At 62.1% G+C, this 57,671-nt stretch carries 49 protein-coding genes and 2 pseudogenes (2 of these 51 running past the window's edge); 25 read left to right on the top strand and 26 right to left on the bottom strand.

The features are described from left to right. The 7 genes from ACZ89E_RS05190 to ACZ89E_RS05160 form a co-directional block, all read left to right on the top strand. Positions 1 to 441 carry the final stretch of a UbiD family decarboxylase gene (locus ACZ89E_RS05190; protein WP_476255019.1) on the top strand. Its footprint begins 945 nt before the window's first position, so 441 of the gene's 1,386 nt are visible here — the last part of the coding sequence; its start codon lies beyond the left edge, outside the window; the stop codon is at positions 439 to 441. Further along, positions 438 to 1,049: a UbiX family flavin prenyltransferase gene (locus tag ACZ89E_RS05185; protein WP_463257609.1), complete on the top strand. Its 612-nt coding sequence runs from the start codon at positions 438 to 440 to the stop codon at positions 1,047 to 1,049. Before ACZ89E_RS05190 ends, ACZ89E_RS05185 begins: the two co-directional genes overlap by 4 nt. Then, on the top strand, positions 1,046 to 2,086 hold the full coding sequence (locus ACZ89E_RS05180) for a CobW family GTP-binding protein (protein ID WP_476255018.1): 1,041 nt from the start codon (positions 1,046 to 1,048) through the stop codon (positions 2,084 to 2,086). The genes ACZ89E_RS05185 and ACZ89E_RS05180 overlap by 4 nt, the downstream gene beginning before the upstream one ends. 220 nt (positions 2,087 to 2,306) lie before the next feature. Further along, positions 2,307 to 3,662: a nucleobase:cation symporter-2 family protein gene (locus tag ACZ89E_RS05175; RefSeq protein ID WP_476255017.1), complete on the top strand. Its 1,356-nt coding sequence runs from the start codon at positions 2,307 to 2,309 to the stop codon at positions 3,660 to 3,662. Between the two features lie 12 nt (positions 3,663 to 3,674). Further along, a complete protein-coding gene (locus ACZ89E_RS05170; protein ID WP_476255016.1) occupies positions 3,675 to 5,066 on the top strand; it encodes an amidohydrolase family protein in 1,392 nt (463 codons plus the stop codon). Between the two features lie 383 nt (positions 5,067 to 5,449). Next, a complete protein-coding gene (locus ACZ89E_RS05165; protein WP_476255015.1) occupies positions 5,450 to 6,949 on the top strand; it encodes a metallophosphoesterase family protein in 1,500 nt (499 codons plus the stop codon). A 23-nt stretch (positions 6,950 to 6,972) separates the two neighbouring features. Next, the gene (locus tag ACZ89E_RS05160; RefSeq protein ID WP_476255014.1) at positions 6,973 to 7,737 is read left to right on the top strand and encodes a hypothetical protein; all 765 of its coding nucleotides are present in this window, start codon (positions 6,973 to 6,975) and stop codon (positions 7,735 to 7,737) included. A 53-nt stretch (positions 7,738 to 7,790) separates the two neighbouring features. On the opposite strand, the gene ACZ89E_RS05155 is transcribed toward ACZ89E_RS05160, so the two are convergent. Continuing rightward, positions 7,791 to 9,074, bottom strand: coding sequence for a Zn-dependent hydrolase (locus ACZ89E_RS05155; protein ID WP_149661411.1), 1,284 nt, complete (start codon positions 9,072 to 9,074; stop codon positions 7,791 to 7,793). 142 nt (positions 9,075 to 9,216) lie between these two features. Further along, positions 9,217 to 10,701, bottom strand: coding sequence for an NCS1 family nucleobase:cation symporter-1 (locus ACZ89E_RS05150; protein WP_476255013.1), 1,485 nt, complete (start codon positions 10,699 to 10,701; stop codon positions 9,217 to 9,219). A 622-nt stretch (positions 10,702 to 11,323) separates the two neighbouring features. Here ACZ89E_RS05150 and hydA point away from each other — a divergent pair. The 3 genes from hydA (at position 11,324) to preA (ending at position 15,568) form a co-directional block, all read left to right on the top strand. Continuing rightward, positions 11,324 to 12,763 carry a dihydropyrimidinase gene (hydA, locus tag ACZ89E_RS05145; RefSeq protein ID WP_463257615.1) on the top strand — a complete coding sequence of 480 codons (1,440 nt, stop codon included), beginning with the start codon at positions 11,324 to 11,326 and terminating at the stop codon, positions 12,761 to 12,763. A 162-nt stretch (positions 12,764 to 12,925) separates the two neighbouring features. Next, positions 12,926 to 14,293, top strand: a complete 1,368-nt coding sequence (locus ACZ89E_RS05140; protein ID WP_476255012.1) for an NAD(P)-dependent oxidoreductase — start codon at positions 12,926 to 12,928, stop codon at positions 14,291 to 14,293. Further along, complete coding sequence (preA, locus tag ACZ89E_RS05135; RefSeq protein WP_149661407.1) at positions 14,294 to 15,568, top strand: NAD-dependent dihydropyrimidine dehydrogenase subunit PreA; 1,275 nt, start codon at positions 14,294 to 14,296, stop codon at positions 15,566 to 15,568. A gap of 110 nt (positions 15,569 to 15,678) precedes the next feature. Here preA and ACZ89E_RS05130 read toward each other — a convergent pair whose 3' ends face one another. Next, complete coding sequence (locus ACZ89E_RS05130; protein WP_123508658.1) at positions 15,679 to 16,299, bottom strand: TetR/AcrR family transcriptional regulator; 621 nt, start codon at positions 16,297 to 16,299, stop codon at positions 15,679 to 15,681. Positions 16,300 to 16,434: 135 nt separating this feature from the next. On the opposite strand from ACZ89E_RS05130, the gene ACZ89E_RS05125 reads away from it, so the two are divergent. From ACZ89E_RS05125 to copD, 3 genes are all read left to right on the top strand, one after another. After that, positions 16,435 to 16,875 carry an acetyltransferase gene (locus ACZ89E_RS05125; protein WP_149661405.1) on the top strand — a complete coding sequence of 147 codons (441 nt, stop codon included), beginning with the start codon at positions 16,435 to 16,437 and terminating at the stop codon, positions 16,873 to 16,875. A gap of 67 nt (positions 16,876 to 16,942) precedes the next feature. Beyond that, positions 16,943 to 17,296, top strand: coding sequence for a copper homeostasis periplasmic binding protein CopC (gene copC / locus ACZ89E_RS05120; protein ID WP_476255011.1), 354 nt, complete (start codon positions 16,943 to 16,945; stop codon positions 17,294 to 17,296). A gap of 3 nt (positions 17,297 to 17,299) precedes the next feature. Then, positions 17,300 to 18,160, top strand: a complete 861-nt coding sequence (gene copD / locus ACZ89E_RS05115) for a copper homeostasis membrane protein CopD (protein ID WP_476255010.1) — start codon at positions 17,300 to 17,302, stop codon at positions 18,158 to 18,160. Positions 18,161 to 18,269: 109 nt separating this feature from the next. Here copD and ACZ89E_RS05110 read toward each other — a convergent pair whose 3' ends face one another. Both ACZ89E_RS05110 and ACZ89E_RS05105 read right to left on the bottom strand, forming a co-directional pair. After that, complete coding sequence (locus tag ACZ89E_RS05110) at positions 18,270 to 19,415, bottom strand: HlyD family secretion protein (protein ID WP_149661402.1); 1,146 nt, start codon at positions 19,413 to 19,415, stop codon at positions 18,270 to 18,272. Continuing rightward, positions 19,412 to 21,076: an MFS transporter gene (locus ACZ89E_RS05105; RefSeq protein WP_476255009.1), complete on the bottom strand. Its 1,665-nt coding sequence runs from the start codon at positions 21,074 to 21,076 to the stop codon at positions 19,412 to 19,414. Before ACZ89E_RS05105 ends, ACZ89E_RS05110 begins: the two co-directional genes overlap by 4 nt. Positions 21,077 to 21,421: 345 nt before the next feature. On the opposite strand from ACZ89E_RS05105, the gene ACZ89E_RS05100 reads away from it, so the two are divergent. The 4 genes from ACZ89E_RS05100 (at position 21,422) to ACZ89E_RS05085 (ending at position 25,775) form a co-directional block, all read left to right on the top strand. Then, complete coding sequence (locus ACZ89E_RS05100; RefSeq protein ID WP_178129259.1) at positions 21,422 to 22,717, top strand: OprD family porin; 1,296 nt, start codon at positions 21,422 to 21,424, stop codon at positions 22,715 to 22,717. Positions 22,718 to 22,994: 277 nt separating this feature from the next. Further along, positions 22,995 to 23,813: an NAD-dependent epimerase/dehydratase family protein gene (locus ACZ89E_RS05095; RefSeq protein ID WP_149661400.1), complete on the top strand. Its 819-nt coding sequence runs from the start codon at positions 22,995 to 22,997 to the stop codon at positions 23,811 to 23,813. A gap of 26 nt (positions 23,814 to 23,839) precedes the next feature. After that, entirely contained in the window at positions 23,840 to 24,730 is an 891-nt protein-coding gene (locus ACZ89E_RS05090; protein WP_476255008.1) for an SMP-30/gluconolactonase/LRE family protein, read from the top strand. A 172-nt stretch (positions 24,731 to 24,902) separates the two neighbouring features. After that, the gene (locus ACZ89E_RS05085; protein WP_476255007.1) at positions 24,903 to 25,775 is read left to right on the top strand and encodes an aldose 1-epimerase; all 873 of its coding nucleotides are present in this window, start codon (positions 24,903 to 24,905) and stop codon (positions 25,773 to 25,775) included. Here the strand turns inward: ACZ89E_RS05085 and ACZ89E_RS05080 are convergent. The 12 genes and pseudogenes from ACZ89E_RS05080 to pedF all read right to left on the bottom strand — a co-directional run bounded on the left by ACZ89E_RS05080 (position 25,772) and on the right by pedF (position 39,318). Further along, entirely contained in the window at positions 25,772 to 27,499 is a 1,728-nt protein-coding gene (locus ACZ89E_RS05080; protein ID WP_476255006.1) for a PAS domain-containing hybrid sensor histidine kinase/response regulator, read from the bottom strand. The genes ACZ89E_RS05085 and ACZ89E_RS05080 overlap by 4 nt on opposite strands. Beyond that, positions 27,483 to 28,646, bottom strand: a complete 1,164-nt coding sequence (ercA, locus tag ACZ89E_RS05075) for an alcohol dehydrogenase-like regulatory protein ErcA (RefSeq protein WP_149661396.1) — start codon at positions 28,644 to 28,646, stop codon at positions 27,483 to 27,485. The genes ACZ89E_RS05080 and ercA overlap by 17 nt, the downstream gene beginning before the upstream one ends. 264 nt (positions 28,647 to 28,910) lie before the next feature. Continuing rightward, positions 28,911 to 30,042, bottom strand: a pseudogene (gene pqqE / locus ACZ89E_RS05070) (pyrroloquinoline quinone biosynthesis protein PqqE). Next, on the bottom strand, positions 30,039 to 30,791 hold the full coding sequence (gene pqqC, locus ACZ89E_RS05065) for a pyrroloquinoline-quinone synthase PqqC (RefSeq protein ID WP_476255005.1): 753 nt from the start codon (positions 30,789 to 30,791) through the stop codon (positions 30,039 to 30,041). The pseudogene pqqE and the gene pqqC overlap by 4 nt, the downstream one beginning before the upstream one ends. Positions 30,792 to 31,116: 325 nt before the next feature. Then, a complete protein-coding gene (gene pqqB, locus ACZ89E_RS05060) occupies positions 31,117 to 32,031 on the bottom strand; it encodes a pyrroloquinoline quinone biosynthesis protein PqqB (protein ID WP_476255004.1) in 915 nt (304 codons plus the stop codon). A 55-nt stretch (positions 32,032 to 32,086) separates the two neighbouring features. Further along, on the bottom strand, positions 32,087 to 32,158 hold the full coding sequence (gene pqqA / locus ACZ89E_RS05055) for a pyrroloquinoline quinone precursor peptide PqqA (protein WP_010455123.1): 72 nt from the start codon (positions 32,156 to 32,158) through the stop codon (positions 32,087 to 32,089). Positions 32,159 to 32,463: 305 nt separating this feature from the next. Continuing rightward, complete coding sequence (gene exaC, locus ACZ89E_RS05050) at positions 32,464 to 33,984, bottom strand: acetaldehyde dehydrogenase ExaC (protein ID WP_133838914.1); 1,521 nt, start codon at positions 33,982 to 33,984, stop codon at positions 32,464 to 32,466. Positions 33,985 to 34,226: 242 nt separating this feature from the next. Beyond that, the gene (locus ACZ89E_RS05045; protein WP_149661391.1) at positions 34,227 to 36,005 is read right to left on the bottom strand and encodes a PQQ-dependent methanol/ethanol family dehydrogenase; all 1,779 of its coding nucleotides are present in this window, start codon (positions 36,003 to 36,005) and stop codon (positions 34,227 to 34,229) included. Positions 36,006 to 36,262: 257 nt separating this feature from the next. After that, on the bottom strand, positions 36,263 to 37,201 hold the full coding sequence (locus tag ACZ89E_RS05040) for a quinoprotein relay system zinc metallohydrolase 1 (RefSeq protein ID WP_149661390.1): 939 nt from the start codon (positions 37,199 to 37,201) through the stop codon (positions 36,263 to 36,265). A 15-nt stretch (positions 37,202 to 37,216) separates the two neighbouring features. Next, entirely contained in the window at positions 37,217 to 37,978 is a 762-nt protein-coding gene (locus ACZ89E_RS05035) for a quinoprotein dehydrogenase-associated SoxYZ-like carrier (protein ID WP_476255003.1), read from the bottom strand. Then, positions 37,978 to 38,853, bottom strand: coding sequence for a substrate-binding periplasmic protein (locus tag ACZ89E_RS05030; protein WP_463257628.1), 876 nt, complete (start codon positions 38,851 to 38,853; stop codon positions 37,978 to 37,980). The genes ACZ89E_RS05035 and ACZ89E_RS05030 overlap by 1 nt, the downstream gene beginning before the upstream one ends. A gap of 3 nt (positions 38,854 to 38,856) precedes the next feature. After that, on the bottom strand, positions 38,857 to 39,318 hold the full coding sequence (gene pedF / locus ACZ89E_RS05025) for a cytochrome c-550 PedF (RefSeq protein WP_149661387.1): 462 nt from the start codon (positions 39,316 to 39,318) through the stop codon (positions 38,857 to 38,859). A 254-nt stretch (positions 39,319 to 39,572) separates the two neighbouring features. Between pedF and exaA the strand changes: the two genes are divergently transcribed. Together exaA and ACZ89E_RS05015 are read left to right on the top strand one after the other, a co-directional pair. Continuing rightward, entirely contained in the window at positions 39,573 to 41,465 is a 1,893-nt protein-coding gene (exaA, locus tag ACZ89E_RS05020) for a quinoprotein ethanol dehydrogenase (protein WP_476255002.1), read from the top strand. A gap of 164 nt (positions 41,466 to 41,629) precedes the next feature. Then, positions 41,630 to 42,280 (top strand): pentapeptide repeat-containing protein, encoded by a 651-nt coding sequence (locus tag ACZ89E_RS05015; protein WP_476255001.1) that lies wholly within the window; start codon positions 41,630 to 41,632, stop codon positions 42,278 to 42,280. 145 nt (positions 42,281 to 42,425) lie between these two features. On the opposite strand, the gene ACZ89E_RS05010 is transcribed toward ACZ89E_RS05015, so the two are convergent. From ACZ89E_RS05010 to ACZ89E_RS05000, 3 genes and pseudogenes are all read right to left on the bottom strand, one after another. Beyond that, the gene (locus tag ACZ89E_RS05010) at positions 42,426 to 43,064 is read right to left on the bottom strand and encodes a response regulator (RefSeq protein ID WP_149661383.1); all 639 of its coding nucleotides are present in this window, start codon (positions 43,062 to 43,064) and stop codon (positions 42,426 to 42,428) included. After that, positions 43,061 to 44,324, bottom strand: a pseudogene (locus ACZ89E_RS05005) (sensor histidine kinase). The gene ACZ89E_RS05010 and the pseudogene ACZ89E_RS05005 overlap by 4 nt, the downstream one beginning before the upstream one ends. Before the next feature lie 2 nt (positions 44,325 to 44,326). Continuing rightward, a complete protein-coding gene (locus tag ACZ89E_RS05000; RefSeq protein WP_256672391.1) occupies positions 44,327 to 44,449 on the bottom strand; it encodes a hypothetical protein in 123 nt (40 codons plus the stop codon). 157 nt (positions 44,450 to 44,606) lie between these two features. On the opposite strand from ACZ89E_RS05000, the gene ACZ89E_RS04995 reads away from it, so the two are divergent. The 6 genes from ACZ89E_RS04995 (at position 44,607) to ACZ89E_RS04970 (ending at position 49,808) form a co-directional block, all read left to right on the top strand. Beyond that, positions 44,607 to 45,791 carry an ABC transporter substrate-binding protein gene (locus ACZ89E_RS04995; protein WP_476255000.1) on the top strand — a complete coding sequence of 395 codons (1,185 nt, stop codon included), beginning with the start codon at positions 44,607 to 44,609 and terminating at the stop codon, positions 45,789 to 45,791. A gap of 37 nt (positions 45,792 to 45,828) precedes the next feature. Next, entirely contained in the window at positions 45,829 to 46,788 is a 960-nt protein-coding gene (locus ACZ89E_RS04990) for a YVTN family beta-propeller repeat protein (RefSeq protein ID WP_133838900.1), read from the top strand. Beyond that, positions 46,785 to 47,516: an ABC transporter ATP-binding protein gene (locus tag ACZ89E_RS04985; protein ID WP_476254999.1), complete on the top strand. Its 732-nt coding sequence runs from the start codon at positions 46,785 to 46,787 to the stop codon at positions 47,514 to 47,516. The genes ACZ89E_RS04990 and ACZ89E_RS04985 overlap by 4 nt, the downstream gene beginning before the upstream one ends. Next, a complete protein-coding gene (locus ACZ89E_RS04980) occupies positions 47,513 to 48,304 on the top strand; it encodes an ABC transporter permease (RefSeq protein WP_133838898.1) in 792 nt (263 codons plus the stop codon). Before ACZ89E_RS04985 ends, ACZ89E_RS04980 begins: the two co-directional genes overlap by 4 nt. A gap of 224 nt (positions 48,305 to 48,528) precedes the next feature. Continuing rightward, positions 48,529 to 49,086: a PQQ-dependent catabolism-associated CXXCW motif protein gene (locus ACZ89E_RS04975; protein WP_476254998.1), complete on the top strand. Its 558-nt coding sequence runs from the start codon at positions 48,529 to 48,531 to the stop codon at positions 49,084 to 49,086. A 56-nt stretch (positions 49,087 to 49,142) separates the two neighbouring features. Then, on the top strand, positions 49,143 to 49,808 hold the full coding sequence (locus ACZ89E_RS04970) for a response regulator transcription factor (RefSeq protein WP_123508683.1): 666 nt from the start codon (positions 49,143 to 49,145) through the stop codon (positions 49,806 to 49,808). 127 nt (positions 49,809 to 49,935) lie between these two features. On the opposite strand, the gene nahK is transcribed toward ACZ89E_RS04970, so the two are convergent. The 6 genes from nahK to ACZ89E_RS04940 form a co-directional block, all read right to left on the bottom strand. Beyond that, positions 49,936 to 52,533 carry a hybrid sensor histidine kinase/response regulator NahK/ErcS' gene (gene nahK / locus ACZ89E_RS04965; protein WP_476257017.1) on the bottom strand — a complete coding sequence of 866 codons (2,598 nt, stop codon included), beginning with the start codon at positions 52,531 to 52,533 and terminating at the stop codon, positions 49,936 to 49,938. Beyond that, on the bottom strand, positions 52,502 to 53,665 hold the full coding sequence (nosP, locus tag ACZ89E_RS04960; protein WP_149661377.1) for a nitric oxide-sensing protein NosP: 1,164 nt from the start codon (positions 53,663 to 53,665) through the stop codon (positions 52,502 to 52,504). The genes nahK and nosP overlap by 32 nt, the downstream gene beginning before the upstream one ends. A gap of 265 nt (positions 53,666 to 53,930) precedes the next feature. Beyond that, positions 53,931 to 55,115 (bottom strand): porin, encoded by a 1,185-nt coding sequence (locus ACZ89E_RS04955; RefSeq protein ID WP_476254997.1) that lies wholly within the window; start codon positions 55,113 to 55,115, stop codon positions 53,931 to 53,933. 210 nt (positions 55,116 to 55,325) lie between these two features. Then, positions 55,326 to 56,132 carry a sulfite exporter TauE/SafE family protein gene (locus tag ACZ89E_RS04950; protein WP_463257640.1) on the bottom strand — a complete coding sequence of 269 codons (807 nt, stop codon included), beginning with the start codon at positions 56,130 to 56,132 and terminating at the stop codon, positions 55,326 to 55,328. An 11-nt stretch (positions 56,133 to 56,143) separates the two neighbouring features. Beyond that, positions 56,144 to 57,388: an NAD(P)/FAD-dependent oxidoreductase gene (locus ACZ89E_RS04945; protein WP_476254996.1), complete on the bottom strand. Its 1,245-nt coding sequence runs from the start codon at positions 57,386 to 57,388 to the stop codon at positions 56,144 to 56,146. Positions 57,389 to 57,427: 39 nt separating this feature from the next. After that, positions 57,428 to 57,671: the 3' portion of an ArsR/SmtB family transcription factor gene (locus tag ACZ89E_RS04940; protein ID WP_403017013.1), read on the bottom strand. The gene runs 92 nt beyond the window's last position; 244 of the gene's 336 nt are visible here — the last part of the coding sequence; its start codon lies off the right edge, out of view — the gene reads right to left on this strand; it ends in the stop codon at positions 57,428 to 57,430.

Raw genomic sequence — 57,671 nt, 5'->3', positions numbered from 1 at the left:
CGTGAAGCGGAGATGAGCGAAAAGCTCAAGGCGCGTTTTCCTTCTGTCACCTCCGTCCACTACCCGAATTCCGGCACGCACTTTCATTGCTACGTGGCGCTGGATCAAAGTCGTGACGGCGAGGCGCGGCAAATCATGCTCGCCCTGCTCGGCTGGGACCCGTACCTGAAAACCGTGATCGCGGTGGACAGCGACATCGACATCACCGATGACAGCCAAGTGCTCTGGGCTTTGGCCACGCACTTTCAGCCGCATCAGGACTTTTTCGTCATCGACGGCTTGCCCGGCAGTCCGCTTGATCCGTCGTCCTCGGTCAATGGCACCACTTCGCGCATGGGGCTGGATGCGACGCGGGGTTCGGGCTTCGACGGGATCAAGGCGCAATTGAATCAGGACGTGATCGAGCGAGCGCGCACCTTGCTCAAGAGCTACCAGTCATGAACCGTCAGCGGATGGTGGTCGGCATCAGCGGTGCGTCCGGGTTTATCTACGGCGTGCGCCTGCTGGAATTGCTCGCCGGGCTGAACATCGAAACCCACTTGATCATCAGCCGTGCCGCGCTGCTGACCATGGCCCATGAAACCGACTACAAACTGGCCGACGTCACCGCCCTGGCCAGCCATTACCACCGGGCCGACGATGTGGCGGCCGGGATTGCCAGCGGTTCGTTTCGTTGTTTGGGCATGGTGGTCGCGCCGTGCTCCATGCGTACCCTGGCGGAGATTGCCACCGGCACGTCTTCGGGGCTGATCGGGCGTGCCGCTGACGTCACGCTCAAAGAACGCCGCACGCTGGTGTTGATGGCCCGAGAAACCCCGCTGACCCTCGCGCACCTGCGCAACATGACGGCCGTCACCGAAATGGGCGGGATCATCGCCCCGCCGGTGCCAGCCTTCTATGCCCGCCCGCACAACCTTTCGCAAATGGTCGATCACAGCCTCGGCCGTGTCCTCGACCTGTTCGGCCTCGATGCCGGTACCGCGCTGCGCTGGGGTGAACCCGGCCCAGTGGGCGCCGGCCAATCAGCAACACAGAAGGAGCTCGCATGAACAGCCCATTCAATGCCCCAACCCCGAACCGCAAAATCCCGGTGACCATCCTCACAGGCTTCCTCGGCGCCGGTAAAACCACCCTGCTGAACTACATCCTCAAGGAAAACCACGGCCGCAAAATTGCCGTGATCGAAAACGAATTCGGCGAAGTCGGCATCGATGGCGACCTGGTGCTCAGCTCCGAAACCGAAGAAATCTACGAGATGGTCAACGGCTGCGTGTGCTGCACCGCCGAAGTCCGCGAAGACCTGGTGCGCATCGTCCGTGAACTGGTAGCGCGCCCGGTGCGCCTCGATCACATCCTGATCGAAACCAGTGGCCTGGCCGATCCGTACCCGGTGGCCCAGAGCTTTTTCATCAACGACCCGATTGCCGACGAAGTGGAACTCGATGCCATCGTGACCATGGTCGACGCCAAGCACATCGCCCAACATCTGGAGGATTTGCAGCTCGATGGCGTGGACAACCAGGCGGTGGATCAGATCGTGTGTGCCGACCGGATCGTGATCAACAAGGTCGATCTGGTCAGCGCCGCAGACGTGGAAGCGCTGCGGGGCAAGATTCGCGGGTTGAACGCCACGGCGGAGCTGGTGACGTCCAGTTATGCCGAGATCGACCTGACCAGAATCCTCGGGATCGGCGCGTTTGAATCGACTCAGAAGCTGATGGAAATCGGTTCGGAACACGACCATCACGCCGACGACCATCATCACGACGAACCGGACCATGAGCACGACCCGAGCGTGTCGTCAGTCGGGATCGCCGTGGACGGCGCGGTGAACCTGGGCGCCTTTCATCGCTGGATCACCCAGCTACGCACCGAGCAGGCCGACACCCTTTACCGCATGAAAGGCGTGCTGTCGGTGGCGAATCAGGACCAGCGCTATGTACTGCAAGGCGTGCACAGCCTGGTCGAGTTCCGCGCTTCGACGGCGTGGGGCACGGAACCGCGCTCCAGCAAAATCGTGTTCATCGGCCGCGACCTGGACCGCGCGGCGCTGAACCAGGGCTTTGCCGCCTGCCTGGCAGGCTGAACACGGCATCGGAGCCGGTGGATGGCGGTTCCGGGCACACAGAACGAAAGGCTGATGCCGGACGCAAAACCCCTGTGTGAGCGGGCTTTTGTGGCGTGGGGGCAAGCCCCTCGCCACAGAGTCAGCTCTCACAAGGAACGGCGGTGGTCGACTGATCACCCCCCGGCATCAGAACGAATACCCCTCTCTACAGCACAAAAACAGCAAGAGGTGTTTCCCCATGTCGTCAGCCACTACCGTCTCCACCGTGCACCCGGTCGATCAGATTCTGCCGGTCCGGCAAATGCTCACCCTCGGCCTGCAACACATGGCCGTCTCGTACATCGGCGCCATCGCCGTGCCGTTGATTGTCGCCAGCGCGTTGAAAATGTCCCAGGCCGATACCGTCGTGCTGATCAGCACCACGCTGTTCTGCTCCGGCATCGCCACCCTGTTGCAAACCGTCGGTTTCTGGAAATTCGGCGTGCGTTTGCCGATTCTCCAGGGCGTGGCGTTCAGCAGCGTCGGCCCGGTGATCGCCATCGGCACCAACCCACAGGTGGGGTTCGCCGGGGTCTGCGGGGCGGTGATCGGCGCGGGGATCTTTACCATGCTCGCCGCGCCGTTCGTGGGTCGATTGCGCCGGTTCTTCCCGCCAGTGGTGACCGGTTGCATCGTCACCGTGATCGGTTTGCAGCTGTTCCCGATTGCTTATGAGTGGGTCGGCGGCGGGCGCAACGCCAGCAATTTCGGCGCGCCGGCCTACCTCGCTGTCGCTGCCGTGGTGCTCGCGACCATCCTGTTGGTCAACCGTTACGGCAGCCCGATGATGCGCAACATGGCGGTGCTCGTCGGCATGCTGGTCGGCGCCGCGCTGGCCTACGGGTTGGGCATGGGCAGTTTCCACAGCGTGGAGGAATCGCCGTGGCTCACCGTGCCCTACCCGTTCTACTTCGGCTTGCCGACGTTCAGCCTGATCCCGATTGCCACGATGATCGTGGTGATGATCGTGCAGATGGTCGAGTCCATGGGCCTGTTCGTGGCCATCGGCGACATCGTCGACAAACCGGTGGAAGAGAAACAAGTGATCAACGGCCTGCGCGCCAATGGCCTGGCCAGCACCATCGCCGGGATGTTCGCGGCGTTTCCGTTCATTGCCTTCATGGAAAACGTCGGGCTGGTGATTCTGACCGGCGTGCGCAGCCGCTGGGTGGTGGCGATCAGCGGCTTGCTGATGTGCTCGGTGGCGCTGGTGCCGAAGGCCGGGGCGATCATCGCGTCCATGCCCACCGCCGCATTGGGTGGCGCCGGGATCGCGATGTTCGGCGTGGTGGCGGCGGCCGGGATTCAGACCCTGGCCAAAGTCGATTACGAGCGCAATCGCTACAACGTGCTGATCGTCGGCTTCACCATCGCTGCCGCCCTGGTGCCGGTGCTCGCGCCGACCCTGTTCAAGCAAATGCCCGAGTGGTGCCAGCCGTTCCTGCACAGCAGCGTGGTGATCGCCTGCCTGGTGTCGGTGCTGCTCAACGCTGCGCTTAATGGCGTCAGCGTGCCCGATGCCCCCGCCAGTAACTCTGCCTCCCACATCCTCTGACCGGAGCCGACCATGACTCAACTGCAAAACATCCTGATCAAACACCCCGTGGCGGTGATGACCGGCCTGCGCGGCCCGCGTGCCCGGGCCGGCAATGTCGACATTCGCATCGTCAACGGCCGCATCGCCGAAATGGCCGTCGGACTGGAGGCGCAACCCGGCGAACGGGTAATCGATGCACGTAATTCGGTGGTCTATCCAGGCTGGATCAACACCCACCATCACCTGTTCCAGAACCTGCTCAAAGCCGTGCCCGAAGGTTTGAACCAGGACCTGCAAGGCTGGCTCGCCAGCGTGCCTTACCCGCGTCTCAACCGTTTTACCCCGCAACTGACCCGGATCGCCGCACGGCTGGGGATGGCGGAATTGCTGCTGTCCGGCGTCACCACCTGCGCTGATCATCACTACCTGTATCACGCCCATGGCAGCACCGAGAGCGGTGACCAGTTGTTCGACACCGCCGATGAATTCGGCCTGCGCTTCGTGCTGTGCCGGGGCGGCGCGCTGGAGTCGGCCAGCGCCCATCCGGGGTTCTCGAAAACCGCGCTGCAACCGGAATCGCTGGAGCAAATGGTTGGCGATATCGAGCGGCTAAAGTCTCGCTATCACCAGGACACACCCGATGCCATGCGCCGGGTCGTCGTCGCCCCGACCACCCCGACCTTCTCCCTGCCACCGACCTTGCTTCGGGAGTTGGCGCACACCGCACGCGGGCTCAATTTGCGCTTGCACACGCACCTGTCGGAGACGCAGAACTACGTGAACTTCTGCCGCGAGAAATACAACTGCCTGCCGGTGGAATTCGTCGCCGAACACGAATGGCTCGGCCCCGACGTCTGGTTCGCCCACGCCGTGCATCTGCAACCCGGGGAAATCCGCATGCTCGCGCAAACCGGCACCGGCATTTCCCATTGCCCGGTGAGCAATGCGCGCTTGGGCAGCGGCGTCGCGCCCGTGCCACAAATGGTCGAGGCCGGGGTGCCGATTTCGCTGGGGGTCGATGGTGTGGCGTCCAATGAATCCGGGAGCATGGTCGGCGAAGCGCACACCGCTTGGCTGATCCATCGCGCCGAACAAGGGGCCTCGGCGACCACCGCTGAAGAGGTGATCCACTGGGGCACGGCGGGTGGCGCGCAGGTGTTGGGGCTGGGCGCGGTCGGGACGTTGGAGATTGGCCAAGCGGCGGATTTGGTGATCTATGGCCTGGACCATCCACGGTTCTTTGGCTTCCACGACATTGCCGTGGCGCCGGTGGTCGCGGGGGAACCGATTGCCGTGCGTTACAGCCTCGTCGGCGGACGCGTGGTGGTGGACGACGGCGTGATACCGGGGCTGGATCTGGAGCGGATGCGCGCGCAAGCGTGGGATGGGGTGAGGCAGTTGATGGGCCAGGATGACGACTGAGCCCCGCCACAACGATCGCTCCCACGCTCCGCACTGAACCCCACCGCAATCATCGCTCCCACGCTCTGCACTGAATCCCACCGCAACGATCGTTCCCACGCTCTGCGTGGGAATGCAGCCCGGGACGCTCCGCGTCCCATCAAACGCCAAACGCAGAGCGTCCGTTGAGGCATTCCCACGCGGGAGCGTGGGAACGATCCGCAATGTAGGAGCTGGCGAAGGCTGCGAACTTTTGACGTTGGCCGCCATGCATCTGGCCTTTCATAAGTTTTTTCGATACCCGCCCTACTCTGTTCTAAAGTTGATGGACACACCCACCCCACTTCAAGCAGTGTCCGGCCCTGGCTTTGTATGGAAACCCAGGCAGGTAAAGGAGACAGCCGATGATTCTGGTCGCCCGCCCGTTGATCAGTGCCCCCGCGAAAAAAGGCACGGTACAGCTGTGGGTCGGGGTGTTTGGCCTCGACAATCCGGCGTCCCCGACGTTCTTCCTCGGCCCGACACCGACCACGCAGGCCCCGGCCGCACCCGCCGCCGACGAAAAACTTTATCCGATCGACGATGGTGTCAAGAACGCGGCTGAAAAACCGCTGAACCACCAGGGCGTGTTCACCTTCGCGCGCCTCGGCGCCGGGATTAATCACTGTTTCCGGCTAGTCGCCAACGGCGTGGAATATAACCTGGCGTTCGTCTCCCAACCCGATGCGGTGCCCGCCAACGGCGCCCCGCTCAACATTCTGCTGAGCTCCTGCTACTACCAGCCCAATGGTGATGACAAAGCCCTGGAAAACGCCGTCGCGCACCTGCCTTCTGGCTTCAAACCACACTTGAGTCTGATGCTGGGCGATCAAGTGTATCTGGACGTGCCGGTGATCCCTTCGTGGCGTTTCAGCCTGGACGGCGTGCAGAAGCTGATCGGCCAGAAGTACTACAAGAACTGGTGCTCCGACTCGCTCGGCACCGGCGGCTTGCAATCGGTGCTCAGAACGGCGCCGACGGCCTGCATCCCGGATGACCATGAGTTCTGGAACAACTACCCGCTCGATCAGTTTCAGCTGCCGCCGCTGGCCTTTGTCGACAAGCAGGATTGGTCCAACACCGCCATGGATTTGTACGCCGGTTTCCAGTTGGGCGGGCCGTCCAGGACGCCCCAGGACATCCCCGGTTTCCAGCGTATCGAGGTCGATCCGCTGATCATCCTGATGCTCGACACCCGCACCCGACGCGATGAGGATTTCAAGCGCCTGATGCCCGACGATGCGGCGATGGCCCTGCAAAAATGGGCTGACGACCTGATTCAGGCCAAGCAGAACAACTCACCCAAAGTCGGTGTGTTGTCCGCCGGCCAACCCTTGTTTACCAAGCCGCCGGGGGACTTCAGCAAAAAGTACGTCGATGCCGACCTTGCCAACTATCAGCAGTTCGAATTGATCGAGGTGCAACTTGAGCGCCTGGCCAGCCAGGGCATTCCGGTGGTGTTCCTGACCGGCGATGTGCATTGGAGCCGCGTGTGCGCTGCCCGCCACGGCTCGCAACCGACGCCGATGTTGTACGAAGTGATCTGCTCGCCATCGACCATGATCCCGCGCTCGTCCCTGGCGGACATTGCAATGGACAAACTGCGCGGCAAGGATTGGCCCGGCTACCCCGCGGCGCCGGAGGAAAAGGACAGCCCGCACAAGTTCGGCAGCCGCAACAGCTTCATCGTGTCCCGCACCACCGAGGACAACTACTTCCAATGCAACGGCAATCAGATTGCCGTGCTGCAGTTGACCCGATCCGGGTTTGGCCTGGACATGAAAGTGACCTTTTTCGGGGTCAGTAACGACAACCGGCTCAAGCAACCCAAGTCCACCGCCAATTACCTCTTACGCTTTTATTGAATCGATCCGACAGGAGATCTGCCATGGCGCACGCGCGCAACTCTTCGGCAAAGGATAAAAACCCGGATTTCGTACCACTCAAACGCACCAAGCAGGAAGGCAATGACGCCTGGGTTTTACGAGCGATCCAGAAGCTCGACCTGGACCCGAAAGCCTGGTCGTTCATTGCGCTGTTCGGCGCCATCGATATCCTCGCGTTCCGGTTGCGAGTCGCCCAGTCGCACTTGCGCAACGACTTGCTGCCCTCGTATTGGTCCGAGGCCGCGTTCATCAACCTGGCACCGAGGTCGGCGGCCAAGACCACGGCGATCCATGTGCCACTGTTCCAGCCGGAACAGGCCGAGTTCGCCACCAAGCGCAACGGCGTGGTGGAACAACCCCTGAGCCACTTTGCCGATGCCGCGCATTGGGAAAACGTCTGCGTGATCGCGCTACCGTTGCCGCAGCAGACCATTCGCGAATCCATCGAGCGCTTCAAGCATTCGCGCTCGCCGGTCGACAGCCTGGAACATATCCTGCGCTGGCTCGCCTACGCCTGGGGTGCCGATCGCACGCCCAACCCGATCCATGAAGGCATCGGCATGCCCGGGGCGAGCATGTTGGAGGCGGTCTACAACACCGCGCAGTTCGACGTCACGCCGGGCCTGGAATCCCGGGCGGCATGCCCGGAATACCTGTGGATCATGGCCAAGTATTGGTATCCGTATTACCAGCAATTAGGTACCCAGCAGACACCGCGCGGGTTCTTCCATATCCAGCACAGCTACGACATCAAGGAAACCCGCTAAGGGATCGATTATTCGCGCCGCGTTGGGGCGTGAACAATCGACGGGTTTTCAACTCAGGCCGCCAATTCACCGTCGGCAATTGCCTTCGAAGCTGCCAACATCGCCCGCAACAACACCGCACACCCAGCCGCCAGATCGTCCGGCGCGGCGTTTTCGATTTCGTTGTGGCTGATCCCGCCTTCGCAGGGTACGAAGATCATCCCGGCCGGGCCGAGTTCGGCGAGGAAGATCGCGTCGTGCCCTGCCCCGCTGACGATGTCCATGTGCGACAAACCCAGCCCCTGTGCCGCGCCGCGGACCGCTTCGACGCAGCCCTTGTCGAAGTACAGCGGCGGGAAGTCGGCGGTGGGGGTCAGTTCGAAGGTCAGGCCGTGCTCCTCACAGGTGGTTTCGATGACTTGGCGCACTTCGGCGATCATCGAATCCAGGCGCGCCGGTTCCAGATGGCGAAAGTCGAGGGTCATGCGCACTTCACCGGGGATGACGTTGCGCGAGCCAGGGTAGGCTTGCAGGCAGCCGACGGTGCCGCAGGCGTGGGGTTGATGGCCGAGGGCAGCGCGGTTGACGGCGCCGACGATCACAGCGGCGCCGACCAGGGCGTCCTTGCGCAGGTGCATTGGGGTCGGGCCGGCGTGGGCTTCGACGCCGCGCAGTTTGAGGTCGAACCATTTCTGGCCGAGGGCGCCCATGACGATGCCGATGGTTTTGTGTTCGTCTTCGAGGATCGGGCCTTGCTCGATGTGCGCCTCGAAATAGGCGCCGACGGCGTGGCCACTGACTTTGCGTGGGCCGGCGTAACCGATCGCGTTCAGGGCTTCGCCAACGGTGACGCCGTCGGCATCGACCTTGGCCAGGGTTTCTTCGAGGGTGAATTTTTCTGCGAACACGCCGGAGCCCATCATGCACGGGGCGAAGCGCGAGCCTTCTTCGTTGGTCCAGACCACCACTTCCAGCGGCGCTTCGGTTTCCACGCCGAGGTCATTGAGGGTGCGCAGCACTTCGACGCCGGCGAGCACGCCGAAGCAGCCGTCGAACTTGCCCCCAGTGGGCTGGGTGTCGATGTGGCTGCCGGTCATCACCGGTGGCAGGTTCGGGTTGCGGCCGGGGCGGCGGGCGAAGATGTTGCCGACGGCGTCGACGGTGACGGTGCAGCCGGCCTCCTCGCACCAATTGACGAAAATATCCCGGGCCTGGCGGTCGAGGTCAGTCAAGGCCAGGCGACACACGCCGCCCTTGACCGTGGCGCCGAGCTTGGCCAGTTCCATGAGCGACTGCCACAAGCGGTCGCGGTTGATGTGCTGATGGGTGGATTGCAGAACGTCTACGGCAGCGTTCATGGGGATCTCCTCAGGCAGTTGTTATAGGTTTCTTCAGGCATTTTTTGGGTGTTTTTGCGGCCGTCTTCGCGGGCAAGCCTCGCTCCTACAAGGGACTGTGCGAATCTGTAGGAGCGAGGCTTGCCCGCGAAGAGGCCAGCAATCACACCGAAGATTTCACAACCGACGGACTGGTCCGCATCGAACACAACCCGTAATAAATCAACCCGCCCAGCGCCGACCCGGTAAACCAGCCGTAGCTGTAGAACCAGCTGAACGCATCGCTACCCAGCGACAGCAACGTCAGCACCACCGGCACGCCAAAGGCGATAAACCCGAACCAGTTCCACGTCGGGTACACGTCATCGCGATAGAGCCCGGCCAAGTCCAGTTGCTGTTTCTTGATCAGGAAGTAGTCCACCACCATGATCCCGGCGATGGGCCCGAGCAGGCTGGAGTAGCCCAGCAACCAGTTGGAATAGACGGTATCCAGGCTCACGTCGGAGACGATCAGCCCGAGCTTTTTCAGCAACTCATGGCCCATCAGCAGCAACCCGACCAGACCGGTGAGCAGCACGGCTTTGGTGCGGTTAATCACTTTGGGCGCGATGTTCTGGAAGTCGTTGGTGGGCGAGACAATGTTGGCGGCGGTGTTGGTCGACAACGTGGCGATGATGATCAGCGCCATGGCCACCGCAACCCAGACCGGGCTCTGGATATGCCCGATCAGGCTGACCGGATCGGAGACAGTGACGCCCACCAGTTTCACCGACGCGGCGGTCATCACCACACCGAGGGCGGCGAACAGGAACATGGTCAGCGGCAAGCCGAAAATCTGCCCGAGGATCTGGTCCTTCTGGCTTTTGGCATAGCGGCTGAAGTCCGGAATGTTCAGCGACAGCGTGGCCCAGAACCCGACCATCGCCGTCAGCCCGGCGGCGAAGTAACTGACCACGCTCGCACCCTCAGGGCGTTTGGCTGGAATTGCCAGCAGTTCGGTCATCGACACATTGGGCATCGCCCACACCAGCAGACCAATGCCGACCGCCACCAACAATGGTGCGGACAGGGTTTCCAGCCATTTGATCGATTCGGCACCGCGCAGCACCACCCACAGGTTCAGCGTCCAGAAGATCATGAAACCGATGACTTCGCCGGTGCCGCCGAGGGTTTTCCAGCCTTCGAAAATCGAGCCCAGAAACAGGTGAATCGCCAACCCGCCAAACATCGTCTGAATGCCAAACCAGCCGCACGCCACCAGCGCCCGAATCAGGCACGGCACGTTGGAGCCGAGGATGCCGAAGGACGAGCGCAGCAACACCGGAAACGGAATGCCGTACTTGGTCCCGGCGAAGGCGTTGAGGGTCAGCGGGATCAGGACGATGAGGTTGGCAAACAGAATCGCCAGCAGCGCCTCGCCGACACTCAGGCCGAAATACGCGGTGAGCACGCCGCCGAGGGTATACGTGGGCACGCAGATCGACATGCCGATCCACAGCGCGGTGATGTGCCATTTGTTCCAGGTTCGTTCGTGCACCTTGGTCGGTGCCATGTCGTGGTTGTAACGGGGACTGTCGAGGACGTCGGTGCCGGCTTCGAGCTCAAACAAGCCGTCGCGCTCGGTCACTTGCGATCTGATCTGTTGCATGGCCGCTCCACTGTTCTTTGAATTATTTTTGCTCATCAGGGGCTGGCGCCTGGGGGGCACGAGCCGACGATGGCCGGAGGAACTGACAACTTTCATGGACCGGCCAAGGTGTCAGCGGCGGCATCAATAAACGTGCCGGGGTTCCCGCTGGCGCCTCTTGCCGTGCCATAAAACTTTGCTAAACAACTGATGTTTATCAGTTTTATTCATTCAACTATTGAGTCTTCGGTTACTTGCCACATCACTCAGGCCGAATGCGCAGCAAGTTGTCGGAACCGTCAGGACTCAATCTGGTGCATCCCTCTTTTTTTAAAACTTGCGCATCAACCATAGTCCATCCTCAAGCGGCTGATTTCACATAGGAAATCTGGTCTTTTTTTCGATCCTGTCAAGTGCGTCAAAATGGTGATCGGCCTCACCATTTTGGTGATTTCAGTTTTTTATCCTTATTAATCAATAAGTTATTATCGATATAAGCTTATGAAAATTATTCTTGCTCATTCGATAAACTCCAGCTAGCGTCTATTCCTGACAGCGCTGACAGGAATACACCTGTTTGCGCCGGCTTCATATAAAACATTTAGAACCGGCATAAGTCGGTCATGCCTGCGAGGAACTCGGAATGTCTCTGTTGATCCGTGGCGCCACCGTTATTACCCATGATGAAAGTTACCGTGCTGATGTGTATTGCGCCGACGGCGTGATCAAAGCCATTGGTGAAAACCTGGATGTTCCCGCCGGTGCCGAAGTGCTCGACGGCAGCGGCCAATACCTGATGCCCGGCGGCATCGACCCCCACACCCACATGCAACTGCCCTTCATGGGCACCGTGGCCAGTGAAGACTTTTTCAGCGGCACGGCGGCGGGTCTGGCCGGGGGGACGACGTCGATCATCGACTTCGTGATTCCCAATCCGCAGCAGTCGTTGATGGAGGCGTTTCATCAGTGGCGCGGCTGGGCCGAGAAGTCGGCATCGGACTACGGTTTCCACGTCGCGATCACCTGGTGGAGCGAGCAGGTGCGCGAGGAAATGGCCGAGCTGGTCAGCCATCACGGCATCAACAGCTTCAAGCACTTCATGGCCTACAAGAACGCGATCATGGCCGCTGACGACACCCTGGTAGCGAGTTTCGAGCGCTGCCTGGAACTCGGCGCTGTGCCGACCGTGCATGCGGAAAACGGTGAGTTGGTCTATCACCTGCAACGCAAGTTGATGGCCCAGGGCATCACCGGGCCGGAAGCGCATCCACTGTCTCGCCCATCGCAAGTGGAAGGCGAAGCGGCGAGCCGGGCGATTCGCATTGCCGAAACCATTGGCACGCCGTTGTACATGGTGCATGTCTCGACCAAGGAAGCCCTCGACGAAATCACCTACGCTCGCAGCAAGGGGCAACAGGTCTATGGCGAAGTCCTCGCCGGGCATCTGCTGCTGGACGACAGCGTCTATCAACACCCGGACTGGCAGACCGCCGCCGGTTACGTGATGAGCCCGCCCTTCCGCCCGCGCGGCCATCAGGAAGCGCTTTGGCATGGCCTGCAATCCGGCAACCTGCACACCACCGCCACCGACCATTGCTGCTTCTGCGCCGAGCAAAAAGCCGCCGGCAAGGACGATTTCAGCAAGATCCCGAATGGCACCGCCGGCATCGAAGACCGCATGGCGGTGCTCTGGGATGAAGGGGTGAACACTGGACGGTTTTCGATGCAGGACTTCGTCGCCCTCACCTCCACCAACACCGCGAAGATCTTCAATCTCTACCCGCGCAAAGGCGCGATACGCGTTGGCGCTGATGCGGACCTGGTGCTGTGGGACCCGGAAGGCACGCGCACCATCTCCGCCAAAACCCACCATCAGCAGGTGGATTTCAACATCTTCGAAGGCAAGACCGTGCGCGGTGTGCCCAGCCATACCGTCAGCCAGGGCCGCGTGGTCTGGGCTGATGGCGATCTGCGCGCCGAGCGCGGGGCCGGGCGGTACGTCGAACGGCCGGCGTATCCGGCGGTGTTTGATTTGCTGAGCAAGCGGGCTGAGTTGAATAAGCCGGTTGCCGTCAAGCGTTGACCCATGATCGTTCCCACGCTCCGCGTGGGAATGCAGCCCGGGACGCTCCGCGTCCCATTGGAACGCAGAGCGTCCCTTGAGGCATTCCCACGCGGAGCGTGGGAACGATCAACCCACTGCCCACCAGAGGCAGACACCTCAAAAACCATGAGGCCTTAAACCGTGATCAAGTCCCTGAACCACCTCCCGCATCCCTACGAGAATGCGGCCGCCCTCGCCGGTCATTTCACCGACCTGGCGCCGCCGCTCAACGACCGTCAGGCCCATCTGGAAGCTTCGCGCTGTCTGTATTGCTACGACGCGCCGTGCGTGAATGCCTGTCCGAGCGAGATTGATATTCCGTCGTTCATCCGCAATATCCACACGGAAAACGTCCAGGGTGCCGCGCAGAAAATCCTTTCGGCGAACATCCTTGGCGGCAGTTGCGCCCGGGTTTGTCCGACGGAAATCCTGTGTCAGCAAGCGTGTGTGCGTAACAACGATCATGAGTGCGCACCAGTGTTGATCGGCCTGCTGCAACGCTACGCCGTGGACAACGCGCACTTCAGCGAACACCCGTTCCAGCGCGCCGCCGCCACCGGCAAGCGCATCGCCGTGGTCGGAGCCGGGCCGGCGGGTTTGTCCTGCGCCCACCGCAGTGCCATGCACGGCCATGACGTGGTGATATTCGAAGCCAGGGAAAAGGCTGGCGGCCTCAATGAATACGGGATCGCCAAGTACAAACTGGTGGACGATTACGCCCAGAAAGAACTGGATTTCCTGCTGCAAATCGGCGGCATAGAAATCCGTCACGGGCAGAAACTTGGCGAAAACCTGACCCTCAGCGAACTCCATCAACAATTCGACGCGGTGTTCCTCGGCCTGGGCCTGGCGGCGAGCAAACAACTGGGGCTGGATCACGAGGACGCGCCGGGGCTGGTCGCCGCCACCGATTACATCCGCGAACTGCGCCAAGCCGATGACCTGACGCAACTGCCGCTGGCCGACCGTTGCATCGTCCTCGGCGCCGGCAACACCGCGATCGACATGGCGGTGCAAATGGCGCGTCTTGGGGCTCATGACGTCAATCTGGTCTACCGCCGTGGCGTCGAGGACATGGGCGCCACCGGTCACGAACAAGACATTGCCAAGGCCAACCAGGTGCGTTTGCTGACCTGGGCACAACCGGAACAAGTGCTGCTCGATGATCAAGGCAACGTGCGCGGCATGCGTTTCGCCCGCACGCACATGGTCGACGGTCGCCTGCAAACCACCGGGCAAACCTTCGAACTGGCCGCCGACGCGATCTTCAAAGCCATCGGCCAAGCCTTCGACGGCAGCGCCCTCGCCGACCCGCTGGCCCGGGAACTCAAGCGCCAGGGCGAGCGCATCCAGGTGGATGAAAACCTGCGCACCAGCATCCCCGGCGTGTATGCCGGTGGCGACTGCACCAGCCTCGATCAGGACCTGACCGTGCAAGCGGTGCAACACGGCAAACTCGCCGCCGAAGCGATTAACGCCCAACTCATGCTCAACGTGGAGGCTGCGTAAATGGCCGATCTCTCGATTGTCTTCGCCGGCATCAAAGCCCCCAATCCGTTCTGGCTGGCCTCCGCACCACCCACCGACAAAGCCTACAACGTAGTCCGCGCCTTCGAGGCTGGCTGGGGCGGCGTGGTCTGGAAAACCCTGGGGGAAGACCCGGCGGCGGTCAACGTGTCTTCGCGGTACTCGGCGCACTTCGGGGCCAACCGCGAGGTCATGGGCATCAACAACATTGAGCTGATCACCGACCGTTCTCTGGAAATCAACCTGCGGGAAATCACCCAGGTCAAAAAGGACTGGCCGGACCGGGCGCTGATCGTGTCGCTGATGGTGCCGTGCGTCGAAGAGTCGTGGAAATTCATCCTGCCGCTGGTGGAAGCCACCGGTGCCGACGGCATCGAGCTGAACTTCGGCTGCCCCCACGGCATGCCGGAACGGGGCATGGGCGCGGCGGTCGGCCAGGTGCCGGAATATGTCGAACAGGTCACTCGTTGGTGCAAGACCTATTGCTCGCTGCCGGTGATCGTCAAGCTCACGCCGAACATCACCGACATCCGCGTCGCCGCCCGTGCGGCCCACCGTGGCGGCGCCGATGCGGTGTCGCTGATCAATACGATCAACTCGATCACCAGCGTCAACCTGGAACAAATGGTCGCCATCCCCACCGTCGGCCACCAAAGCACCCACGGCGGTTATTGCGGTTCGGCAGTGAAGCCGATTGCGCTGAATATGGTCGCCGAAATCGCCCGCGACCCTCAGACCCAGGGCCTGCCGATCTGCGGCATTGGCGGCATCGGCAGTTGGCGCGACGCGGCGGAATTCATCGCGTTGGGCAGCGGCGCGGTGCAGGTGTGCACCGCGGCGATGCTCCATGGGTTCCGCATCGTCGATGAGATGAAGGACGGTTTATCACGCTGGATGGACAGTCAGGGCTACGCCAGCATCGCGGACTTTTCCGGGCGCGCAGTGGGTAATACGACGGATTGGAAGTACCTCGACATCAACTATCAGGTGATTGCCAAGATTGATCAGGAGGCATGTATTGGTTGTGGCCGTTGCCATATTGCGTGTGAAGACACGTCGCACCAGGCGATTGCCAGCCTCAGGCAGGCCGACGGGACGCATAAATATGAAGTGATCGATGATGAGTGCGTGGGCTGCAATCTGTGCCAGATCACCTGCCCGGTGGCGGATTGCATTGAAATGGTGCCGATGGATACGGGCAAACCGTTTCTGGACTGGAATCATGATCCGAGAAACCCCTACCACGTCGCCCTGTAACTGATCGTTCCCACGCGCAGCAAAGGAATGCCGCCCGGGATGCTCTGCGTCCCATTGGAACGCGGAGCGTCCCTTGAGGCATTCCCACGCAGAGCGTGGGAACGATCGGCTTACGGCTCCAACCCAATCCCGCGCAAAATCACGCTTGTCACCGTCTGCACCGCCCGCTCGAACTGCATGTCCGACAACGGCTGATGCTCATTCAGGATATTCACCTGATGATCAAAGTCGGCGTAATGCTGGGTCGAGGCCCAGATCATGTACAGCAGCGCCGAAGGCTCCACCGGCAGGATGCGTTTGTCCTCCACCCACTGGCGAATTTTCGCTTCTTTCATCTTGGCCCAGTCGTATAGGCTCACGTCCAGCGCCTCGCCCAAGGTTGGCGCGCCGTGAATGATCTCGTTGGCCCAGACTTTCGAACCGTACGGCCGGCTGCGGGAATGGTTCATCTTGGCGCGGATGTAGCTGCTGAGCACCACGCGCGGGTCGTCGAACATTTCAAAGCACAGGGCGTCCTGCTTCCACACTTCCAGCAGGTCGAACAACACCGCGCTGTAAAGCTCACCCTTGGTGCTGAAGTAGTAATGCAGATTGGAGCGCGGCAGTTGCACTTCGGCGGCGATGTCCGCCATGGCGGTGCTGCCGAAGCCTTTTTCGGCGAAGACCTTCTCGGCCCCCAGCAGGATTTTCTCGACGTTACTGCGACGGATCTCGATCTTGTGATTGCCCATGAGGGCTCCCTGACAACAGCGTTGCCCAAGACTAGCATCCGCTCTGGGTCGCGGCGACAGGCCTTTTTCACTTCCCCGGGGAAAACCGATTGGGTAGCATCCGCCGCACTTTCCCGCCGCGATGGATCACCCGCCGTGAACATTCGACCTCGCGTTGCCACCGACGACGCCGCCCTCGCCACCCTGTGGGAACGCTCGGTGCGCGCGACCCATGACTTTCTGAGCGAAGACGATGTTCAGTTCTTCCTGCCGCTGGTGCGCGATGCCTACCTGCCGGCGCTGACGGTGTGGGTCGCGCAAGACCCGGACAGCACGCCCGCCGGCTTTATCGCCACCGGCGACAACATCGTGCAAATGCTGTTTATCGAACCGTCGCAACGGGGCCGGGGCATTGGCCGCCAGTTGCTCGACCACGTCAAAGCACTGCACACGACCCTGCGCGTCGACGTCAACGAACAGAACCCCCAGGCCCATGGCTTCTATTTGTACTATGGTTTTGAACAGACCGGCCGCTCGCCCACCGATGGCGAAGGTCGGCCGTTCCCCATCATTCACCTGCAACTACGCCCGGCGTAAACATTTCCCGGCGCACAGCGTTCATGCTTAAGTGATGCCCATTAATCTGCCCAGAAGGTAACTGACCATGCTGCTGAAAAAAGCCCTGACCACCGCCGCCCTGCTCGGCTCCCTGCTCGCCGCTTCGTCGGTGTTCGCCCATGCCCATCTGAAAAGCCAGGTTCCGGCGGCCGACAGCACGGTGACCGCACCGACGGAACTGCGCCTGGTGTTTTCCGAAGGGGTTGAAGCGACCTTTACCAAAGTGACCATCAACGGCGTACCAGCGAAAAAACTGGCTACCGAAGGCAGCGACAAGAAAACCCTGATCGTTACCCCTGACGCGCCGTTAACGGCGGGTGAGTACAAGGTCGAATGGCACGCGGTGTCGGTCGATACCCACAAAAGTGAAGGCGCCTACAGCTTCAAGGTTGGCCAGTAATTCATGACCGACGCGCTGGTGCTGTGCCGCTTCCTGCATTTTGTGGTGGTGTTGATGCTGTTCGGGGCCTGGGTGTTCCGGCCGCTGTTGCTGAACGCTGACGCCGACCCTCTGGATCGACAACTGGCGCGCATCACTCGCTGGCTGACCGTCGTGGCCTTGGTCAGCGGCGGGACTTGGCTGCTCCTGATCACCGCCAGCATGGCCGGGGCCTGGGATGCGGCGTTCGATCCGTCGACCTTGAGCCTGGTGCTGCGCAATACGTTTTTCGGCCAGGTGTGGAGTTGGCACCTGCTGCTCAATGCCGTGCTGCTCGTGTTGCTGCTGACGCCGCTGCGCGCGAACGTGCCGCTGAGGCTGATCGTAAGCGGCTTGCTGCTCGCGACCCTGGCGCCGGTCGGCCATGGCGCGATGCTTGACGGGCTCAGCGGCCAGTTGCTGATCCTCAACCAGATCATCCACCTGACCTGCGTCGGTGCCTGGCTCGGTGGGTTGATGCTGTTGGTGATGATCCTGCGCCAGCCGAACGGCCACGGGCTGAGCACGATACTGCGGCGCTTTAGCGGAGTCGGTTATGGCTTGGTGGCGGGACTGGTGATCACCGGTTTGATCAACGTTCGCGTGTTGACCGGGGCGTTTTGGCCGACACCGCTGTTGTCCGGGTTTGCCTTGATTCTGTTGATCAAGGTCGTGCTGGTGGCGGTGATGCTGGGGCTGGCGCTGTTCAATCGGTTGCGGATCAAGGATTGCGAACAGCGGGTTGGCGCGCTTCAAACCAGTGTGCTGCTGGAGTGGTTGCTGGGCATTGGCGCGGTGGCGGCGGTTTCGTTGCTGGGTACCCTGCCACCGATGATTACCGGTTAACCCTGTAGGAGCGAGGCTTGCCCGCGAAAGCGGTGTGTCAGGCAACATTGATGTCGGCTGACAGTCCGCCTTCGCGGGCAAGCCTCGCTCCTACCCGGGCCGGTGCGTTTCAGGGGTTATCGGTATGCCCTTCTGCGGCCGTATCAATGCTGACCACCACCGACATCCCCGGCCGTAGCCGCTCACTTTGCTCCTGCCCCTCATCCACCGTAATCCGCACCGGCACCCGCTGGGCGATCTTGACGAAGTTGCCGGTCGCATTGTCCGCCTGCAACAGGCTGAACTCCGACCCCGTGGCCGGCGAAATCCGCTGCACCTTGCCCTTGAATTTACGATGGTCGAGCGCGTCGACGGTGAAGCTCACCGGTTGGCCGACGCGCACGTCGTCCATCTGGGTTTCCTTCATGTTGGCGATGACCCACAACTGGTTCGGCACCAGCGCCATTAACTGCGCGCCGGAGTTGACGTAGGCGCCGAGGCGCACGCCGATCTGCCCGAGTTGGCCGTCACGCGGGGCAATGACGCGGGTGTTGGACAGGTCAATGCGCGCCAGTTGCACCGCCGCTTCGGCGCTGGCCACTGCCGCCTCCAGCGAGCCGCGATTAACGATCACGGTTTGCAAATCCTGCCGGGCAATTTCCAGGTTGGCCTGGGCCTGGGCCACGGCGGCGATGGTCTGGGCGTTGGCGGCCAGGGTCACGTCCAGTTCGCGCCTGGACACCGAGCCGTCATTGATCAGTTCTTTGTTGCGCCGCAGATCCGCCTCACTCTTGCGCTGCTGGGCCTGACTGTCGGCGACCGCTGCCTGACGCAACTTGATGGTCGCTTCGGCGCTGTTGCGTTGCTGCACCACATTGGCCAGCGCGGCTTTCTGCACCGCCAGTTGCGCCAGGGATTGGTCGAGGTGCTGCTTGTAGATCCGGTCATCGAGACGCACCAGCAAATCGCCGGCCTTCACAAACTGAAAGTCGGTCACCGGCACTTCGTACACATAACCGCTGAGTTGCGGGCCGATGATCGTCACCTGGCCGCGCACCAAGGCGTTTTCCGTGGTTTCCACGGCGCTGCTGAACGGCGGCAATTGCCAGGCATACAACACAATCAGCACACCGATGATGGCAATCGCCGCGAAGCCCATGGACGAGATGATCCGCACCCGCAGCGAACGCGGTTCGGTGGCCGGCGTGGACGGTGGCGCCACGCCCTCAGGGGTGGCGGCGATGGCATTGGTGGTCGTGGTGGTCGGTTCAGTCATGAAGAAGTGGCACCGCTGGGTTGAACGGAAGGAGTGGCAGGCGCTGAGGCGACGGCTTGGGTGGTGCTCATCAGCCACAGGGCGCGAATGGAAATCCAGATCATGGTCAGCACCGCAATCACGGCGATCAGCATGAACACATCGTTATAGGCCAGCACGTTGGCTTCGCGGGTGGCGGCGGTGGCCAGGCTGCGAATGCCTTGCAGGTTGCGCAGGCTCGGGTCGGCGATCATCGAGCCCACCGCATTGCCGCCGCTCTGCACCCGTGCCGCGACACGCGGATCAAGCAGGGTCAGGTGTTCAACGATATTGCTGGAATGGAATTTTTCGCGAACGCTCTGGAACGTGCCCAGCAGCGCCGCGCCGATCAAGCCGCCGAGGTTCTGGCAGATCCCGAACAGCACCGAAAAACTCACCAGATTGCGCGGATTGGTCAACACCCGGCGCGTGCCCAGGACCATGGTCGGGCCGAGGAAAAACGTGCCGCCGAAAGCCAGCAGGAACTGGCTGATGTACATGTTTTCCGGGCGGGTCAGGTTGTTCGAGTAGCTGTCCATCACTGAGCCGACCGCCATCAGCGCCAGGGACACGATCAGCGGCATAAACAGGTGTTTGGGGTCGATGGTCAGGGCGCTGGTGGCAAGACCTGCGATGCTGCCGAGCAACATCACCACATAGAGACTGTGCAGTTGCTGGCTGCTCATGTTCAGCATCTGCATGAAGCCGACCGCACCGGTGGATTGCTCGGACAACACCATGCGAATCAGGATCACCGCCAGGGCCAGGCGAATCATCACGCCGCTGCCAAGCCAACGGGTCATCAGCATCGGGTTGCTGCGGTTATGTTCGATGGCCAGGCCGGCGAGGATCAGCACGATGGACGCCGCCGACGCGACGCCGATCCACGGCGCTTCCAGCCACCAGTCGATACGTCCCAGGGACAGCACGGCGCACAGCAGGGCCACGCCGCTGGCAAGGATGGCGAAGGTCAGGAAGTCGAGCTTTTCGAAGGTCTTGAAGCGGTCGCCCGGCGGCAACTTGAGCAGGAACACGCAGCCCAGCGTCAGCAGCGCCATGCCCAATTCGAACAGGTACAAGCCGCGCCATTCAGCGATTTGCATCAGGTCTTCGGAGAACAATCGCGCCAGTGGCAACGCCAGTTGCGACGCCCCCAGGCCCAGCACCAGCGCCTTCATACGCCATTTCGCCGGGAAGGCCTGGATCATGTAATACAGGCCCAACGAACTCAGCGCCGCGCCGACCATGCCGTGGGCCGCGCGCACGGCGATCGCCGAACTCAGGTCGTTGACGAACAGATGGCCGAAGGTCACCAGGGCGTAGAGCACCAGGAACACTTCAGTGAACGCACGCAAGCCGAACTGCTGGCGAAACTTCACCAGCAGCAGGTTCATCGAGACGTTGGTCATCACGTAGGCCGCCGGCAGCCAGGCCATCTCGGCGGTGGTCGCGCCGAGCGCGCCTTGCAGGTAAGGCAGGTTGGCAATCACCAGCGAATTGCCGAGGCCACCGGTCAACGCCACCAGCAAACCCACCAGCGCATAGGCCAGGCGCTTGGGGTTGGAGTGATCGGGCGTCGAAGGAGAACCGGGCAAACTGGGCCGTTCGTGGGGTTGCCAGTTGCGCGGGGCGTAGTGATCCATTCAAGGGCCTTGTGTTGAGATGGCGCCAGTTTGCCGCAAAATCGTCGGGCAAAACACACATCCCTGTCGGTGCGGGCCTGTGTGGCGAGGGGGCTTGCCCCCGTTCGGCTGCGAAGCAGTCGTAAAATCAGACGACTCGGTGGGTCTGAAGAACCTCATGGGGGCGCTTCGCGACCCAACGGGGGCAAGCCCCCTCGCCACACAAGCCTCGCTCCTGCAAAGATCGGCATGTCATCGTACAACTTCTGATTGACAACCCCGCAAAGCCACGCAAATAATCGTCGCCATGTTGTACGACGACGTATAACAAACAATAAAAACAACAAGAAACAAAGGGAAGTCACAGTGAGCAAACTCGTCCGTCATTCCGCCGTCTGCACCCCTCGCCCGACCTTCATCCGCCGCCACACCCTGAGCCTGATCGGTTGCAGCAGCCTGGCCCTCGCCTTGCCCATGACTGGCCACGCCGAAGGTTTTGTCGACGACGCCAGCGCCACGCTGAACCTGCGCAATGCCTACTTCAATCGCAACTTCACCAACCCGGCCTACCCCCAGGGCAAGGCTGAAGAGTGGACGCAAAGCTTTATCCTCGACGCCAAGTCCGGCTTCACCCAAGGCACCGTCGGTTTCGGCGTGGATGTGCTGGGCCTGTACTCGAAGAAACTCGACGGTGGCCAAGGCACCGGCGGCACGGGACTGCTGCCGCTGGATCACGACGGGCGCCCGGCGGATAACTTCGGCCGCACCAACGTGGCGTTCAAGGCCAAGGTGTCGAAGACCGAATTGAAGGTCGGCGAATGGATGCCGGTGCTGCCCGTCCTGCGCTCGGACGACGGCCGCTCCCTGCCGCAAACCTTCCGCGGCGGCCAGGTGACGTCCAGCGAAATCGATGGCCTCAAGCTCTACGGCGGCCAGTTCCGCGCCAACAGCCCACGCAACGATTCGAGCATGGACGACATGTCGATGAACGGCAAAGCGGCGTTCACCTCGGATCGCTTCAACTTTGGCGGCGGCGAATACACCTTCAATGAAAAGCGCACCCTGGTCGGCGTCTGGTACTCGGAACTCAGCGACATCTATCAGCAGAAATATTTCAACCTGAGCCACAGCCAACCCATCGGCGACTGGACCCTGGGCGCCAACCTCGGCTACTTCATCGGCAAGGAAGACGGCAGCGCCCTGGCCGGCGACCTCGACAACAAAACCGCGTTCGCCATGCTCTCGGCCAGATACGGCGGCAGCACCTTCTATGTAGGCCTGCAAAAACTCAGCGGCGACGATGCCTGGATGCGCGTCAACGGCACCAGCGGCGGCACCCTGGCCAACGACAGCTACAACTCGAGCTACGACAACGCCAAGGAAAAATCCTGGCAAGTGCGCCACGACTACAACTTCGTCGCCCTGGGCATTCCCGGCCTGACCCTGATGAACCGCTACATCAGCGGCGATAACGTGCACACCGGGGCGATCACCGACGGCAAGGAATGGGGCCGCGAAAGCGAACTGGCCTATACCGTACAGAGCGGCGTGCTGAAAAACCTCAACGTCAAGTGGCGTAATGCGAGCATTCGCAAGGACTTCAGCACCAATGAGTTCGATGAGAACCGGATTTTTGTGAGCTATCCGATTTCGTTGTTGTGAGGCGAGCACTGGCATAAGGAGCGACTCAATCCCTGTGGCGAGCGAGCTTGCTCGCGCTGGAGTGCGAAGCGCTCCCAACTATTTTGGGTCTGCTGCGCAGCCCAGCGGGAGCAAGCTCCCTCGCCACAGGGCAGGTGCTTTACTCAAGACCGACGTTGTGACCCTCCGTCCATTTCAACCACCAACGCGTTGACAACCACCAGAAAGGCTAACGATACTCCGCCCAAGTCATACGACAACTTACAACAACTGCAATGACCCGAATTCAGGAACTCCCATGACCACGACATCCCCTGCCCCTTTCAATCGCCTGCTGCTGACCGGTGCCGCCGGTGGCCTCGGCAAAGTCTTGCGCGAAACGCTGCGCCCTTATGCCAACGTGATTCGCCTGTCGGACATCGTCGACATCACCCCGGCCATCGATGACCGCGAAGAAGTCGTGACTTGCGACCTCGCCGACAAGCAGGCCGTGCATCAACTGGTCGAAGGCGTGGACGCGATCCTGCACTTCGGCGGGGTGTCCACCGAGCACTCGTTCGAAGAGATCCTCGGCGCCAATATCTGCGGCGTGTTCCATATCTACGAAGCCGCGCGCCGGCATGGCGTGAAGCGGGTGATTTTCGCCAGTTCCAACCACGTCATCGGTTTCTACAAGCAGGACGAAGTGATCGACGCCCGCTCCCCTCGCCGCCCGGACAGCTACTACGGTTTGTCCAAGTCCTACGGCGAAGACATCGCCAGTTTCTACTTCGATCGCTACGGCATCGAGACCGTCAGCGTGCGCATCGGCTCCTCGTTCCCGGAACCGCAAAACCGCCGCATGATGAGCACCTGGCTGAGCTTCGGCGACCTGACCCAATTGCTCGAACGCGCGCTGTACGCGCCGAATGTCGGCCACACCATCGTCTATGGCGTGTCCGACAACAAGAACGTCTGGTGGGACAACCGCTACGCCGCTGGCCTGGGCTACGTGCCACAGGACAACTCCGAAGTGTTCCGCGACAAGATTGAAGCGCAACCAATGCCGGCCGCGGATGACCCGGCGATGGTTTACCAGGGTGGCGCGTTTGTCGCGTCCGGTCCGTTCGGCGATTGAGCCAACCTCCAAGGGAATGAGCGTCCATGCAAGCCGAATTGATTGTCGATGCCCGCAACGCGGTCGGTGAATGCCCGGTCTGGGTGCCTGAGGAAAACGCCCTGTACTGGGTCGATATTCCCGCCGGGGGCCTGCAACGCTGGAGTGCCGCGACCGGGCATGTGCATGCCTGGAAAACCCCGGAAATGCTCGCCTGCATGGCCCGTCACAGCGACGGCGGCTGGGTCGCCGGGATGGAGAGCGGGTTCTTTCATCTGCGCCCGCACAGCGACGGTAGCCTCGACAGCGAACAGCTGGCCCAGGTCGATCACGCCCGTCCCGACATGCGCCTGAACGATGGGCGCTGTGATCGCCAGGGCCGTTTCTGGGCCGGCAGCATGGTGCTGAACATGGGTACCAACGTCGCTGAAGGCGCGTTATATCGCTACAGCAGCGGGCAGCGTGGGCCGATCGAGGCACGCCTCTCTGGTTTCCTGGTTCCCAACGGGCTGGGCTTCAGCCCGGATGGCCGGACGATGTACCTGTCTGATTCGCATCCACTGTCTCAGCAGATCTGGGCGTTCGACTACGACATCGAGAGCGGCACGCCGAGCAATCGGCGCCCGTTCGTCGACATGAATCACTACAGCGGCCGCCCCGATGGCGCAGCGGTGGATGCCGAGGGCTGCTACTGGATCTGCGCCAACGACGCCGGGTTTATTCACCGCTTCACCCCGGACGGACGACTCGACCGTTCACTGGCCGTGCCGGTGAAGAAACCGACCATGTGCGCGTTTGGGGGCAGTGGGCTGGACACGTTGTTCGTGACCTCGATTCGCCCTGGGGATGACCATGACGAGCAGTCGTTGGCGGGTGGGGTGTTTGCCCTTGATCCCGGCGTGAAGGGCTTGCCTGAACCTTTTTTTCGCGACTATTGATGACCTGTGGCGAGGGAGCTTGCTCCCGCTGGGTCGCGAAGCGGCCCCCCGCAATCCTTCAAACACACTGAGTTGCCTGACTCTACGACTGCTGCGCAGCCGAACGGGAGCAAGCTCCCTCGCCACAGTGGTGTCTGTTTGCCTGAAGCCTCTCATTGAGTCAAAAATCACCATGACACTGACGATTCTGGAACTCGAAGACGATTTCACCCACCTCACCCTCGCCCCCGAACTCGGTGCGAGCATCGTCAACTGGATGGTTCGCAGCAGCGGCCAGCCGCTGTTGCGCCACAGTGACCAACAGGCCCTGAACACCGGCCTGCCCGGCAAACTCGGTTGCTACCCGCTGGCCCCGTGGTCGAACCGCATTGCCGAGGGTGGTTTCGACTGCCCCGAAGGCTGGCTGGCCCTGACGCCGAACAGCCTCACCGATCCCTTGCCGATCCATGGCAGCGCCTGGCAGCAGCCGTGGCGAGTGGTTTCCCAAACCCGAAACGAAGCCGTCCTGGAACTTGATTGCACATCGCCCTTCGCCTACCGCGCCCGGCAACGTTTTCATCTGAGTGAAGGTCGGTTGAGCATCGAGTTGAAAGTCACTCACGTGGGCGAACACGCCGCGTGGCACGGCCTCGGCTTGCACCCTTACTTCCCGCGCACCGCCAATACCCGGTTACAGGCGCAAGCCCGACAGGTCTGGTTATGCGACAGCACAAAACTGCCGACCCAACTCAGCACGTTGCCCGCCGATTGGGATTTCCAGCAGCTCAAGGCGCTCCCACAAACCTTGGTGGACAACGGTTTCTGCGAGTGGAACGGTCACTGCCTGATCCAGCAACCCGAACTCGGTTATGAACTGGAAGGCCAGGCCACCGGCAGCGATTACTACCTGCTCTACTGCCCGGTGGGCTTGGGGTTTTTCTGTATCGAACCGGTGAGCCACCCGGTCAATGCGCATCACCTGCCCGGTCGGCCAGGCTTGCGTCTGCTGGAGCAAGGCCAATCCACCGAGTTGGGTTTCAGCCTGCAATACCGCGAACTTAGCTAACCCAGTAACTGACTCAACACCGCGCGCAATTTGCCGGGTTTCACCGGTTTATTCAGCAGCGGCGCGTCGAGCCGTTGCAGCGAGCGACGGCATTGGTCGGTGCGATCGGCGGTGATGATCACGGCCGGAATCGCCTGGCCAAAATGCTCGCGCAAGTGCCGCACCACGTCGCAGCCCACCACCCCATGATCGAGGTGATAGTCCGCCAGAATCAGTTCCGGCGCCTGTCCCTGCAACGCCGCCAGCGCGGAAAACTCATCCGTGGCGATCACCACTTCACAGCCCCACTGCCCCAGCAGCGCGCTCATGCTTTCAAGGATGCTGACCTCATTGTCCAGCACCAGCAAACGCCGGCCCGGCAGCGGATTGCCGGTGCCCGGCGTCGGCGCGGCCAGGCTGATCGGCAGGGGCACCTCATGGGAAATCGGCACGTCGATGCTGAACACCGACCCGCGCCCCGGCCAGGAGCGCACCTGGATCCGGTAGCCCAGAATCTTGGCAATGCGCTCGACAATCGCCAGCCCCAGGCCCACGCCTTTGCGGTCAGCGGCGCGGCCGACGTCCAGTTGATTGAACTCCAGAAAGATCGAATGCAACCGATCCGCCGCAATCCCGCGCCCGGTGTCCCACACTTCCAGACGCAGCATATCGCCCCGGCGCCGCGCCCCGAGCAGGATGCAGCCCTCGTCGGTGTAGCGGCAGGCATTGCTGAGGAAGTTGCGCAGTATCCGCGTCATCAGGCGCAGGTCGGTGCTGATGGCAAAGTCGCCCATGCGCACCCGCAGGTTCAGCCCCGCCGCCTCGGCCACCGACTGGAACTCCGAGACCAGTGGCGCGAGCAATTCGTCGAGGCGGTACAGCGCGACGTCGGGTTTCACCGCAGCCTGGTCGAGCCGGGAAATGTCCAGCAAATCGGTCAGCAGGTCTTCCGCCCCTTCCAGTGCCTGGTGCGTACGCTCGACCAAGACCTGTTCGACATCCGGCAGCTTGCGTTCGCGCAAGGTCGAGATCAGCAACCGCGCGGCGTTGAGCGGTTGCAGCAGGTCATGGCTGGCGGCGGCGAGGTATTTGTCCTTGCTGCGGTTGGCCGCTTCGGCGGCGTCCCGGGCATCACGCAGGGCCTGGGCGATCTGTTTACGCTGGGTGATCTGCTGTTGCAGGTTGCGGTTGGCTTCGAGCAATTCGTCGGTGCGCGCGGTGACCCGTTGCTCCAGTTCATCGTTGAGTTGCTGCAAGCGTTGCTGGGCCAGTTTGCGTTCGGTGATGTCGGCGACAAAGCCTTCCACCAGCCCTTCCTGATCGGGCTTGAGCAGCAGGTTCATCAGCACGTCGAGGCTGCTGCCGTCCTTGCGCCGCAATTGGGTTTCATAGCCGTGCAGGCTGCGTTCGGTCTTGAGAACCTCGCCAATATTGGCCAGTTCCTTGGCGCCGCCGACAAACAGGTTGCTCGCCAGGTCCGCCAATGAAAACAGCACTTCCTGCGGACTGTCGTAGCCCAGCATCCGCGCCAGCGCCGGGTTGGCGGCGCGCATGCCTTCCAGCAGGCTGGCCTGGAAGATCCCGTGCACCGCGTTTTCGAACAACCACTTGTAGCGATTGCGCTCGGCTTCCAGTTCATCCAGGCGCGCATTGAGTTCCGGGTAGTGACTCTTGCGTGCCGAGTGGCTGCCTAACCCGAGTAACCCGGCCAGCGCCCGTTGCTGGTCTTCAGAGGGCTTCGCCATAGACGACCTCGACATCACGCTGACTGGATTCGCGCGGGTTGGTCAGGATGCACGGGTCGTGCATGGCGTGCTGCGACAGGAACGGAATGTCCGCCATGCTCACCCCGTGCAAGCCCAGGGTTTCGTGGAAGCCGATGGAGTGTTTCAGGGCAATCAGGTGGTCGACCAACCGCTTGCAGATCTGCCGGTGATTCAGGCCCCGGCAATCGATGCCGAAGGTCTCGGCGATTACCTTGAAGCGGTCCGGCGCCGAGTTGTAGTTGAACGCCACCACGTGCTCCACCAGCACCGCGTTGCACAAACCGTGGGGCAAGTCGAGGAAGCCGCCGAGGCTGTGGGACATGGCGTGCACCGCACCGAGGATCGCGTTGGAAAACGCCAGCCCGGCCTGCATGCTGCCAAGCATGATTTTCTCGCGCAGGGCGATGTCGGTCGGGTTGGCGATCATCTGCACCAGGTTGCCGTTGATCAGGCGCATGGCTTCCAGCGCATGGGGGTCGGTCAGCGGGCCGTGACCGGTGGAGACGAAGGCTTCGATGGCATGCACCAGCGCGTCGATACCGGTACAGGCCGCCAGGAACGGGTCCATGCTCAGAGTGGTTTCCGGGTCGATCAGCGACACGTCGGGCACCACGGCTTTACTGACGATGGAGAACTTCATGCGTTCTTGCTGGTTGGAAATGATCACGAATTGCGAGACGTCCGCCGACGTGCCGGCGGTGGTCGGGATCAGGATCAGCGGCGGGCTGGGCACGCGGATGGTGTCGACGCCCTCGAACTCGAGAATATTGCGCCCGTGAGCGACGACAATGCCGATGCCTTTGCCGCAATCCATCGGGCTGCCGCCGCCAATCGCGACGATCACATCGCAGTGGTTTTCCTTGTACAGCTCGGCGCCGAGCATGACTTCTTCGACCCGAGGGTTGGGCGAGACATCGCTGTACAGGAAGTAGTCGATGCCCTGGGCTTGCAGGCTGGCCTCGACATCCGCGACCCAACCGGCGGCAATCACCCCGGGGTCGCTGACCACCAGCACCTTGCGGGCACCGAAGGTCTTGGCGTAGTTGCCGACGTTGTGCCGGCAACCGGCACCAAAAATGATTTCAGGCGACACGAATTTACGCAGTTGGCTGAGATTCTGGCTCATTGGAAAGCCTGTTTTTATTGTTTTGGAAGGTAGAAGCCACACTAACCCATCCGGCTGCGAATGCAATCAGACCAATGGGTAGCTCGATCCTGCATCCACCACCGATGTCCTGTTGGAGTGAGCGTGTGTGGCGAGGGGGCTTGCCGCCGTTGGGTCGCGAAGCGGCCCCGCTTATCCCAAAGCAGGGGACTGCTGCGCAGTCCAACGGGGGCAAGCCCCCTCGCCACAAAAGCTCGTTCACACAGGGGATGTGCGTTGCACCGTTTATCCGCGATAGATCAGCCGCGAAGCCTTCTCATTGCGCAACGTCAGGTGTTCCATGCCCTGCCCCGGCGCATCGGCTTCCTCGCGGGCTTTGAGGATCACCCCGTGGTGCGGCGACTTGCTGCACACCGGGGTCGGCGTTTTCGGCATCGCCGGTGAGCATGAATGCCTGGCAGCGGCAGCCGCCCAGGTCTTTGTGTTTTTCATCGCAGGAGCGGCACGGTTCCTTCATCCAGTCATCGCCGCGAAAGCGGTTGAAGCCGAAGGACTCGGTCCAGATGTGTTCGATACTGTGCTCGCGCACGTTGGGGAACTGCACTGGCAATTGCCGGGCGCTGTGGCATGGCAGCGCAGTGCCGTCCGGGGTGATGTCGAGAAACAGATTGGCCCAGCCGTTCATGCAGGTCTTGGGGCGTTCTTCGTAGTAATCCGGGGTAACGAAGATCAGTTTGCACGGATGCCCCTCGGCCTCAAGTCGCTCGCGGTACTGGTTAGTAATGCGCTCGGCGCGCTGCAATTGCTCGCGGGTGGGCAACAGGCCGACGCGGTTGAGTTCGGCCCAACCGTAGAACTGACACGTGGCCAGTTCGACGAAATCCGCCTCCAGCTCCAGGCACAGGTCGATGATGCGGTCGATGCGGTCGATGTTGTGCCGGTGGGTGACGAAATTCAGCACCATCGGGTAGCCCTGGGCTTTCACGGCCCGGGCCATGGCGAGCTTCTGGGCGAAGGCCTTGCGCGAGCCGGCGAGCATGTTGTTCACCGTTTCATCGGCGGCCTGGAAACTGATCTGAATGTGATCCAGCCCGGCGACCTTGAAATCGGCAATCTTCTGCTCGGTCAAGCCGATGCCTGAGGTGATCAGGTTGGTGTAGTAACCCATGTCCCGCGCCGCCTTGATCAGCTCCGCCAGGTCCTGGCGCACCAGCGGTTCACCACCGGAAAAGCCCAACTGCGCGGCGCCCAGTTCCCGGGCTTGTTGAAACACCCGAATCCATTCCTCGGTACTCAGTTCCTCACCTTGCTGGGCGAAATCCAGTGGGTTGGAGCAATAGGGACACTGCAACGGGCAGCGATACGTCAGCTCCGCCAACAACCACAACGGCGGCCCCGGTGGCGCGATCAGGCTCACAGGGCGATCCCCCGGTGCCAGACATTTTCGGCGGTCACCGTGTGATACGGCGGGCGCTCCAGCTCGTAGGCCATGCTCATCGCATCGAGCATGCTCCACAGCACGTCGAGCTTGAACTGGAGGATTTCCAGCATCCGTTGCTGGCCTTCGACCGTGACGTAATGGGCCAGAGTGATGCGCAAACCGTGCTCGACATCGCGCCGCGCCTGGCTCAAACGGGTGCGGAAATAGTCGTAGCCGCCAGCGTCGATCCAGGGGTAATGGGTCGGCCAGGCGTCGAGGCGCGATTGGTGGATGTGTGGGGCGAACAGTTCGGTCAGGGAGCTGCTGGCCGCTTCCTGCCAACAGGCGCGACGGGCGAAATTGACGTAGGCGTCCACGGCGAAACGCACACCGGGCAGAACCAATTCTTGAGAGAGGATGTGCTCGCGGTCCAGACCCACGGCTTCACCGAGGCGCAACCAGGCCTCGATCCCGCCTTCGCTGCCGGGCGCGCCGTCGTGGTCGAGGATGCGTTGCAGCCATTCCCGGCGCACGTCGCGGTCGGGGCAGTTGGCGAGGATCGCGGCGTCTTTGAGCGGGATGTTGACCTGGTAATAGAAGCGATTGGCGACCCAGCCCTGGATCTGCTCGCGCGTGGCACGGCCGGCGTACATGGCTTGGTGGAACGGGTGATGAATGTGGTAGTAGGCGCCTTTTGCACGCAGGGCGGCTTCGAATTCGCTGGGGGACATGGGGGTGTCAGGCATTGCGGTTCTCCGGGTTTTTGCGGCGTCAGGGCGGGCCTCTTCGCGGGCAAGCCTTGCTCCTACAGGTTTTGTGTAAGCCTTGGAATCCGCGAACGACGACGTCACGTCGATTGGCCATGAAATCCGCGTACAACGACGTCACACCCGTTGACCATGAAATCCGCGTACAACGACGTCACGTCGGTTGACCATGAAATCCGCGAACGACGGCGTCACGTCGGTTGACCATGAAATCCGCGAACGACGACGTCACGTCGGTTGACCATGAAATCCGCGAACGACGATGTTCTGTAGGAGCGAGGCTTGCCCGCGAAGGGGCCGTCCGCTACAGCACAAGACTCATGCCGTCATACGCCACCTCAACCCCACGCCGCTCCAGCAATGCCCGTTCAGCCGAGTCTTCATCGAGGATCGGATTGGTGTTGTTGATGTGGATCAGCACCTTGCGCTGGCGGTCAAAGCCCTCCAGCACCTCAAGCATCCCGCCGGGACCACTTTGCGGCAGGTGCCCCATTTCACTGCCCAGGCTCTGGCCGACTTCGCACACGCGCATTTCGTCGTCGCGCCACAAGGTGCCGTCCAGCAGCAGGCAATCGGCGAGTTGCATCCAGCCCAGGACTTCTTCGTCGACTTGCCCCAGGCCCGGCGCGTAGAACACCGAGGCGCCGCTGCGCAGGTCTTCGATCAACAGACCGATGGTGTCGCCCGGTTGCGGGTTGCCGCGATTGGGCGAGTACGGCGGTGCATTGCTGACCAGGGGAATCGCACGGAACTGCAGATGCGCGCACGCCGCGACGCTGAACGGCTCGCGCTTCAAATCAATCGGCTGCCACTGCAACCCACCGTTCCAATGCTTGAGCATGTTGAACAGCGGAAAACCGCTGCTCAAATCCTCATGCACCCGCTCGGTGCACCACACGGCATGGGGGCAGCCTTCGCGCAGGCTCAGCAGGCCGGTGCAATGGTCAATCTGGCTGTCCAGCAGGATCACCCCGGCAATCGCCGTATCGCGACGGCGGCGCGCCGGTTGCAACGCGGGGAAACTTTCCAGTTGCGCCCGAATATCCGGGGAAGCATTGCACAGCACCCACGACACGCCGTCGTCACTCACCGCAATCGAGGACTGCGTGCGCCGTTGGGCGCGCAGGCTGCCATCGCGCACGCCGGTGCACTGGTGACAGTTGCAGTTCCACTGCGGGAAACCACCGCCAGCGGCGGAGCCGAGAACACGGATGTGCATGAGCAATGCTCCAGAAGGCAGGCCCGGCCAACGCAACGGCTGGCCGGGTGATCAATCAACGGTTGGCGAAATACATCGTCACTTCGAAGCCAATGCGCAGATCGGTAAACGCGGGTTTATTCCACATGGGTCAATCCTCTTCTTGTGCCGGGCAATTCCGGTAAAGCCATTAATGCACGGAGCGCCAAGGGCCCGAATGCTACTTTCGAAGGAGGTGGCGGCGTGCGTTGGTAGGGGGTGATCGCGGATCATTGGAAACACGCATAACCCAAGTGGGAGCGGGCTTCTGTGGCGAGGGGGCTTGCCCCCGTCGGGTCGCGAAGCGGCCCCCCTTCGTATCAAAAAAAGAAGGGGACTGCTGCGCAGTCCAACGGGGGCAAGCCCCCTCGCCACAAAAGCGCGCTCCCACAAGGGTTGTGGTGTGCTTGGGGGTTAGAAGAACCCCATCGGGTTGATGTCGTAGCTCACGAGCAGGTTTTTGGTCTGCTGGTAATGGTCGAGCATCATCTTGTGGTTTTCACGGCCAACCCCGGACTTCTTGTAGCCACCGAACGCGGCGTGGGCCGGGTACAGGTGGTAGCAATTGGTCCAGACACGCCCGGCCTTGATCGCCCGGCCCATGCGGTAGGCGCGATTGATGTCGCGGGTCCACAGGCCGGCGCCGAGGCCGAACTCGCTGTCGTTGGCAATCGCCAGGGCTTCGGCTTCGTCCTTGAACGTGGTGATGCCCACCACCGGGCCGAAGATTTCTTCCTGGAACACCCGCATTTTGTTGTGGCCCTTGAGCAGGGTCGGCTGGATGTAATACCCCGTCGACAGGTCGCCCTCCAGCCGCTCGGCCGCGCCACCGATCAGCAGCTCCGCGCCCTCTTCCTGGGCAATTTTCAGGTACGAGAGGATCTTGTCGTATTGCTGCTCCGACGCCTGGGCGCCGACCATGGTTTCGGTGTCCAGCGGGTTGCCGCGCTTGATTTTGACGATCTTCTGCATCACCACTTTCATGAAGTCGTCGTAGATCGATTCCTGCACCAGCGCCCGGGACGGACAGGTGCAAACTTCGCCCTGGTTGAAGAACGCCAACACCAGGCCTTCGGCGGCTTTCTCGATGAACTGCGGCTCGGCGTTCATGATGTCTTCGAAGAAGATGTTCGGCGACTTGCCGCCCAGCTCCACGGTGCTGGGAATGATGTTCTCGGCGGCGCAATGCATGATGTGCGCGCCCACCGGGGTGGAACCGGTGAAGGCAATCTTGGCGATGCGCTTGCTGGTGGCCAGCGCCTCCCCGGCCTCGCGACCGAAACCCTGGACGATGTTCAGCACACCGGCCGGCAGCAAATCGGCAATCAGTTCGGCGAAGACCATGATCGACAGCGGCGTCTGCTCGGCGGGTTTGAGCACCACGCAGTTGCCGGCGGCCAGGGCCGGGGCGAGTTTCCAGGCGGCCATCAGCAGCGGGAAGTTCCACGGGATGATCTGCCCGACCACGCCCAACGGCTCGTGGAAGTGATAGGCGGTGGTCAGCTCGTTGATTTCGGCAGCGCCGCCTTCCTGGGCACGAATGCACCCGGCGAAGTAGCGGAAATGGTCGGCGGCCAGCGGCACGTCGGCGTTCAGGGTTTCGCGCACGGCTTTGCCGTTGTCCCAGGTTTCGGCGACGGCGAGGATTTCCAGATTTTGTTCGATGCGGTCGGCGATCTTCAGCAACACCAGGGAACGGTCCTGGGCCGAGGTCTTGCCCCAGGCATCGGCCGCCGCGTGGGCAGCGTCGAGGGCTTTGTCGATGTCGGCGGCGCTGGAACGCGGGAACTCGGCGATCACTTCACCGTTGACCGGCGAGGTGTTGGTGAAGTACTCGCCATGGACCGGCGGCACGAACTCGCCGCCGATGAAATTGCCGTAGCGCGGTTTGAAGGAAACGACGGCGCCGGGGGTGCCAGGTTGTGCGTAGATCATGGTGGCCTCTGTCTGGGTCGGAGCCTGTCGGGCAAACAGGCGATGCATCGATAGTAGAGAGCCCCGCACGCTGGACGAATGCGCCGTTGGAGGGGGGACTCTCGTTATTTGGTAGTAGGTGATCGTTCCCACGCTCCGCGCAGGAATGCAGCCCGGGACGCTCCGCGTCCCATCAAGAGCCGAACGCGGAGCGTCCGTTGAGGCATTCCCACGCAGAGCGTGGGAACGATCAGTGGCAGCGATCAGTGCTTGGCGACTACCAGGTCTTTAGGCAGCTTAAAGGTCCAGAGCATCCCGCCCTGGTTGAAGTCCTTGATGCGCTTGGCCACTTCGCCGCCCCACAGCGGAACCGCGCCGCCCCAACCGGAGAGCACGGAGACGTACTGTTCGCCGTCCATTTCCCAGGTCACAGGCGAGCCAAGCACGCCGGAACCGGTCTGGAATTCCCAGACTTTTTCGCCGGTCTTGGCGTTGAACGCCTGGAGGAATCCTTCCGGCGTGCCGGTAAACACCAAATTACCTTTGGTGGTCAGCACCCCGCCCCACAGCGGCGCGTAGTTCTTGTGGCGCCAGACTTCCTTGCCAGTCACCGGATCGATGGCGCGCAGCACGCCGATGTAGTCTTCGTTCAACGGCTTGATGGTGAAACCGGCGCCCAGGAACGCCGCGCCTTTCTTGTAGGCGATGCCTTCGTTCCAGATGTCCATGCCCCACTCGTTGGACGGCACGTAGAACAGCTTGGTGTCCTTGTTGTAGGCCATCGGCATCCAGTTTTTCGCACCGAGGAACGCCGGCGCTACAAACACCGAACTGCCCTTGGCTTCAGTGCCCGGTGCACCCGGACGGCTGGCTTCGTTGTAGATCGGCCGGCCATCCTTATCCAGGCCGGTGGCCCAGGTGATCTTGTCCACGAACGGGAAGCCCCGGATGAACTTGCCGTTGGTGCGGTCCAGCACGTAGAAGAAGCCGTTGCGGTCGGCGGTGGCGGCGGCTTTGATTTCCTTGCCGCCCTCGGTGTAGTTGAACGAGATCAGTTCGTTGACGCCGTCATAGTCCCAACCGTCGTGGGGCGTGCTCTGGAAGTGCCATTTGATGGTGCCGTCGTCCGGGTTCAGCGCCAGGCGCGACGACGAGTAGAGGTTGTCGCCAGGGCGCAGGTGCGAGTTCCACGGCGCCGGGTTGCCGGTGCCGAACAGCAGCAGATTGGTTTCCGGGTCGTAGTAGCCGCCGAGCCAAGGCGCAGCGCCGCCGGTTTTCCATAAATCGCCGGGCCAGGTCTTGCCGGCTTCGCCGCCGGAGATGCCGTTCTCAATCGCTTTGCCGTCCTTGTAGATGTAGCCCATGTGGCCTTCGACCGTCGGCCGGACCCACAGCAATTCTCCGTTTTTCGGGTCGTAGGCGGAGATCTTGCCCACCACGCCGAACTCGCCCCCGGCCACGCCGGTGATCAGTTTGCCGTTGATCACCAGCGGCGCGGCGCTGATGGAATAGCCTTCCTTGTGGTCGGCCACCTGCTTGCTCCACACCACTTTGCCAGTGTCCTTGTTCAGGGCCACGAGCTTGGCGTCGAGGGTGCCGAAGAACACCAGGTCGCCGTACAGCGCCACGCCCCGGTTGATCACGTCACAGCATGGGCGGATGTCATCCGGCAGGCGCGCGTCGTATTGCCAGAGCTTCTTGCCGGTGCGCGCATCCACCGCAAACACTCGCGAGTAGGAACCGGTCATGTACATCACGCCGTCCTTGATCATCGGTTGCGCTTGCTGACCGCGCTGCTTTTCACCGCCGAAGGAAAAGGCCCAGACCGGCCGTAGATCCTTGACGTTGTCGACATTGAGGGTGTCCAGCGGGCTGTAGCGCTGACCCTGGACGCCCAGACCGTTGGTGACGATCTGCTCCGGGTTCTTGGGGTCCTGGAGAATGTCCTGGTCGGAGACGGCGGCCAATGCCGAGCCGGACAACAGCATGGCACTGAGCAGCACGCTCAAGACGAAGGGTTGGCGACGTGCGGGTTGGGTCATGACGGCTACCTCTGCGGTTTTTTGTTATACCCGGGAAATTTTCCCGGTCTGGTGCAGATTCTTGGCCGCCGCCGCCCTGGCAACAATTGCCCGCAGTGTTGAGATTGCTAGTTCCTTAGTAGCGGGTCCCTGGAGAGGATCGTGCGAGGATCGTTCCCACGCTCTGCGTGGGAATGCAGCCCGGGACGCTCCGCGTCCCATCCAGAGCCGAACGCAGAGCGTCCGTTGAGGCATTCCCACGCAGAGCGTGGGAACGATCATTGGCTGCCGGTGGAATCGACGCGGGTCATCTGTGATCGCTCATAGCCCGGGTACAAATGGCTGACACTGCGGATCAGTTCATAACGACTCAGGCTGATCCCCGCAAACCGCTCGGGAATGGGGCTGCGGATCATCTCGGACATGTCGCTGCCATTGGCGGCACCGTCGCGCAGGAGTTGGTCGAGCCAGGTCAGGTAGTCGCGCATTTGCTCGAAGGGTTTTGCATCCGTGGCCACCGGCCCGTGACCCGGAACCACCAACGTCCAGGGCAATCCCTGGAGGGTGGCGATGTCCGCCAGCCACACCGCCAGCCCCGGGCTGTTGGGTGTGGTCAGGGCCCGTTGATAAAACACCAGGTCGCCGGCAAACAGCACGCCGGTTTGCTGGTCGAGAATAGCCAGATCCGCGCCGGTATGCCCACCCAGGCCTAGCAGACGCAAATCGTGGTTCCCAAAGCTTTTTAACCCCGCCGTCAACGTCTCGCTGGGCAGCACCACTTCGGTACCGCGCATCCAGTCGCCCACCAGGCGATACATGTTCTCGGCCATGGCATCGCCCTGATTTTTCAGCAGCTCAGCGGTGCCGGCCAATGCGCCGATCGGCACGTCAGTGAACGCTTGATTGCCCAGCGCATGATCGGGGTGATGATGGGTCAGCAGCACCTCGATCACCGGTTTGTCGGTGACCGTGGCGATGACCTTGCGCATCGCTTCGCCGTAGCGTTTCGACGGCCCGGTGTCGATCACCACCACCCCGCGCTCGGTGACGATAAACCCGGTGTTGACGATGTTGCCGCCGTTGGCTTTGGCGAAATTATCGGTGCTGCCTTCCAGCAGCCAGGTGTCTGGCGCAATCAGCCGCGGCTTGAGGGCGTATTCAAGCTCCGCCAGCGCGGGCAGGCTCATACCGATCAACAACAGCAGGATCCAGCGCATCACGCGCTCCTTGGGTCAGGGGATGGCCGCATCGAATTGATTGCCGCTGTTGTCCCGCAGCAACAGGCGCGTCTGCCCTGCCCCTTCGATGTCGAAGGCCAGGTTGGGGTTTTCGCTGACGGCGGGAAACAACTCCAGCGTGGCCAGCACCTGATCGTTTTGATCACGCAGTTCGGCATGATTGATAAAAAATTCCGGGATGCCGCTGACCATGCCGTTGTCCATCGGGTGCGCCACCTGCAAGCGCAGGCGACTGAATTCGCCACGGGGATAACGCCCGCCAAGCACTTCGCCGATGTGCTCTTCCCAACCCGGTTGCGTGCGTACCACGCTCGGCGCTGTGCAACCGCCGCCCGCCGCATCGATCAGGGTCGAGCCGACGTGCCACACGCCGTCACGGGTCAGCACCGCCGCGCGCAACGGCGTGGCCTGCTCGATGCGGATGCGGATCGACAGCCACGGCAGCACCCGGTCCCGGGGTTGGAAGTCGACGATCTTCGGCAACGGATTGAGTTCGGCCCAGGCGAGGATTTTCACCACGTCTCCCTTGAACGCCCGGGCATCGATTTCCAGCGGCACCTGGCGCGCATCTTCAGCGAAGGGCGGCGCCAGCAGCTTGACCCGCTCATCGAATACGAACGGGGCATCGCCGAGCATTTGCTTGTGATAGAACGCCCACATCACCGACGGCACCGGGTCCTTGCCCGGATCGATCTCCACCGCGTGGGCGGCCAGTGGCAGCCAACAGGCCAGCAGGCACAGCGCGCGCCAGTTCACTATTGGTACATCTCGGGCACTTCGTATTGCAGGCCGTAACGGGCGTAAATCGCTTGCACCGAGCCCTCACGAATCATCGCTTCCAGCGCCTCTTCCAGGGCATAGGACAATTGCCGGTTGCTTTCATGCACCGCCATGCCGATCTCCCAGCGTTGCTTGCCCATGTTCGGGTAGGCGTTTTGCGCCAGCGCCACTTGCGGATCGTGAGCCTCATGCACCTGCCAATCGACCTCGCCGCGCATGGCCATGACCGCGTCGACTTCACCGGCCTTCATCGCGGCAAAGGCCTGGGGTACGCCGGGGTAGTGGTGGGTTTTGGCGGCGAGCATGCCGTTGAACACCGAGGTCAGGTAGAACGAGGGCACGCTGTCGACTTCGACGCCGATCGGGTGTTGCTCGAACACCGCGACGCTGCCCACCGAATCCAGGCGTCGGCGGTCATAGGCGACCTGCCATTGCTCGTTCTGGTACGGGCCGAACATCACCACATGGTCGTTTTCCAGCTCGCCGAGCTCGTTGCGTTTTTGTGAATAGTCGCGGTCGTAAGGCACGCGCATCATCAGGTCCGCCAGTTGCTGATCGTGCAACTGGCTGGCGCGCCAGATGTAGTCGCGCAGGTCGTCGTCGAGCTTCTCGCCGGCCGGGGCCCAGATCAGCTTGAGCTTGACCCCCAGCGCGGTGGCCAGGGCCTGGGCGAGGTCGACATCCACGCCTCGGGGCTGGCCGGCGTCTTCGAAACTGTAAGGCGCGAAGTCCTTGTACACCGCAACCTTCAACTCCCCGGCGGCGATCATTTGGTCATAGGTCCGAACCTGCGCCTGCGCCACCTGGCAGCACAGCAACACAGCACTGATCAACACCGCGAGCAGGCGCATGGATTACTCCTCGACGTGCACGCTGTCCAGGTAGGTGCGCACCGCCCACAGGGCTTCCTGACTCAGGTAATCGGCCATTTTCGGCATGTACACCCGACCGTCGCGCACTGCGCCGTGACGCACCCGTTCGACGAACCATTCATCCCCGGCGTCGCCGACATCGAGCAGGCGCAGGTCCGGGGCAATGCCGCCAGACTTGGCTTCCAGCCCATGGCACGCCGCGCAGTTCTGGTTGTAGGCCGAAGAGCCGATCTCTACCGCTTTATCGTGCTGCGGGGAGTTGCGGTACGGGTTGACCGCCGCCCAACCGTCGCCATCCACTTGCACGCCAGCGTCCTTGATCGGGGTCAGGCCCGGGGTTTCTACCGCTTGCGGTACCACGTTGCCGTGGGCCCAGACCGGGCCTGCGCTGATGAAACCGGCCAGCAGTCCGGCAACAAGCAAGGCGTTGCGTTTTGTTGTCATTGTTATGCCCTCAGGGTTGCACGCAAAACCTCTTTGCAGAGGCTATGGCACCCATCTTAGGAAGCACTTCCCGCCAGCCCCATGCTGCTTTGGTGGCCGCCGCCCAGTACCTTGGTAGTAGGGCTTGTGGCGCACACCCAAATCAGGTGCCGTTCGGGAACTCTTCCCGGCCACAGCGGGACTTTTTCCGTATCCGCCAAGGGGCGGCGAGCACCACCCTGTGCAGGTCAAAACCTCCACTGGGAACTGCAACCATGACAATAAGATCGCTACCCGCCCTTTCCCCTTTGACCCTCGCCGTGCGCGCCTTTGTGCTGGTGAGCAGCCTGTCCCTGAGCACCGTCGGCCACGCCGCGACCGCGCCCGCCACGCCGACGCACAACGTCACCTGGGAAGACATTGCCAACGATCACCTGACCACCAAGGACGTGCTGCAATACGGCATGGGCACCAACGCCCAGCGCTGGAGCCCGTTGGCCCAGGTCAACGACAAGAACGTGTTCAAGCTGACCCCGGCCTGGTCCTACTCGTTCGGCGATGAGAAGCAGCGCGGCCAGGAATCCCAGGCCATCGTCAGCGATGGCGTGGTCTACGTCACCGGTTCCTACTCGCGGGTATTCGCCCTCGACGCCAAGACCGGCAAGCGCCTGTGGACCTACAACCATCGCCTGCCGGACAACATTCGTCCGTGCTGCGACGTGGTCAATCGCGGGGCAGCCATTTATGGCGACAAGATCTACTTCGGCACCCTCGATGCGCGGCTGATCGCCCTCGACAAGAACACCGGCAAAGTGGTGTGGAACAAGAAATTCGGCGACCACGCCGCCGGCTACACCATGACCGGCGCGCCGGTGCTGATCAAAGACAAAGTCACCGGCAAGGTGCTGCTGATCCATGGCAGCTCCGGCGATGAATTCGGCGTGGTCGGCCAGTTGTTTGCCCGCGACCCCGACACCGGCGAAGAAGTCTGGATGCGGCCCTTTGTCGAAGGTCACATGGGCCGCTTGAACGGCAAGGACAGCACCACCACCGGCGACGTCAAGGCGCCGTCCTGGCCGGATGATCCGACCACCGAAACCGGCAAGGTCGAGGCCTGGAGCCACGGCGGCGGCGCGCCTTGGCAGAGCGCGAGTTTCGATCCCGAAACCAACACCCTCATCGTCGGCGCCGGTAACCCCGGCCCTTGGAACACCTGGGCCCGCACCTCCAAGGACGGCAACCCTCACGACTTCGACAGCCTCTACACCTCGGGCCAGGTCGGCGTCGACCCGAGCACCGGCGAGGTGAAATGGTTCTACCAGCACACCCCGAACGATGCCTGGGATTTCTCCGGCAACAACGAGCTGGTGCTGTTCGACTACAAGGACAAGGACGGCAAAGTGATCAAGGCCACCGGCCACGCCGACCGCAACGGTTTCTTCTATGTGGTGGACCGCAACAACGGCAAATTGCAGAACGCGTTCCCCTTCGTCGACAACATCAGTTGGGCCAGCCACATCGATCTGAAAACCGGCAAACCTGTCGAAAATCCGGGCCAGCGTCCAGCCAAACCGTTGCCGGGGGAAACCAAGGGCAAATCCGTGGAAGTCTCGCCGCCGTTCCTCGGCGGCAAGAACTGGAACCCCATGGCCTACAGCCAGGACACCGGGCTGTTCTACATCCCGGGCAACCAGTGGAAAGAGGAATACTGGACCGAAGAGGTCAACTACAAGAAAGGCTCGGCCTACCTGGGCATGGGTTTCCGCATCAAGCGCATGTACGACGATCACGTCGGCACCCTGCGCGCCATGAACCCCACCACCGGCAAAGTGGTCTGGGAGCACAAGGAAGCCCTGCCGCTCTGGGCCGGGGTGTTGGCGACCAAGGGCAACCTGGTGTTCACCGGCACGGGCGATGGTTTCTTCAAGGCGTTTGACGCAAAAACCGGCGAGGAGCTGTGGAAGTTCCAGACCGGCAGCGGCATCGTCTCGCCGCCGATCACCTGGGAACAGGACGGCGAGCAATACGTCGGCGTGACCGTCGGCTACGGCGGCGCGGTGCCGTTGTGGGGCGGCGACATGGCGGAGCTGACCAAACCGGTGGCTCAGGGCGGGTCGTTCTGGGTGTTCAAGATTCCGAGTTGGGATAGCAAGACGGCGCAAAAGTAACGCCTTGCACACCTGTGGCGAGGGAGCTTGCTCCCGCTGGGCTGAGAGGCGGCCCCCTCACTTTTCAGCCGCACCGAGTTGTCTGGGTTTGCGACTGCTGCGCAGCCGAGCGGGAGCAACTCCCTCGCCACAATTGTTTGTGATGACATCACGAGAGCCCTGCCATGAAATACCTGCCTCTACTGCTATTGCTAACCGCTCTTCCGGTTTTCGCCACCGACGACGGCGACGACGCCCCGCTGATCATCAACGGCTGCACCCTCGCCGAACACAGCCAATGCCCCGGCGCCAACCTCAAGGGTGCCAACCTGAGCAATCAGGATTTGCGCAGCATGAACCTCAACGGCGCCGACCTGCGCAATGCCGACTTGCGCCACGCCCGACTCGACCTCGCCAACCTGGAAAAAGCCCAACTGCAAGGCGCCAACCTGACCCGCGCCAGCCTGCAACAAAGCAACCTGCGCCTGGCCGATTTCAGCGGCGCGACGCTGATGGCGATCCAGGGCTGGGGCCTGTTCGCCCAGGGCGCGCAATTCGAAAACGCCAACCTCAGCGCCGCCTACCTGCAATTCGCCCGCCTCTCGGGGGCCAAACTGCATAACGCCAACCTGCGTGCTGCGGATTTGGAAATGACCTGGCTGAGCAAGGCCGACCTCAAAGGCGCCGACCTGCGCGATGCCAATCTGCAAGAAGCCAAGTTCGGTGAAAGCAACCTGGAGCAAGCGAACCTCAGCGGTGCGCGGCAGCACTATGCGAATTTTCAGGATGCGAATATGGCGGGGTGCATCGGGTGCCCGACCACCTGGGATAAATGAGTCGTGAACCGATCGTTCCCACGCTCTGCGTGGGAATGCAGCCCGGGACGCTCCGCGTCCCATCCAACGCCGAACGCGGAGCGTCCGTGGAGGCAATTCCCACGGGTCGCGTGAGAACGATCAACGCTCAGCGTGGGAACGATCATCAGCCCGCCTTGCGCACCACCCCCATATCAATCCCCAAATGCACCAGCTCGGTATGGGACGTGACCTGCAATTTGCTTTTCAACAACGTCAGGTGATTGGAAACCGTCTTGCTGCTGATATTCAACTGCTCGGCAATCAGCCGCGCTGGGGTGCCTTTGGCCAGCATCACGAAGATCTCCAGCTCGCGCTGGGTCATGCTTTGCAAGCGCGGATCGCTGGCGTCCTGTTGCGGGTGGCAGGCGAGTTGAGTGGCCAGCGGTTGTTCGATATAGGCGTGCCCGGCGAGGATTCGGTGCACCGCTTCGATCAACACCTCCGGCGCCGAGCTTTTGGTCAGGTAGCCCGAAGCCCCGGCGTCCAGCGCCTGGCGCACCAGTGGCAGTTCATCGTGCATGCTGAAAAACAACACCCGCAGTTGCGGCAAGCGCTGGCGCAAGCGGCGGGTGGTTTCGAGGCCGCTGATGCCCGGCAAGCCGAAATCCATGATCACCAGGTTCGGTACCGCTTCCTGGACCCGGATCAGCGCTTCCTCACCCGTGGCCGCTTCGCGCACCTCCATCGCCGGCAACAGCGCGCGCAACAGACTGGCATAGCCCTGACGGACCACCGCATGGTCATCGACCAGCAAAATATTCATGACGCCTCCAAAGGCATGCTCAAGGCCAGCGCCCAACCGGCGCCGGGGTGGCTGATGATCCGCAGTTCGCCGCCAAGGCTGCGGGCGCGTTCGGACATTGAGTACAAGCCGACGCCCGGGCGTGGCGGCTGTGCGGCGCCGCGACCGTTATCGCGAATCAGCAAGCGCAAACGCCCGCCGCGATGTTGCAAACACACCCGTACCTGACTGGCCTCGGCGTGCCGCGCAATATTGGTCAGGGCTTCTTGCAACAGGCGATAGAGATGGATCTTGCTCGGCCCCGACAGCGCCGGCAACTGCGCGCTGACCCGCAACTGGCAATCGATGCCCTGCCGCCCCTGCCATTGCTCCACCAGCAAAGCGAAGGCTTCGGACAGCGGCAGGTGTTGCAGCACCACCGGATACAGGTCATGCACCAACGCTCGAAAGCCCTGTTGCAGGTGTTCGCAGTTGTGTTCCAGCTCGCGCACCGTGCGTTCGACGGTGTCCGGTTGATCCGCCACCAAGCGGAGCAGACAGGCCTGGGCGCGAATCCCGGCCAGGTACTGACCGAGGTCGTCGTGCAGGGTTTGCGCCAGATGGGTGCGTTCCTGCTCCTGCACCGCGAGCAAGGTCTGGGTCAGCCGGGTGTTGTCGGCGCGGGCCTGTTCCAGGGCACCGGTCATGCGATTGAAATGGGTCGCCAGTTGCCGCGCCTCCGGCACGCCTTGCCCGCGCAGACGCACATTGAGCTGGCCGGCAGAGACTTGCTGCAACGCGCGGAGCAATTCATCGAGCAGACCCATGCCCCGGCGCACCGCCCAGCGGATGGCCAACAGACTTACCATCAACGCCAAGCCGCAGAGAAACAGCACTTGTTGCAGGGAATCCCAGACTTCATCGATCTCGTCCCGGGGGTCCACGGCAATCTGCACCCGCCGACCGTCCTGCAAATCCAGGACCCGGGCAGCGTGCCGGGCTTCGGCGAACAGCAACCGCCCCGAGCCAGGCATCCAGGCCATCCTGCACCGGCAGCCGCGCGGCTTCGCCCGGTTGCAGCCAGCGCACCCGCACATGACGCAGGCTTTGGGTCAGGCGTGGCTGAAGGTTGACCGGATCACGCTCAGCGGTTTCGCTCAGGTACTCGACCACCGCTTCGGCCGATTGCAGCTCGCGCTCCACATCCGCCAGCGCCTGGTGCACCAGCAACGCCATGCACGCCAGGGTGACCAGGGCGAAAAAGCCGCACACCCACAGGTTGATCCGCCACAGGGCCGACACGCCTAGCGCCCCGGCAGCGCGGGCGACATCTGCACCAGCGTCGGTCGTGGGCCGTGCAGTTTGTCGATGCCGATCAGGGTCAGGATCAGCAACAACGGCAGGAGCAGCGCCTTGAAAATACGCATGGTCGATCCCCTCCTCGGTAATGGCCGTTGAAACCCATGCTAAAACCGCGCCGCCGCCGATGAGTTACTACCTTGGTACTGCCTTAGCGCTACTTTCTGCATATTTCCTCTGCTCCCCGGGCTTTCTATGCTGGTGCTACCCGTCATGGAGTGCCTTATGCGCCAGCTCGCCCCCTACGCCTTGATCTACCTGCTGGCGATTGCCTGCGCCGCCGGGCTGGCGACCCAGAGCCAGGCCGCCGATGCGCCGTTGCAGGTGCAGATCGGCTACCTCGGCTATCGGCCTGATCCGGGGCCGCTGCTGTCGAACGTCATTCCCGAACCCGCCGATGCCGGGCTGCGCGGCGCCGAACTGGCGATCACCGACAGCAACAGCACCGGGCGTTTTCTCAACCACAGCTACAGCCTGATCAGCGCCAGCACCGACACCCCGGATGCGCTGGTCGAAGCGGCCAAGGCCCAGCACGAACAAGGCCTGCGTCTGTTTGTGGTCAACGCCCCGGTGGAAACCCTGCGCCGGCTCAGCGCGGTGTTGCCCGACAGCTTGCTGTTCAACGCCGGCAGCCCGGATGACAGCCTGCGCAGCACCGATTGCCTGCCGAACGTGCTGCACAGCCTGCCGAGCCGGGCGATGTTGGCCGACGCATTGGCGCAATTTCTGGTAGTGCGCAAATGGCAGCGGGCGCTGCTGATCGTCGGCCCGACCCCGGATGATCAAGCCTACGCCGCCGCCCTGCGCCGCGCCGCCAAACGCTTCGGCCTGAAACTGGTGGCGGAAAAAGCCTGGAGCTTCGACAACGATCAGCGCCGCAGCGCCCAGGCCGACATGCCGCTGTTCACCCAGACCGCCGAGTACGACGTGGTGCTGGTGGCGGACGAGCGCGGCGACTTCGGCGAATACGTGCCCTACCAGACCTGGTACCCGCGCCCGGTCGCCGGCACCCAGGGCCTGACCCCGGTGGGCTGGCACAAGACCGTGGAAACCTACGGCGCCGCGCAACTGCAAAAACGCTTTGAAGCCTTGACCGGGCGCTGGATGAATGACCGGGATTTCGCCGCGTGGATGGCCGTGCGCAGCATCGCCAGCGCGGTGACCAAACTGCGCCAGGCCGCCCCGATGGCGATCCGCGACCTGGAGATCAGCGATCAACTGCCGCTGGACGGTTTCAAGGGGCGCAAGTTGAGTTACCGGGCGTGGAACGGCCAGTTGCGCCAGCCGATCCCCATCGTGCAACCGCGCGCACTGGTCAGCACCTCGCCCCAGGACGGTTTCCTGCACCCGGTCAACGAAATGGACAGCCTGGGCTACGACAAGGCCGAAGTGACCTGCCGCTTTCCCTGATTTTCTTCACAACAACGACAATAAAAAGGAATCCGCCATGCGCCGTACCCTGCTCTCATGCGCCCTGCTGCTTGCCGCCGGGCACGCCGTGGCCAGCACCGCCTGGGTCTCCAACGAAAAGGACAACAGCCTGAGCCTGATCGACATGCAGACCCTGCAAGTCACCGACACCCTGCCCGTCGGTCAGCGTCCACGCGGGTTGCTGCTGTCCCACGACAGCAAGCTGTTGTACATCTGCGCCAGTGACTCGGACCGGGTCCAGGTGATGGACGTGGCCACGCGCAAGATCATCAAGGAGCTGCCGTCCGGCAAGGACCCGGAGCAATTCGCTTTGCACCCGAATAATCGCTGGCTGTACGTCTCCAACGAAGACGATGCGCTGGTCACGGTGATCGACACCGAAACCTCCAAGGTGCTGAGCCAGATCAACGTCGGCGTCGAGCCCGAAGGCATGGCGGTCAGCCCCGATGGCAAGTGGGCGGTGAACACCAGCGAAACCACCAACATGCTGCACTGGATCGACACCAGCACCCAGACGTTGGCCGACAGCACGCTGGTGGATCAACGGCCGCGTTTCGTCGAGTTTTCGCCGGACGGCTCGCAGCTCTGGGCCTCGGCGGAAATCGGCGGCACCGTGACGATTCTCGATGTGGCGACGCGCAAGATCCTCAAGACCCTGAACTTCCAGATCAAGGGTGTGCACCCGGACAAAGTCCAGCCGGTGGGGATCAAGCTCAGCGCCGACGGCAAGTACGGCTTCGTCGCCCTCGGCCCGGCCAACCATGTGGCGGTGGTCGATGCCAAAACCTTTGAAGTGCTCGATTATTTGCTGGTGGGGCGCCGGGTCTGGCAGATGTCGTTCACCCCGGACCAGAAGCAATTGCTCGCCACCAACGGCGTCAGCGGCGATGTGTCGGTGATTGATGTCGACAGCCTCAAGGTCAGCAAATCGATCAAGGTCGGGCGCTATCCGTGGGGCGTGGTGGTCACGCCATGAACGCCCTGGAAGTCAGCGAATTGAGCTTTGCCTATGGCACCAAGGAGGCCTTGCGCCAGGTGAGTTTCAACCTGGCGCCGGGGCGTTTTGCCGCGTTGCTGGGGCCGAACGGGGCCGGGAAATCGACGCTGATTGCGCTGCTGACGCGACTGTATGATTTGCAGCGCGGGGACATCCGGGTCGGTGGCTGTTCATTGCACGACGCACCGCGCCCGGCGCTCAAGCAATTGGGCGTGGTGTTTCAGCAAAGCACGTTGGACCTGGACCTGAGCGTCGAGCAGAACCTGCGTTATCACGCCGCGCTGCACGGCCTGTCCCGGCGCCAGACCGGCCTGCGGGTCGAAGCTGAACTGGCCCGGCAAGGCCTGACCGAACGCCGCCGCGAAAAAGTCCGCGAACTGAATGGCGGCCACCGGCGCCGGGTAGAGATCGCCCGGGCCTTGCTGCATGAGCCGCGTCTGTTGCTGCTGGATGAAGCCAGCGTCGGCCTCGACCCGGCCAGTCGCCTGGCGCTCAATCAACACATCCGCAACCTGTGCCGCGAGCAAGGCATCAGCGTGCTCTGGACCACCCATTTGCTGGATGAAGTGCAGCCCAGCGATGACTTGCTGATTCTGCATCAGGGTCGATTGGTGGCCAGCGGTCAAGCAGACGTCCTGAGCCAGGAACACGGCGGCGACCTCGGTTCGGCCTTCACTCGTCTGACCACCTCGGGAGTTGCGCGATGAATGCGTATTGGCAGTGTTTCAACGGCATCGTGCTGCGCGAATGGCTGCGTTTTGTGTTGCAGCGCACGCGGTTTCTCAGCGCCCTGGTGCGCCCGCTGTTGTGGCTGCTGGTGTTCGCCGCCGGGTTTCGCGCGGCGCTGGGTATCGCGATCATCGAGCCTTACGACACCTACATTCCCTACGAGGTGTACATCATTCCGGGGCTGGCCTGCATGATCCTGCTGTTCAACGGTATGCAGGGCTCGCTGTCGATGGTTTACGACCGGGAAATGGGCAGCATGCGCGTGCTGCTGACCAGTCCCCTGCCCCGGACCTTTCTGCTGTGCAGCAAGTTGTTGGCGACGTCGCTGATCTCGTTGTTGCAGGTCTATGCGTTTTTGGCGATCGCCTGGGTGTACGGCGTGCAACCGCCGGCCATGGGTCTGTTGATTGCCTTGCCGGCGTTGCTGCTGGTGGCGTTGATGCTCAGTGCGTTGGGGCTGTTGCTGTCCAACGCGATCCGCCAGTTGGAGAACTTTGCCGGGGTGATGAATTTCGTGATCTTCCCGCTGTTTTTCCTGTCGTCGGCGCTGTATCCGCTGTGGAAAATGCGCGAGTCCAGTGAGTGGTTGTACTGGTTGTGCGCGTTGAACCCGTTTACCCACGCCGTGGAGCTGGTGCGGTTTGCCTTGTATGAGCGTTTCAATCCCCTGGCGCTGGCGGTGTGCGTGGGGCTGACGCTGGTGTTCGTGCTACTCGCCGTGCTCACTTTCAACCCGCAGCACGCCGCCGTGCGCAAAGCCACCTGATTGATCGTTCCCACGCTCCGCGTGGGAATGCGTCCTGTGACGCTCTGCGTCACATAGTTCGGGGACGCGGAGCGTCCCGGGCTGCATTCCCACGCGGAGCGTGGGAACGATCATCAACCGGGGGAAAATTACGACTTTAGTACTGCTTTACCTGTCTATCGTCGCATTCCCTTCGCACCGCGCCTGGCATGTAATAGGTTCATAACTATAAGGATTGAACCCCCATGCCGCGTGCCCGACGTCGCCTGCTGCGCCCTTGCCTCGCTGCCCTGTCGCTTAGCCTGCTGCTGAGCACCGCGCAGGCCGAAACCACGCTGTTTTCCGCCGACGGCTACCGCATCGGCCTGTACCGCAGCCCGACACCGAATCAATTGCAAGACGCGACGATCATCGACACCCCTGCCCTGCAAACCCTGCTCAAGCAGACGCCGCGCCCGGTGCTGATCGACGTCTACCGCCGCCAATGGCTGCAAGGCCAATTCATCGAAGACCAGCCCCACGAGAACCTGCCCGGGAGTCATTGGCTGGCCAATACCGGCGACGGCGACCTGACACTCGACTGGCAGACGTACTTTGCGCGTAATCTGGATAAATTCACCGACGGCGATCACCAGCAACCGCTGGTCTTCTACTGCCGCGCCGATTGCTGGTTGAGCTGGAACGCGGTAAAACGCGCCACCGCCATGGGCTATAAGTCAGTGTATTGGTATCGCGATGGCCTGGATGCCTGGCAAGCGGCGAACCTGCCCGTTGCGCCGGCCCAGCCCGAGCCCTTTCCCTGACTGAACACGTGCACGATGTTGCCCCACCAAAAATCAAAATAATGAGGTGAATGGCCATGTACAAAATTCTGATTGCCGACGATCACCCGCTGTTTCGCGAAGCCATTCATAACGTCATCAGCGACGGTTTCCCCGGCAGCGAAGTGATGGAAACCGCCGACCTGGACAGCGCCCTGCTGCTGACCCAGGAACACGACGACCTGGACCTGATCCTGCTGGACCTGAACATGCCCGGCATGCACGGCCTCAACGGCCTGATCAACCTGCGCAACGAGGCGCCGACCATTCCGGTGGTGATTGTCTCGGCCGAACAGGACAAGCAGATCGTGCTGCAAGCCATCACTTATGGCGCGGTGGGGTTTATCACCAAGTCCTCGCCACGGCTGCAAATGACCGAAGCCATCCAGCAGATTCTCAACGGCAACGTGTACCTGCCGCCGGACATCATCCGCACGCAAAAACCCGGCACCCATCGGCGGATGAACGACAACCCGAGCTTCCCGCCGGAACTGCTCCAGGCCCTGACCCGCAAGCAGTTGCTGGTGCTGGAACGCATGACCAAGGGCGAGTCGAACAAACAGATCGCCTACACCCTGGAAATCGCCGAAACCACGGTCAAGGCCCACGTTTCGGCGATCCTGCGCAAACTCAATGTGCACAATCGGGTGCAGGCGATCTTGAGTGCCGGGGATATTGATTTCGGGTCTTACCTGCGGCGTTGAAACGCGGTCCCCTGTGGCGAGGGAGCTTGCTCCCGCTGGGCTGCGTAGCGGCCCCAAAAATCTTGTGAGCGCTGCGCACTCAAGCGGGAGCAAGCTCCCTCGCCACAGGGGACCGCGCCGGCTCGGGTTATCGGGATGGGCCGAGCAGGTGACTCATCGCCGTCTTGAGCTTCATCGGCCGCACCGGCTTATGCATCAACATATGCCCCAACTCCCGGATCTGCAGCTTCAACTCATTGCTGTAATTGGCCGTAATCATCATCGCCGGGATGGCCGAGCCGCGCCGGGCGTTGATCCGGGCCACGGCATCGACGCCGTTCTGGTCGTCGTCCAGGTGATAGTCGGCGATCAGCAGATCGGCCTCTTGGTGATAGTTGTCCACCTGCCGGGCCAGGTCCTGCTCCGACAGCGCCGTGACCACCAGACAGCCCCACCCTTCCAGCAACGTGCGCATCCCCGCGCAAATCGCCGCGTCGTTATCCAGCACCCACACCCGTGCCCCGCGCAGGCGTTCCAGCATGGGTTCGCTCATCAGCAGGTTCGGTAACGCCTTGGGCGCCGTGGCGCTGAGCGGCACTTCGACGGAAAACATCGAGCCCTTGCCCGGCCACGACCGCACGTGAATCCGGTGCCCGAGGATCCCGGCGATTTTCTCGACGATGGCCAAGCCCAGGCCCAAGCCGCGATCCTGATCCGGGCGCTGCACATCGCCACGCTTGAACTCCTGAAAAATCTCCTCCAGCCGGTTTTCGGCGATGCCCATGCCGCTGTCCCAGACTTCAATCGACAAGCGCTGATGATGACGCCGGCAACCGAGCACCACGCGGCCGCTGTAGGTGTAGCGAATTGCGTTGCTCAGCAGATTGCGCAGGATCCGCGCCAGTAACTGAATGTCGCTGCGCACCAGCGCCGAACACGCAATGAAATGCAGCTCCAGCCCTTCACTGCGCGCCACGTGGGTGTATTCGGCGGCGAGGTTGTCGAGCAATTCGCTGAGGGCGAATGGCGCGATGTCGGCCTTGATCACCCCGGCATCCAGTTTGGAAATGTCCACCAGGGTGCCGAGCAGGTTTTCCACGTCTTCCAGGGAATTGCTGACGTTGCGCACCAGCATTTCGTTGGCCTGGGGCTCCCGGCGTTCGAGCAAGGCGCTGGTAAACAATCGCGCGGCGTTCAGCGGTTGCAACAAATCGTGGCTGACGGCGGCAAGGAACTTGGTCTTCGACAGGTTGGCCTGTTCGGCTTCCAGTTTGGCCTCGCGCAGGCGTGATTCGACCCGGCGACGCTCGTCAATCTCGCGCAGCAGTTGATCGTTGAGGGTGGTCAGTTCCGCCGTGCGTTCGCGCACACGCAACTCCAGGTTTTGATAGGCCTGATGCAAGGCCTCGGCGGTGCGGCGGCGTTCGGTGATGTCGCGGATCAACACGAAAATCCCCACCACTTCCCCGGTGGCCAGGCGATTGGGCACGTAGGAGCGCAGCATGTAGCGCTCCTGGTTATTGATGTTGGTTTCGGCGAACTCAAAGGTCACGCTCTCCCCGGCCAGGGCCCGGGCGACATAGGCTTCCAGGCGCTGATAATGTTGCTCGCTGTGCACTTCCCGCAGGCTCTGCCCGAGCATCACGCCCCGGGGCCAGCAGTACCATTGTTCGTAGACCTTGTTGGTGAATTCGTAGACCAGATCAGCGTTGAGGTAGGCGATCAGCGCCGGCACGTGGTCGGTGATCAATCGAATCCAGCGCTCGCTTTCGCTGAGGGCTTCGGCGTGCTGGTAGCGTTCGGTGATGTCGGTGAAGGTGTTGACGAAACCGCCAGTGGGCAGCGGATGGGTACGAATTTCCAGGACCCGGCCATCGTAGAGACGCTGTTCGCATTCCTGCACCGGCCGGCCATTGTTGTCGCGACTGGCGGGGGTCAGCAGGGTCAATTCGCTGTCGGCGATGACTTCGGCAAACGGCCGATGGGCGGCCACCGGCGCGAGGCCGCTGAGTTCAAGGAAGCGCCGGTTCCACAGTTCCAGAATGCCCTCGGCGTTGACCATCGCCACGCCCTGGGACAGGTTGTCCACCGCCCGTTGCAGCAAATGGGATTTTTGCGCCACGGCTTGCTCGCGGCGCACGGTTTCGCTGAGTTTGACGTCGGTGATGTCGGTGAACAGAATCACCCGCCCGCCTTCCTGGGTCGGTCGTTCGCTGACTTGCAGCCAGCGACCATTTTGCAGGCGATACAGCAGGTTTTGGTCGGCGTGGCCCCGGGGTTCCTCGATGAACAACCCGGTGGCGGTCATCAAGCGCTTGACCTCCGCCAGGTGCATGCCGGCGATGATACGCACCCGGCTATTGCCCCAAAACGCCTTGAAACGGCTGTTGAACAGGACGATGCGCTGGTCTTCGTCGAACAGCACGAAGGCGTCGGAAATGCTCTCGATGGCGTCGATCAAATGTTGGTGCGCGGTTTCCGCCCGCAAGCGGGCATCGCTGAGCAAATGATTGCCGGCCTTGAGTTCGGCCATGGCCTGGTTCAGCGCATCGGTGCGCTCGCGGACCTGCTCGGCCAGCACCACCGAATGCTGGAACGCCGCATACGGGTCGTTGCCCCGGGTGATGCCGGATTCGATCCGTTCGATCAGCGCGCCGTTGATGCGCTGCAGCTTGTGGTTGTCGCGCTGCAGGCTGGCGATCTGCGCCTGCAGATCAACGGTGTCCAGGGGAACGGCCTCGGGCAATGGCAACCCCGGTGAAGGTCTGGTTGATGTGCATGCCATTGAACTGTTCTCCGTAGGTGTTGAACCCCATCACCCGATGCTCGCGCAAAAACGTTCCGATTGACTCCAGGCTGTCGCGGTCCTCCAGTTCCAGGCGCCGCAGAAAACAGTCGCAGCCGATGGTCAGCAGCAGGTCGCCGAGGCGTTCTTCCAGGCCTTCGAACAGCGCTTGCAGGTTCGGCAGCATGGGGCCGGGGGTCATGGCGGTGAGGACGATGCCGTTTTCCACGGCGCAGTAGAAACTCAGGCTCAGGTCCGGGTGCACCTGTTGGATGGCGCGTACGTAATACTGATCGTTGATGCGCACCGCCAACGGGTGCGCGGCGAAGATCCGGTGATCGAGCTCGGCCACCGGCACGCCGATGTGGCGGGCGTACTCCTCGGCGGCAGGTTCGGCGTTGAGTTCGAAAACCCGTCGCGACGCACTGTCAGCGCCAGTGACCACCAGTTTTTCCGCCCGGGGCAGGATGTGGTGGGTGGTGAAGACTTCGAAGTCGAGCCAGGTGTTGACCAGCACCACCACCGCCGCGCCGCTGTGGAACGCGCCGTCGAAGTACACGTGGGTGTGGGTCAGGTAGTTGTCATCACCAGCGGAACCGCCGAAATGCGGGATGTCGCCCAACGCCGCACTCAACGCGGCGAGGACCATTTCTTCGCGGCTGGACAGGCCATCGAGCAAGGTCAGGGCAAAGCTGTTGCCCTTGATCGGCGCCAGGGTGTTACTGCGGCAACCGCCCACCAGGCGTTCGACCATTTGCTGGGCGTCGATCAGGCTGAAGCGCTCCATTTCGTCGATCAGTTCGATGGCGATGGAAAAGTGCCGATGATCGAACCCTACCGCCGTCACGCAATTGCGGCCGTAACCTTGCGGCGTGATTTCCCCGGCGCTGGTGCACCCCACCAGGCGAATCCCACCGAAGCTCTGTTGCAAGGCCGGGCCTAGCACCTGCAAGTCGTACTCGGCGGAACAGAAAAACAGCACAAACCCCAGGTGCGGATGCAACAGCTGTCGCGCCAACTCCTGGGCCGCCTGCTGCGCATCGGTGGCCTGGGACATGGCACTGACCACGCCTTCACTCTGGACCTGCTGCATCTTCGCCTCCCGCAGGTGCGCCTGTATGAGGTACGAGTGTACGAAGCCTGCAGGCCGGGACGTATGCTACTTGGGTAGCGGTCTTGGGCTTCGATGGGATGAGTGTGGTGTCAAATCTAAAACCTCACACCGATCCCTGTAGGAGCGAGGCTTGCCCGCGAAAGCGGTGTGTCAGTCGACATCCATGTTGAATGTGACGGCCTCTTCGCGGGCAAGCCTCGCTCCTACAGGGGATTTACGCGCAGCCAGACTCGCCACCCAAGCCTTACCAGGTCAACACCGCCCCCACCGCAACCGTATCGGTGTCTTCGTTCTGCGCACTGGTGTCGTGGCCATCGATGCTGAACTGGTTGTACTCGGCCACCAACTTGAGGTTGTCATTGACGTCATGGAATAGCGCGATGCCGCGGGTTTTATAGTCTGCGCCGCTGCCCACCACGCCGTTGCCATCGTCGTTGGTCTTGCCGTAGGACAGCGCCAAGCGGTTCTTGCCCAGTTTGTACGAGCCCTGCATCAGATAACCTTTGCTATCGACATTACGCAACGTCGCTTCGCCGGCATTGTTGGTGAAGAACGGGTTGATGCCCTTGGCCTGGAACCCGGAACCGGTCAGCGATAACCCACCCATTTTCGCCTGCACGCCGTAGCCGACGCCTTTCGAGGTGACGGATTGAACGCTGGAATCGGTGTTGTCCGAGGTCTGGTAGCTGCCGTTGACCCAGCTGTAGATCTTCGCCCCGGCGACATCGAACTGGTAGGTGATCTCGCTCTCGGTGCGCGGGTTTTCCTGGTAGGCCTTGCCCAACGGGCTGCTGTCGTTGGTGTCCACCGGGTCCATGATCCCCACCGCCACGCGCAAGCCGTCCATCACCGGGGTGCGGTAAGTGATTTGCGAGGTGGGGAACGGATACGGATAACCACTGCCGATATTGCCGAACGACACCCCGCCGCCGTCCACCAGCCCCAGGCTGTCGCTGACCTGGCCGTAACCGGCGAGTAGTTCATCGAGCAGAATGTTGGAGCGGGCAAACAGCCCGAAGTCCTTGCCGATCAGCACCTCGCCCCACGCCGGGTTGGCCACGGTGCCGTAGAACTGCCGTACATCGATGGCGGTGTCGGTGCCGTTGGTTTCGCTGTCGTTGATGGTCACCCAGAACGAGGCACGGGCGCCGAGCTTGAGGTCATCGACCTGCTTGCCCATGTTGAAGCCCAGGTAGTTGGGCAGAAACCCCATCTTGACCCGCGCCTGCCGCCGGTCGAACTGATCGCCAGCGCGGTCGACCTTGCTGTTCACATAGAAAGCGTTGATGTAACCGTCAGTGGAGAACGTGGTCTGGTCCTTGTCATACAGCATGATCTCGGCCTCGGCCATTGAGCTCAGGCCAAGGGACGACAGACTGACGATAACGGCCGGCAGGAAACGATGCGTAAAGTTCTTATTGTTAGGCATGAAGCGCTCCGCAACAGGGGGACAAGTTGTCGGAGGCGATTATCGAAAGCTGACCGGCGGCGTCATACGCTGCCTTGGAGGTGGTTGTGAAGTGCTTTGGACGGGCCGGTGGCGCGCGGCAAGTCCGGCGTAAGACCGGGCCACGACAAGGCCCGGAACTTTGGGCGTACGCCTGCGAGCGCTACTGGCGCCCGGAGGAACCACTACCGGTCAGGCGCCCGCTCTAAACAGCATGTACGCGGCGACTACGACGCAGACGCTGGCGAAGCCAACTTGCAGCGTTCGGGCGGGAACCCGGGCGCACAACTTGCGGCCAATGACCATGCCAACGATGCTGGCGACGATAAACGCCACGCCCAGACGATCAATTCGCACCCCGGCGTGAAACGCGCCGATCACGCCGATGGCCGAGATCAGGCTGATCACCATCAAGGACGTGGCGATGATCCCGCGCATCTGTACATCGGTCAGCTGCTTGAATGCCGGGACGATCAGAAAGCCGCCGCCCACGCCCAATAACCCCGACACCACCCCGGTCACCGCGCCGAGGGCGGCCAGGGTTGCGGTGCATTTGGCGGTCCAGGAAAAACGCCCGGTCTGTTGATCGAGCATGCAATTCTTCTGGCCCCAGTTGGCGTGGCCGTGATCGTTCGGGCCTGCGTCCTGACGCTCCTTGCGCAACATCCGCCAGGCCACCATGACCATCAGCAGGCTGAACAGGATCATCAGGATTTTTTCCGGCAACTGATGGGCGAAGAAGATGCCCAGCGGGGAGAAAATCGCCCCCATCAAGGCAATCAACATCGCCGCGCGATAACGCACCAGCCCGTGGCGCAAACCGTCGATGGCGCCGACCGCCGCCGCACTGCCCACCGCAAACAACGCGACCGGCGCCGCTTGGGTCATGGTCCAACCCAGGCCCAGCACCAACGCCGGCACCGCCAGAATCCCGCCCCCGGCGCCGGTCAAACCGAGCACCAGGCCCATCAGCACACCAAAAAAACTTGCCAGCAGCATAGGGTTCTCTCTCAATCGACCTTGGACACGGCAGTCAGCCATTCGCGGCCCTTGAGCATGCCGTTCCAGTAGAACCACGGCAGCAGCGTCGCCTTGAGCCACCACGCCGAACGACGCGGCACGGTGGGGTCGAGGGGAAAGGTCGGCAGCAACTTACCGGCATAGCCAAATTCGGCGAGGATGACCTTGCCCTTCTCCACCGTCAGCGGGCAGGAACCGTAGCCGTCGTATTTGAGCGGCAGCGGCTGTTGCTTGCGCAGGGCCAGCAGGTTTTCGGCGACCACCACGATCTGCTTGCGCACGGCGGCGGCGGTTTTGGCGTTGCTGGTGGAGCAGATATCACCGAGGCCGAAAACCTCGGGGTAACGCACGTGTTGCAGCGTGTGCAGGTGCACTTCGCACCAGCCGGCGGCGTCGGCCAAAGGGCTTTGCTGGATGAAATCCGGGGCTACTTGCGGCGGCACGACGTGCAACAGGTCGAAGGTTTTTTCTTCAACGGTGACCGTGCCGGCCGCGTCCTTGACCTCGAACCACGCGGTTTTCGCCGGGCCATCGACCTTGATCAGATTGGAAGTGAAGGCCAGCCGCGCGTTGTACTTTTCGATGTACTTCATCAGCGGCGGCACGAACGTCGGCACGCCGAACAGCGCGGCGCCGGCGAGGTTGAACTCGACGTCGATGGTGCTGAGCACACCGCTTTTAAGCCAGTGATCGCAAGACAGGTACAACGCCTTTTGCGGCGCCCCGGCACATTTGATCGGGATTGGCGGCTGGGTGAAGATCGCCTTGCCACCGCGCAGATTCTTGACCAGTTCCCAGGTGTAGGCCGCGTGTTGATAACTGTAGTTGGAAGTCACGCCGTGTTGGCCGAGGGACTCCTGCAAACCTTCGATCTTCTCCCAGGCCAGGCGCAGGCCGGGGCAGACGATGAGGTGTTGATAGCCGACGGTGCGACCGTCGTCGAGGGTCAGGTGCTTGTTGTCGGCGGCAATTTCAGTAACAGCCGCTTGCAGCCAGGTGGCTTGACGCGGCATGACGCTGGCCATTGGGCGCACGGTGTCTTGCAGGTTGTAGGCGCCACCACCGACCAAGGTCCAGGCCGGCTGATAGAAATGCTGGGGATTGGGTTCGATAACGGTGATGTGCAACGACGGATCGCGCTTGAGCAGGCTGGCGACAACACCAATCCCTGCCGTGCCGCCGCCTATTACCACGATGTCTGCACTGATGGTTGGGCCCCAGTGTTGATCGTTCATTGGTTGTTCCCTATTTACTGCTGCACGCATTTAGTCGGGTCAGGCCCAGCTTTTTAATACCGCCCCGCAATACAGGCCGGACAGGGTCTTCATCACCTGGATGACTTCGTGGCTGGCCAGCCCATAGAAAATGTATTTGCCTTCACGCCGAGTCGCGACCAGGCCCTCGTCGCGCAAGATGCCCAGCTGTTGGGACAGTGTGGGCTGGCGCACGCCGGTCATGGTTTCCAGTTCGCCCACATTGCGTTCGCCCTGGGTCAATTGACAGAGAATCAGCAAGCGA

The sequence above is a fragment of the Pseudomonas sp. TE3899 genome (assembly GCF_056279105.1).
This window is presented reverse-complemented; position numbering and strand designations above follow the sequence as displayed.

Bases quoted from the DNA above. Each gene is read 5' to 3' on its own strand.
- ACZ89E_RS05185 (WP_463257609.1), top strand. From the start codon at position 438: ATGAACCGTCAGCGGATGGTGGTCGGCATCAGCGGTGCGTCCGGGTTT.
- ACZ89E_RS05180 (WP_476255018.1), top strand. From the start codon at position 1,046: ATGAACAGCCCATTCAATGCCCCAACCCCGAACCGCAAAATCCCGGTG.
- ACZ89E_RS05175 (WP_476255017.1), top strand. From the start codon at position 2,307: ATGTCGTCAGCCACTACCGTCTCCACCGTGCACCCGGTCGATCAGATT.
- ACZ89E_RS05170 (WP_476255016.1), top strand. From the start codon at position 3,675: ATGACTCAACTGCAAAACATCCTGATCAAACACCCCGTGGCGGTGATG.
- ACZ89E_RS05165 (WP_476255015.1), top strand. From the start codon at position 5,450: ATGATTCTGGTCGCCCGCCCGTTGATCAGTGCCCCCGCGAAAAAAGGC.
- ACZ89E_RS05160 (WP_476255014.1), top strand. From the start codon at position 6,973: ATGGCGCACGCGCGCAACTCTTCGGCAAAGGATAAAAACCCGGATTTC.
- ACZ89E_RS05155 (WP_149661411.1), bottom strand. From the start codon at position 9,074: ATGAACGCTGCCGTAGACGTTCTGCAATCCACCCATCAGCACATCAAC.
- ACZ89E_RS05150 (WP_476255013.1), bottom strand. From the start codon at position 10,701: ATGCAACAGATCAGATCGCAAGTGACCGAGCGCGACGGCTTGTTTGAG.
- hydA (WP_463257615.1), top strand. From the start codon at position 11,324: ATGTCTCTGTTGATCCGTGGCGCCACCGTTATTACCCATGATGAAAGT.
- preA (WP_149661407.1), top strand. From the start codon at position 14,294: ATGGCCGATCTCTCGATTGTCTTCGCCGGCATCAAAGCCCCCAATCCG.
- ACZ89E_RS05130 (WP_123508658.1), bottom strand. From the start codon at position 16,299: ATGGGCAATCACAAGATCGAGATCCGTCGCAGTAACGTCGAGAAAATC.
- copC (WP_476255011.1), top strand. From the start codon at position 16,943: ATGCTGCTGAAAAAAGCCCTGACCACCGCCGCCCTGCTCGGCTCCCTG.
- copD (WP_476255010.1), top strand. From the start codon at position 17,300: ATGACCGACGCGCTGGTGCTGTGCCGCTTCCTGCATTTTGTGGTGGTG.
- ACZ89E_RS05110 (WP_149661402.1), bottom strand. From the start codon at position 19,415: ATGACTGAACCGACCACCACGACCACCAATGCCATCGCCGCCACCCCT.
- ACZ89E_RS05105 (WP_476255009.1), bottom strand. From the start codon at position 21,076: ATGGATCACTACGCCCCGCGCAACTGGCAACCCCACGAACGGCCCAGT.
- ACZ89E_RS05095 (WP_149661400.1), top strand. From the start codon at position 22,995: ATGACCACGACATCCCCTGCCCCTTTCAATCGCCTGCTGCTGACCGGT.
- ACZ89E_RS05090 (WP_476255008.1), top strand. From the start codon at position 23,840: ATGCAAGCCGAATTGATTGTCGATGCCCGCAACGCGGTCGGTGAATGC.
- ACZ89E_RS05085 (WP_476255007.1), top strand. From the start codon at position 24,903: ATGACACTGACGATTCTGGAACTCGAAGACGATTTCACCCACCTCACC.
- ACZ89E_RS05080 (WP_476255006.1), bottom strand. From the start codon at position 27,499: ATGGCGAAGCCCTCTGAAGACCAGCAACGGGCGCTGGCCGGGTTACTC.
- ercA (WP_149661396.1), bottom strand. From the start codon at position 28,646: ATGAGCCAGAATCTCAGCCAACTGCGTAAATTCGTGTCGCCTGAAATC.
- pqqC (WP_476255005.1), bottom strand. From the start codon at position 30,791: ATGCCTGACACCCCCATGTCCCCCAGCGAATTCGAAGCCGCCCTGCGT.
- pqqB (WP_476255004.1), bottom strand. From the start codon at position 32,031: ATGCACATCCGTGTTCTCGGCTCCGCCGCTGGCGGTGGTTTCCCGCAG.
- exaC (WP_133838914.1), bottom strand. From the start codon at position 33,984: ATGATCTACGCACAACCTGGCACCCCCGGCGCCGTCGTTTCCTTCAAA.
- ACZ89E_RS05045 (WP_149661391.1), bottom strand. From the start codon at position 36,005: ATGACCCAACCCGCACGTCGCCAACCCTTCGTCTTGAGCGTGCTGCTC.
- ACZ89E_RS05040 (WP_149661390.1), bottom strand. From the start codon at position 37,201: ATGCGCTGGATCCTGCTGTTGTTGATCGGTATGAGCCTGCCCGCGCTG.
- ACZ89E_RS05030 (WP_463257628.1), bottom strand. From the start codon at position 38,853: ATGCGCCTGCTCGCGGTGTTGATCAGTGCTGTGTTGCTGTGCTGCCAG.
- pedF (WP_149661387.1), bottom strand. From the start codon at position 39,318: ATGACAACAAAACGCAACGCCTTGCTTGTTGCCGGACTGCTGGCCGGT.
- exaA (WP_476255002.1), top strand. From the start codon at position 39,573: ATGACAATAAGATCGCTACCCGCCCTTTCCCCTTTGACCCTCGCCGTG.
- ACZ89E_RS05015 (WP_476255001.1), top strand. From the start codon at position 41,630: ATGAAATACCTGCCTCTACTGCTATTGCTAACCGCTCTTCCGGTTTTC.
- ACZ89E_RS05010 (WP_149661383.1), bottom strand. From the start codon at position 43,064: ATGAATATTTTGCTGGTCGATGACCATGCGGTGGTCCGTCAGGGCTAT.
- ACZ89E_RS05000 (WP_256672391.1), bottom strand. From the start codon at position 44,449: ATGCGTATTTTCAAGGCGCTGCTCCTGCCGTTGTTGCTGATCCTGACC.
- ACZ89E_RS04995 (WP_476255000.1), top strand. From the start codon at position 44,607: ATGCGCCAGCTCGCCCCCTACGCCTTGATCTACCTGCTGGCGATTGCC.
- ACZ89E_RS04990 (WP_133838900.1), top strand. From the start codon at position 45,829: ATGCGCCGTACCCTGCTCTCATGCGCCCTGCTGCTTGCCGCCGGGCAC.
- ACZ89E_RS04985 (WP_476254999.1), top strand. From the start codon at position 46,785: ATGAACGCCCTGGAAGTCAGCGAATTGAGCTTTGCCTATGGCACCAAG.
- ACZ89E_RS04980 (WP_133838898.1), top strand. From the start codon at position 47,513: ATGAATGCGTATTGGCAGTGTTTCAACGGCATCGTGCTGCGCGAATGG.
- ACZ89E_RS04975 (WP_476254998.1), top strand. From the start codon at position 48,529: ATGCCGCGTGCCCGACGTCGCCTGCTGCGCCCTTGCCTCGCTGCCCTG.
- ACZ89E_RS04970 (WP_123508683.1), top strand. From the start codon at position 49,143: ATGTACAAAATTCTGATTGCCGACGATCACCCGCTGTTTCGCGAAGCC.
- nosP (WP_149661377.1), bottom strand. From the start codon at position 53,665: ATGCAGCAGGTCCAGAGTGAAGGCGTGGTCAGTGCCATGTCCCAGGCC.
- ACZ89E_RS04955 (WP_476254997.1), bottom strand. From the start codon at position 55,115: ATGCCTAACAATAAGAACTTTACGCATCGTTTCCTGCCGGCCGTTATC.
- ACZ89E_RS04950 (WP_463257640.1), bottom strand. From the start codon at position 56,132: ATGCTGCTGGCAAGTTTTTTTGGTGTGCTGATGGGCCTGGTGCTCGGT.
- ACZ89E_RS04945 (WP_476254996.1), bottom strand. From the start codon at position 57,388: ATGAACGATCAACACTGGGGCCCAACCATCAGTGCAGACATCGTGGTA.